Genomic DNA, 55539 nt, shown 5'->3' with positions numbered 1-55539 from the left:
AAGACGGTTGATTCGCGCCAGGCGGCGACCAGGTTGAGTCGGACGGAGGTTTCGCTGGCGGCCGTTGCCTCCTTGGTGTGCATGTCGATGCACCAACCGCAGCCGTTGATCTGGCTGGCCCGCAGCGACACCAGCTCCTGGGTGGACTTCGGCAGGGGCGACTGCTGGATCACCATGCCCGCGTTGGCGAACCGCTTGAAGAACTTGACGGCGATCTCGTTGTCGAACATGTTGAACCGGGTGTCCATCGTTCCGTCCTCACTCTTGGTGTGGCGTTGACGAACACGAGATGCCGGCGATCAGGCCCTTGTAACAGCGTGGCCAGGTGACGTCAGCAGCCGAGACCCGAGACGCGCTCGACGCGTTCCAGCGGACGGTCGAAACGGGCGAGCTGCAGAGCCTGCTCGACATCCTCGCGCCGGATGTCGTCCTGCTCGGCGACGGTGGCGGAGTCAAGCAGGCCGTCCCGCGTCCCATCGTCGGGGCCGACAAGGTGGCACGCCTGCTGGCCGGCGGATGGGGCAGGGTCGCCGGCATCTCGTCGCTGCGGCCGGCGCAGGTAAACGGCTACCCGGCGCTGATCCTCCACCTCGACGGCGAACTCGACAGCGTCCTGGCCTTGCGTATCGACGACGGCCTGATCACCGGGATCTACGCCCTACGCAATCCAGAGAAGCTGTCGCACATGGAGCGGGAAACCATCCTGCGCCGCTGAGTACACCTGCTCGGCAGGGAAGCGCTGGCGGCTGAGTCGTTTACGACATCAAGTCTGTAGGGGGCGGGAGGGACAGTCGCTCCCGGCATGGCCGCTCGAGACTGACGCTGGTGATCGACTCCGTTTGCGGGACAGAGGGGTATCAGAGTGACCCGGACACCGTGACATGCCGCAAGTGGAGTCGATCAACGAGAGGGTCAGTCGAAAGAGGGCAGGGACGGCCCCAGGACGTCGTCGGCGTCCACGATGGTGTACGCGTACCCCTGCTCGGCGAGGAAGCGCTGCCGGTGCGCGGCGTACTCGGTGTCGATGGTGTCCCGGGAGACGACGGTGTAGAAGTGCGCCTGCCGGCCGTCGGACTTCGGACGCAGCACCCGGCCGAGCCGCTGTGCCTCCTCCTGCCGGGAGCCGAACGTGCCGGACACCTGGATCGCCACGGCCGCCTCGGGCAGGTCGATTGAGAAGTTGCCGACCTTGGAGATGACCAGGGTGCGCAGCTCGCCGGAGCGGAACGCGTCGAAGAGCCGTTCCCGCTCCTTGTTGGTGGTGGAGCCCTGCACGATCGGCGCGTCGAGGTATTCGCCGAGCTGGTGCAGCTGGTCGATGTAGGCGCCGATCACCAGCACCTGATCGTTCGGGTGCCGCTGCACGAGCGCGCGTACCACCGGCAGTTTGGTCCGGGCGGTCGCCGCCATCCGGTAGCGCTCCTCGGCCTCCGCCGTCGCGTACGCCATCCGCTCGGCGTCGGTGAGGGTCACCCGGACCTCGGTGCACTCAGCCGGGGCGATCCAGCCCTGCGACTCGATGTCCTTCCACGGCGCGTCGTACCGCTTGGGGCCGATCAGGCTGAACACGTCGCCCTCGCGGCCGTCCTCGCGGACCAGAGTGGCGGTCAGCCCCAGCCGGCGGCGGGCCTGGAGGTCCGCGGTGAACCGGAAGATCGGCGCCGGCAGCAGGTGCACCTCGTCGTAGATGACCAGGCCCCAGTCGCGGGCCCCGAACAGGTCCAGGTGGGTGAACGCGCCGCCGCGCCGCGAGGTGAGCACCTGGTACGTCGCGATGGTGACCGGGCGGATCTCCTTGCGCTCGCCCGAGTATTCGCCGATCTCGTCCTCGGTGAGCGAGGTGCGGGCGACCAGCTCCCGCTTCCACTGCCGGCCGGCGACCGTGTTGGTCACCAGGATCAGCGTGGTCGCCTTCGCCTCGGCCATCGCCGCCGCCCCGACCAGCGTCTTGCCGGCGCCGCAGGGCAGCACCACCACACCCGACCCGCCGGCCCAGAACGCCTCCACGGACTCCCGCTGGTAGGACCGCAGCGTCCACGGCTTCACGCCGTCCTTGCCGGCCTCGGCCAGCTCGATCGGGTGCGCCTCGCCATCGACGTATCCGGCCAGGTCCTCGGCCGGCCAGCCCAGCTTGAGCAGCGCCTGCTTGAGCCGGCCCCGCTCGGACGGGTGCACCGCGATCGTGTCGTCGTCGATCTTCGCGCCGAACATGCCGGCGAGCTTCTTGCTCTTGGCGACCTCGACCAGCACCACCCGGTCCAGGGCGCGCAGCACCAGGCCGTGCACCGGGTCGTTGGCGAGCTGGAGCCGACCGTACCGGTCCATGGTCTCGGCCACGTCGACCAGCAGCGCGTGCGGCACCGGGTAGCGGGAGTATTTGATCAGGGAGTCGACCACGCCCTCGGCGTCGTGGCCGGCGGCCCGGGCGTTCCACAGCCCCAGCGGGGTGAGCCGGTAGGTGTGCACGTGCTCCGGGGAGCGCTCCAGCTCGGCGAAGGGCGCGATGGCCATCCGACACGCCTGCGCGTCGGGGTGGTCGATCTCCAGCAGCAGGGTCTTGTCCGACTGCACGATCAGTGGTCCACCGCTCACGCCAGCGTCCTCTCCCTTGCCGGATTCTCCTCGCCCGCGTGCCGGCTGACCTGCCGAAGGCGGACCATCCAGTGTTGCACGGGTGGAGGTGCCCGAAAAAAGTTACGCGCGACAGGCAACGGGATGGTCGTTTCCTACGTCTAGCAAGCGGGACAACTGTGCAGGGGAGGGCCCATGAAGCGTGTCCGGTTTGCCGCCCGGGCCGTCGCCCTGGCTGCGGTCGTGCTGGTCGGCGTCGGTGCGTGCGCGCTCGAGCCGCGGCGTGACGGATCCGGGGCGGGCGCCCCGGCCCCCGTCATCGTCGCGGAGACAGCATCGGGGGCGAGCGCGCCGCCCACGCCGGAGCAGCCGACCGAGTCCCCGTCGGCGCAGCCGAGCCGGACGGCCACGCCGAAACCCAGCCCGACGACGACGCCGAAGCCGAGCGCCACACCCAAGCCGAGCGGGTCCACCGGCTGCCCGCAGGGCGAGCACCAGCGGGCCGTGGAGACGTACCTGACCAAGTTGGGCGGGTTCGGCACGCTGACCGTGGACGGGAAGCAGTCCGCCGCCGACTGCGCCGCGATCAAGAAGTTCCAGCGCCGGTACGGGATCAGCCCCGCCGCCGGCCGCGCCGGCGCCACCACGTACGACGTGGCGCGGCGACTGGCCAGCACCGACGTGAGCCGCTGCCACGCCGGCTCCGGGCTCACCTTCTGCATCGACCTGACCCGGCAGACGGTCTGGGCGATGCGCAACGGCAAGGTGGTCATGGGCCCGACGGTCACCCGCACCGGCATGTCCGGATACGCGACCCCGGCCGGCACCTACCGGGTCGGCGGGCGGAACCTGAAGGAGTGGTCCAACCCGTACGAGGTGTGGCTGCCCTACTGGCAGCAGTTCAACGGCGGGATCGGCTTCCACGAGACCACCACCTACCTGCACAACGGGTCGATCGGCTCGCACGGCTGCGTCAACCTGCTGCACCGCGACGCGGTCCGGCTCTGGGAGTTGGGCGCGATCGGCACCCGGGTGGTCGTCTTCGGCCACCGCCCGGGCACCTGATCCGGCCGTCTAAGCGACCGTCCCGCCCCCGATGGGGGTTTTGCCCCCTGTCCGCTCGTTCCTTTCAGTGCCACGCTGGAAAAAGGTCCAGTGGGGGTGGGAGGGACTTGAAGATGACGGTCGACCACGATGCGCTCGCCAAGGACGACCAGACGCAGCGGGACCCGATCTCGACGGCGGCCCTGATCGGGTACGCGGCGGCCGCCGTCGGCGTGGTCGGCTGGTTCCTGTTCGGGCTGCTGGTGCAGCGGCAGGGCTTCGTCGACTCGGTCGGCGAGTCGGCCGGCGCGGCGTTCGCGATGCTGCTCGCCGTCTCGGTGATCGGCACGATCCGCCGCAACGGCCGCTGAGCGCCGCGGCCCCCGGGCCGCCTCAGTCCTCCCGCACCGCCGCGGTGATCCGGTGCAGTGCGAAGGTGTGCAGCATCTCCGTGCGGTCGTCCTCCGCGCGCAGGTAGCCCGCCCCGATCGACACCGGCCGGACCAGCCGGGACGTCGTCGCCCCGTGTGCGTCGACGTAGCCCACCCAGACCAGCGCCTTGTCACGGACCGCCTGCTGGAGCACGGCGAGCGCGTCGTTGTGGGTGTGCGCGGGCAGCGGACCGGTGCGAGCCGTGCCGCCCCGGACCACCGCCGGGGCCCGCCGTGCCGCCCGGGCCGCCGCGTCGCCGCGGCGGATCTGCTCCACCACCCCGAGCAGCCGGGGCAGGGGCAGCTTCGGTGAGGCCAGCGGGTCCAGGCCGCGGGTGGCCACCGGCATCCGGGCCGGCGCCCGCCGGGTCTTCGGCCGGGACAGCACCGTCGCGCCGCTGGCGTCCTCCGGCACCGGCGCGTATCCGGCGTCGCGCAGCGCGGTCAGCATCCGCCCCACCTGGTACGGGGTGGCGAGCACCGTCGGGGCGAGCCGGCGGAACGCCAACGACTCCAGCCGCTTGTCGGCCAGCACCTCGGTGAGCAGCGCCTCGTCGTCGCTGCGCACGTACCCGCCGGCCGAGCCGACCCGCAGCCCGCCGTGCTTACGGGCCACGTCGTCCACCAGGTAGGTCAACCCCTGCGGCACCGGGGTGCGTGATCGCCGCCGGAACAGCGCGTGCAGGTCGTCGGCGGAGTAGCCGGCGTCCAGGGCGCGCCGGACGCTGCCGGTGGTGACCCGGTACACGCTCGCGCCGCCCGCCGACTCGTGCTGGGCCACCACCTCCAGCTCGGCGGCGAGCGCCGGGTCCGGCGGGCCGGGCACCACCACGGTGAGGTCGGCCTGCAGGAGGAAGTGGTCGACCGGGGCGGGGAGCAGCGCGTCCAGCGCGCGTACGGCGGTGGACGGCTCGCCCGACTCGACGTCGGAGCGCAGCCCGAGCGGGTCGTCCAACCGCTCGTCGGCCTCGGTCACGTCGGCCAGCAGCAGCCGCCCGTACGAGGTGAGCGCGCCGAGCCCGGTCACCCCGAGCTGGGCGGCCTCGGCCAGCACCTCGCGATGCGCGGCCTCCCGACCCCGGGCCCGCCGGGGCGCCCGCCAGTCCAGCAGCTCCAGCATCTCGTCCGGGGTCGGGGCGGTGGCCGGGGCCAGGTCGGCCAGGACGGCGAGCACCGCGCGTCGGGCACCCGGGGCACCGGCCCGTTCCGCCTCGGCGGACAGCACCGAGATGGGTCGGTCCCGGTCGTCGCGCTGGCCGACCAGGCCCACCTGGCGGGTCATGGTCAGCCACGCCCGGGCCAGCTGTTCCCAGCGCTGGGCGAGCGAGCTGGCGCGCCACACCTCGTACCCGCCGGTGGGCAGGATCTGCTGGTCGCCGCCGTAGCGGGTGGTGGTTGCGGCGGTGAGCTCCAGCTCGCCGACCAGCCCGGCCGCGTACGCCACCTCGAAGAGGAGCGCGGTGGTCGGGTCGTCCAGCCCGAGCCCGCGGGCCAGCCGGCGTAGGTCGCGGACGCCGACGCCGCCGGAGCGCAGCACCGGGGCCGGCTCGGCGGCGAGGCTCTCCAGCAGCGCCTCGACGTGGCGGACCACCTCCATGGTCTGCCCGGCCCCGGCGGAGTCCACGGCCTTCGGCTCCCGGGGCGGGCTCGCCACCACGGGCGGATCGGTGCGCAGCGGGCCGAGCGGACCGGTGTCCCGGCGCAGCAGCAGAGCCACCTCGCGAGGGAGTTCGACGGTGCCCGCGGCGCCCTTGCCGCCGGAGATCGGGACGAGCAGCCGGTGCTCCACCAGCCAGCGGATCGGCGAGCCGGTGGGTGCGCCGCCGTTGGTCAGGTCGGGGGGAAGGTCGTCCTCGGCGCCGGTGGCGGGGGCGTCGAGCGCGCCCGGCGGCACGGTGCCGACCGGGGGCCCGGCGGCGAGCCGGTCCAGGATCGCCCGGGCCGAGGGGGGCGCGGCCAGCAGCGTGCGCCGCAGCTTCGCCGGGTCCGCGCACAGGGCCGCCGCTCGCGGGTCCAGCTCCGCCGCCGGTCGGCCCAGCCCCGCCGGGTACGGGGAGACCTCGTCGACGCCGCCCACCACGTGCAGGTCGTGCTCCGGGCCGTAGAGCAGGAAGAGCGCGCGCAGCTTGTTCACCGCGCCCCGGACGGCGGTCGGGGCGGGCGGGTGCGGGCCGGCGGTGGCCATCGCCAGGATCGCCTCGGTGGCGGTGCCACCGCCCTCCGGATCCCGGGTGAGCCGGGCGGCGTCCAGGATCTGGACGGTGAACTGGTCCAGCCCGTCGAGGGCCCGGGCCACGGAGACCCGCGACTGGGCCCGGATGGCGAGGGCGGACACGTCGGCCGGCACCGGCACGACGAGGTCTGGCCGCAGCTGCAGGAGGGCGGCCAGGGACTCGTCGGGGAGGGCCCGCAGGTGATCGGCGAGTGAGGTGGTCATCGTCGTACCACGCTAGCCCGGACGGGTGCCGTCGCGCCCCTCGGACGTCCGGCTCGGTCGGGTCGGCCGGGTAGGTTCTCGGCATGCCCTCACTGATGGTCGGTTTCGACCTCGACATGACCCTGGTCGACTCGCGCCCCGGCATCGCCGCCGCGTACCGGGCATTGACGGCGCGTACCGGGGTGCCGGTGGACGTGGACGCGGCGGTGTCGCGGCTCGGCCCGCCGCTGCGGACGGAGATCGCGCGCTGGTTCCCGCCGGAGCAGGTGGAGGAGGCGGTGGCCATCTACCGCGAGCTCTACCCGGCGTACGCGATCACCCCGTCCGTGCCGCTGCCCGGCGCGGAGGCCGCGATCGAGGCGGTGCACGCGCGGGGCGGCCGCGTCATGGTGGTGACCTCGAAGATCGGCCGGCTGGCGAAGCTGCACCTGGACCACCTCGGGCTGGCCGTCGACGAGCTGGCCGGGGACCTGTTCGCCGAGCAGAAGGCGACCGCGCTGCGGGAGCACGGCGCGACCCTCTACGTGGGGGACCATGTCGCGGACATGACCGCCGCGAAGACGGCGGGAATCCCGGGCGTGGGAGTGGCGACCGGACCCTGTACGCAGGAAGAACTGCGGGCCGCCGGGGCGCACACGGTGTTGGATGATCTCACCCGATTCCCGGCGGCGCTGGACCAGATCATCCGGCTAGCCTTGGAGGGGTAGCGGTCTCGAGTGAAGTAGAGGTTTCAAGTGCCGACGGGTCGAGTGAAGTGGTATGACGCGGCCAAGGGATACGGGTTCGTCACCAGCGACGAAGGTGGCGACGTGTTCCTGCCCAAGGGCGCGCTGCCGTCGGGGGTCACCGATCTGAAGGGCGGCCAGCGGGTCGATTTCAGCGTGGTCGACAGCCGCCGGGGTGCCCAGGCGATGGGGGTCAAGCTGCTGGAGGCGCCGCCGTCCGTGGCGGAGCTGCGCCGGCGGCCGGCCGAGGAGCTGCACGGCCTGGTCGAGGACATGATCAAGGTGCTGGAGGCGAAGGTCCAGCCGGACCTGCGCCGGGGCCGCTTCCCCGACCGCAAGACCGCGCAGAAGGTCGCTCAGCTGGTCCACGCGGTGGCGCGCGAGCTGGAGGTCTGAGGGACGAGCCCGGCGTCGGCGGCCCGGCCCAGCAGCGCCTCGACGGCGGCGAAGCCGGCCTCACCCAGGTCGGCGGTGAAGTCGTTGACGTAGAGGGCGATGTGCCGGTCCACCACGTCGGGCTCCATCTCCTGCGCGTGGGCCAGGACGTACTCGCGGCTGGCCTCCGGGTCGGCCCAGGCCTGGCGCACCGACTCGCGGATCCAGGCGGCGGCCTCGACCGGGTCGACCGCGCCCTTGCGGGCCAGGATCGCGCCGAGCGGGATCGGCAGGCCGGTGTCGCCCTCCCACCACTCGCCGAGGTCGACCAGCGCGGTCAGCCCGTGCCGGGGGTACGTGAACCGGGCCTCGTGGATCACCAGCCCGGCGTCGTACCGCCCGGCGGCCACACCCGGCATGATCTCGTGGAACGGCACCACCTCGATCCGCGCCGGCGGCCGCTGCGCCGACCAGAGCCGGAAGAGCAGGTACGCCGTGGTCCGCTCGCCGGGCACCGCCACGGTCGCACCGGAGAGGTCGGCCCGGTCGCCGCGGGTGAGCACCAGCGGGCCGCAGCCCCGGCCCAGCGCGCCGCCGCAGGGCAGCAGGTGGTAGTCGTCGAGCAGCCAGGGCAGCGCCGCGTAGCTCACCTTCACCAGGTCGAACGCCCCGCGCTCGGCGGCCGTGTTGGTCACGTCCACGTCGGCGTAGGTCACCTCGACCGGCGGCGCGCCCGGCACCCGGCCGTGCACGAGGGCGTCGAAGACGAACGTGTCGTTGGGGCAGGGGGAGATCGCCAGGGAGAGCGCCACGTCCCCCACCGTAACCCCGGGCTGTGGACCGCCCGCCACCCTGGTCCCGCCGCGGTGATGCCGCCACCCTGGCGCCGCTACGGCCGGTGCCGCCCTTGCTCCCCCTTGTGGTCGGGGTAGCGCTGCCCCGGATGGTGGCGATCCGGGCCACCAGGTGTGCCGGACCTCTCCTCACCCGCTACAAACTTGATGACGTAGATGATTCGCGTCCGGGACGGTGATGATTCGCGGCCGGGCTCTGCAGGGCTCGACTTGCCGGCTGCGGTCGAGGCGCCGCTGAATCGTTCACGTCATCAAGTTCGTAGCGGGTGAAGCATGCTTCATCCCCAGCCGCAGGGGTTTTCCACAACGTTGTCCACAGGTGGATACCCACGGGTTGGACTGGTGCCGAGGTGCGGTCGAGCATGGGCTGGTGACCGATGCCGAGCCTCTGACGGATCTGGCCGCGATCCTGCGCGCGTTGCGCCGGGCGGTCGACCTCAGCCAACGGGAACTGGCCGCCAAGTCCGGGGTGCCGCAGGCGACGATCGCGCGGATCGAGTCCGGGAGGTCGGCCGACCCGGGTTTCCGCATCATCGAGCGTCTCGTCGGCGCCGTGGCCGGCCGGATCACGATCTCCCTCGCGGCGTCGGGTGAGCTTGCTCCGGTTCCCCAGGAGGAGCTGCGGGACGCGGCGGGGCGGCACCCTCCCGCCCACCTCGAGGCCCGCGAGGTGGGCGAGCCTCGCGACTGGCCGGGCGCCTGGTGGGCGCACTGGTACGACGTCCCGCCCGAGCGCTGGCCCCGGCTGCCGGCCGTGACGTACAGGTTGGACCGTGGCGAGCGGGATCGGCAGCGGCATCGCGATCGGGTGCGGCGGGACTGCACCATCCGCCGGTGCGTCGACCCGGCAGTCCCGTCCACCTCCTGGCGTTTCGTCGCCGAGCGGCCCGGCGGGGAGCTGGTCGGCGAGCTTCGGGCCCACGAACGCAGCGTCGATCTGCTGATCGGGCACTATCCGGTCGGCCAGCGCGAGCTCGTGCTCGACGGTGTGCTCGTCGCGCCGGCGTACCGTCTGCTGGGCATCGGGCGTCGGCTGGTCGACGCGCTCTCGGTCGAGATGGGCCGGGCCGGCATCGGCTCCGCGCATGCGCTGGTCGCCGAGCGCGGCGCCATCGACTTCCTGCTCGCGTGCGGGTTCGAGCGGGCGTGGAGCCGGCCGGCCGCGTTGCGGCTGGAGCGGGCGGTCAGCGTAGGGCGGCCGCCGCCTCGGTGAGCGTCGCGAACGCCTCGCGCATCCGCCAGGATCCCCGGTCCCGGGGGCCGATCGGGTTGGACACCGTCCGCAGCTCGGCGAAGGGCAGGCCGGCCTGGCTGGCGGCGACGGCGACGCCGTACCCCTCCATGGCCTCGGCCACCGCGTCCGGGTGCCGGGCGGCGAGGGCCGCCGTGCTCGCGGCGGTGCCGGTCACCGTGCTGACCGTCAGCACCGCGCCCACCACCGCCTCCGGCAGGGCGGTGCGCAGGGCACCCAGCAGCCCCGAGTCGGCGGTCATGACGCTGCCTCCGCCCAGCAGCTCCGCCGGCATGCCCAACTCCTCGACCGGGAGGAAGCCCTCGGGTGACTCGGCGCCCAGGTCCGCCGCCACGCTGCGGGTCGCCAGTACCGTGCCGCCGACCGTCACCCGGCCCACGAAGCCGCCGGCGATGCCCGCGCTGACCACCGCCCGATACGGCCGCCCGGCCGCCTCGGCGAGCGCCAGCAGCCGGGCGGTGGCGGCCCCGGCGACGGCGGAACCCACCCCGACCGGGGCGACGGTGACCGTCGGGTCGATCAGGCCCGCCCGGACCGCCTCCGCCTCGACGGGCACGGCGGTCACCACCAGCAGTCCGCTCACGCGAACGGCCCCCGCGGATTTCGCCGATTCTCCTCGTCGACCCCGCCCGGCCCAGGGACGGTGGAGGAGGGGCGGTAGATGTGGAAGCCCGGCGGCGCGAGTTCGTCGTCGTGCTGCGAGGGCGTACCGCCCGGCGCGGGGCCCGGCGAGGTGGGGGTCGGGTCGGCGGCCTTCTCCTCGGGCTCCATCTGCTCGGCCAGCTCGTCGTCGCCGAGCGGCCGGCCGATCAGGCGTTCGTTGCGCAGCCGGCTGGCCACCAGCACGCCGCGTGCGGCCACCAGTGCCGCGACGCAGGCGGCGACCGAGACCCCGACCAGGCCGGTGAAGGGGACGAGCCCGAGCCCGCCGCCGGCCACGAAGGCGAGCATGAGCGCGGTCTCCGAATGGGCGAAGGAACTGGCCCGCAGCCGCTCCGGGATCCGCTCCTGGATCGACGCGTCGACCGCGAGCTTGGCGATCCCGCTGATCAGGGCGGCGACCAGGCAGAGCAACGCCACCATGGGCAGCGAGAACTTCAGCGCGGCCAGCACCGCCACGCCGGCCACGATGACCATGCCGCTGGACTGGATCGCGGCCGGCCGGTGGATACGCAGCCGGGTGCCGACCGCGGTGGCCAGGAAGCTCCCGACCGCCAACGCGCCGCCGACCAGGCCCAGCGCGCCCTGGGCGCCCAGGTTCCGGCCGAAGAAGTCGGTGGTCAGGTCGCCGGCCTTGATCGCGAAAGCCAGGAAGAGCAGCAGGAAGCCGTACACCCCGCGCAGCGCCGCCGCGCCGATCAGGGTGGCGATCACCAGGCGGCCGGCGGGACGGCCTCGGCCCAGCGGTCGCTCCCCGTCCCGGTGGCGCAGTGCCCGCAGCAGGCGCGGCACCCGCTCCGGTGGCTCGGAATCCGCCCTCGGCGGCAGGCGCAGCGAGATCACCATGCCGATCAGGAAGATCAGCGAGGCCACCCGGAGCGGCCACTGCGGCCCGAACCAGAACGCGGCCAGCCCGAGCGGGGCGACCAGCCCACCGGCCACCGTGCCGTAGACGCTCGCCCGGGCACCCACCTGGGACAGCCCCAGACCCTCCGGCAGCAGTCTCGGCACCGCGGCCGAGCGGGCCACCCCGTACGCCCGGGAGAGGGCGAGCACGCCGAACGCCGCCGGGTAGAGCCCGAAGCTGCCGATGTAGTCGGAGATCAGCCAGGCGAGGAAGGCCCGGCCGAGCATGGTGGTCGCCAGCGCGTACCGGCGGCCGTGCCGGAAGTGGTCCAGCAGCGGTCCGACCACCGGGGCGAGCATGGCGAACGGCACCATGGTCACCAGCAGGTAGAGCGCGACCTTGTTCCGGGCCTCGCCCAGCGGCACGTCGAAGAAGATCGTGCCGGCCAGGCCGATGGCGATCAGGGTGTCCCCGGCGCAGGAGAGGGCGTGCAGGTCGAAGAGGCGGACCATGCCCACCTCGTTGCCGGCGCTGCGGGCCCGCGCCGAGCCGGCCCGCCGGGTCATCCAGCGCCCGCCCCGCAGCGAGCCGCGGAGCAGCAGGCGGGTCGTGCGGATGCCGGTGCCGACGGTCCGCCCGAGGACGGATCGGCCGGAGCGGGAGGACAGCGGCATGTGTCCCATCCTTGCCCATCTGATCCACGCGCGTCGCGGCACCCGGGAGAACGACTCCGGGGAGTGCCTGTCAACCGACCGTGGGCATGGGGAACAATGGACGGGTGACCAGGCCCGCCTCCGCCCGCGCTCCCCGGCTCGACCAGGTGTGCGCCGCCGCCGTCGAGGTGGCCCGCGCCGCCATCACCGAGGTGGACCCCACCGACGTCGGCGACCACCTCCAGGCCGTCGCCGAGGGCGACCGGCTCGTCACCCACTATTTCGAGTGCCGGCTGGCCGGCTACCGCGGCTGGCGCTGGGCCGTCACGGTGACCCGGGTGCCGCGCAGCCGCCACGTCACCATCTGCGAGACCGTCCTGCTGCCGGGCGCCGACGCGCTGCTCGCCCCCGGCTGGGTGCCCTGGCAGGAGCGGCTCAAGCCGGGCGACCTGGGCCCGGGCGATCTGCTGCCCACCCCGTCGGACGACGAGCGTCTCGCCCCGGGCTACCTGCTCTCCGACGACCCGGCGGTCGAGGAGACCGCGTGGGAGCTGGGCCTGGGCCGGGCCCGGGTGCTGTCCCGCGAGGGCCGCTCGGAGGCTGCCCAGCGCTGGTACGACGGTGACCACGGGCCGGACGCTGCGATCTCGGTGGCCGCGCCGGCCGCCGCCCGCTGCGGCACCTGCGGCTTCTACCTGCCCCTCGCCGGGGCGCTGCGGCAGTCCTTCGGCGCCTGCGGCAACTTCTACGCTCCTGACGACGGCCGGGTGGTGAGCGCCGACCACGGCTGCGGCGCGCACTCGGAGACCCTGGTCGAGGCGGCCGAGACCCCGGTCGACGAGTTGCCCACGGTCTACGACGACAGCGCGGTCGAGGCGGTCTCGGTCAGCCGTGCCCCCGGCTCCGTGGAGGCGGCCGAGCCGGCGGAGCCGTACGGCCACCCCTGACGGGTCAGCCCCGCCCGGCGGCCTCGTGGCGGCGCCGCCGGTTGGCGTCGTGCCGCATCATCACCGCGAGACCGGGAAAGCCCCACAGGAACCCGGCCAGGCAGGTCCAGAGCCAGTTCTGGTGGCCATGCTCGGTCAGCCAACCGCGGAAGATCAGCAGCACCAGCCCGACCACCGCCCAGACGATCAGCCCGATGACGGCGATCGGCACCATCGGCGGGTCGAGCGGCTCGGGCCGCGGCGGTTGCTCCTGGGGCACGGGGACAGCGTACGTGATCGTTCGCCCCTGCCTGTTTGGTGATCTGGGGCGTTGTTGTTCATCCTGTACTTCCCGCGCGGGGAAAATGATCTTCTGGTGAGCCTGGTCATATCGCATGTCGTTAGCCAGGCTCATTAGTTAAGCTAACTAGTGTGACGGAGCGGACGGTGACGGCGAAACGCGTGCCACCGGCGCAGCTGGCTCCTCAGCTGCGTGATGCGATCACCCGACTCAACCGGCGCGTCCGGCAGGCGCGCCCGGTCGGCGACTTGACGGGCAGCCAACTCTCCGCGCTCGCCAGCATCAAGCTGGCGGGCGCCCTGACGCCCAGGGAACTGGCCGATGTCGAGCGGGTGCAGCCGCCGACGATGACCAAGATCGTCGCGAAGTTGGAGGAGCGCGGCCTCGTGCAGCGCACCCCCCACCCGACCGACGGCCGGCAGGTCATCCTCTCGGCGACCGAGGGAGGACGGGCCGTGCTCGACCAGTTCGAGCGGGCCCGCAACGAGTGGTTGGCCGGCCGGCTGGCCGCGCTGACCGAAGAGGAACGCGACACGCTGCGGCGCGCCGCCGAGATCCTCCAGGGCATCGCTCGCGCCTGAGCGCCACCGCGCCGTGCGGTCCGCTTCGTCCGCCGTGGATGAGGCGTACCCGCCGCGAGGAGGCGCATAAAGAGTGCAGGCGAAGCTGAGCAGGATGTTCCAGTCCCTACGAGTCCGCAACTATCGACTCTTCGCCACCGGACAGCTGATCAAGTTGATCGGCGTCTGGATGATGTTCATTGCCCAGGACTGGCTCGTCCTCGAGCTCAGCGACAACTCCGCCACCGCGCTCGGCGTGGTCACCGCGTTGCAGTTCACCCCGGTCCTCCTGCTGACCCTGCTCTCCGGCCGCCTGGCCGACCGGTACGACAAGCGGCTGCTGCTCTTCATCGCCAACGCGTTCTGGACCGGGCTGGCGCTGGTGATGAGCCTGCTGGTGCTCACCGGGCTGGTGCAGCTCTGGCACGTCTTCGCGTTCGCTGCCCTGCTGGGCGTCGCGAACGCGGTGGAGACCCCGGTCCGGCAGGCGTTCGTCTCCGAGTTGGTCGGCGTACCGCTGCTGCCCAACGCGCTCTCGCTCAACGCCGCCACCTTCAACTCGGCCCGGATCGTCGGCCCCGCCGTCGCCGGCCTGGCCATCGCCGCCTTCGACGTCGGCCCGGTCTTCCTCTTCAGCGCGCTCAGCTCGATCGCCCCGCTGGTCAACGTGGTCCGGATGCGGACCACGGAGCTGTACCGCAAGGACCTGCCACCGGCCGGCGAGCGCGACCAGGCCCGGGTGGTGGACGGCCTGCGGTACGTCTGGCGCCGGCCGGACATCCTGCTGCTGATGGTGCTGATGTCGGTGATCGGGATGAGCCTGTTCAACTTCCAGCTCACCCTCGCCGCGCTGGCCAAGACCGTCTTCAACACCGGTGCCGCCTCGTTCGGCCTGTTCAGCACCGCGCTCGCGGTCGGTGCGCTGGCCGGCGCGCTGTCCGGCACCGGTCGGCGCAGCCGCCCCTCGGTGTGGCTGGTGCTCGGCGCGGCGGTCGGTTGCGCGGCCTTCGGCACGCTGGTCGGGCTCGCCTCGGCGTACTGGCTGGTGGTGGCGTTGCTGCTGCCGACCGGGTTCTTCATGGTCTTCTTCGCCCAGGCCGCCAACCAGCGGGTCCAGCTTGGCGTCGACGCCGCGTTCCGGGGCCGGGTGATGGCGCTCTGGGTGCTGGTCTTCCTCGGCACCAACCCGGTCGGCGCGCCGGTCATCGGCTGGGTGGCGGAGACCTTCGGTGCCGGGGCGAGCATCTGGATCGGTGGTCTGATCTCGCTGGCCGCCGCGCTCCTCGCGCTCACCTGGCAGCTGCGCCGCTCCGGAGCCCGGCTGCGGATGCGGGTGCTGCCCATGCCCCGCTTCTACGTGGTGTCGCCCGGCGCCGAGTGACCCGTTGACCACCGGAAGGACCGGTTCCCCGCCCCGGGGGCCGGTCCTTCCGTCTTCTCATTCAAGTCGGATGTCGGCAAACGGGTGGCGGGCCGCCACGATGCGGCTTAGCGTCGATATGTGGAGGTGGGGCGGGGTCTGCTGCTGGTGTTGACGATCCTTGCCGTCTGCTGTCTGCCCGCCGTCATCGCGTTGGTCTTCTGCGCCGACGAGATCCTCGACCGGGTGGCCTGCCGGTGGGCCGAGTGGCGGGAGCAGCGCCGCGAACGGCGGACCATCGAACGGCTGGACCGGGCCGTCGAGGTGGACGCGCTCACCCGGGACATCGACCTCACCGAGCTCGACCGGGAGGACCGGCGCCCGCTGGAACAGCTCGCCACCGACCTGCGCCGGCTCGGCGGCCACCGGCTCGCCGCCGCCGACCGCTCGGTCGTGTGGCACGGCGCGGTCATCAGCGCGTACGACGAGCGGCTGCGCGCCGCCTGCCAGGCGCTGGGCGTCACCGAGCACCTGGCCGAGCTGGACGGCGTGGACCGGGAGATCGAGCGGGTACGGGTGGAGGGGCTGCTGCACGCCGCCGGGCTCACCCTGCCCGCGGCCCGCCCCGGTCACCACCAGCGGCACCGCTGACCGGGGCGTCGGTGCGACTCTTCGTCGCGGTCTACCCGCCCCGGCCGGCGGTCGACGACCTCGCTGCCCAGGTGGCCCGGCTGCGGGTCGGTGCCGCCGCTGCCGCCGGCACCAACGTCCGGCTGGCCGACCCGGCCCGCGCCCACCTCACGCTGGTCTTCCTCGGCGACGTGGAGGACGACCGGCTGGTCGATGTGGAGAGCGCGCTCGGCCTGGCCACCGAGACGTTCCGGGACGGTCGGCCCGGCTCGCCGCAGCTCCGGCTCGGGGGTGGGGGCAGCTTCGGGCGCGGCCGGTTCACCGTGCTCTGGGTGGACGTCCGGGGCGACGTCGAGGGGCTGGCCACGCTGGTCCGGCTGATCCGGTTCGGGCTGCGCCGGGCCCGGCTGCCGCACGACGAGAAGCCGTTCCGGGCGCACCTGACCATCGCCCGCCCCGGCGACCGGATCGACCGCGCCGACATTCTGGCCGACCGGGAGGCCCTGCACGACTACCTCGGCCCGGAATGGCCGGCCGACGAACTGGTCCTGGTCCGCAGCCACCCCGGCCCCCGCCCCACCTACGACCGCCTCGCCGCCTGGCCCCTCTGACCCACCCCACCCCTGCCCCGCCCCCGACCCGCAGACGCGGGGACGGGGTGGGGGTGCGGGGAGAGGGGTTACCAGGCCCAGGCTTCCGGGCCGGGGCCGCCGTTGCCGATCGGGGGGAAGAGTTCGTCGAGGCGCTTCAGGGTGGCCTCGTCGAGGGTGATCTCGAGGGCGTTCAGGCTCCGGTCGAGCTGGTCCGCGGTGCGCGGACCGACGATCGGAGCGGTCACGCCCGGCCGGGAGAGCAGCCAGGCCAGCGCCACGTCGGCCGGGTCGTGGCCGAGGTCCGCGCAGAGCTTCTCGTACGCCTCGATGGTGGGCCGGTGCGCGGCGAGCGCCTCCGCCGACCGGCCGGTGGCGCCGCGCGCCGCGCCGCCCTCGGCCATCTTGCGGATGACCCCGGACAGCAGCCCGCCGTGCAACGGCGACCAGGGGATGATGCCCAGCCCGTGGTGCTGCGCGGCGGGGATCACCTCCAGCTCGACGTACCGGGTCATCAGGTTGTAGATGCACTGCTCGGAGACGAGGCCGAGGAAGTTGCGCCGGCCCGCGGCGGCCTGCGCCTGCGCGATGTGCCAACCGGCGAAGTTGGACGATCCGACGTAGAGGACCTTGCCCTGGGCGACCAGGGTCTCCATGGCCTGCCAGATCTCCTCCCACGGCGTGGTCCGCGAGATGTGGTGCATCTGGTAGAGGTCGATGGTGTCGGTCTGCAGGCGGCGCAGCGACTCCTCACAGGCCCGGACGATGTGCCGGGCGCTCAGGCCCTGGTCGTTGGGCCACTCGCCCATCTTGCCGTAGACCTTGGTGGCCAGGACGACCTTGTCGCGGCGCCCGCCGCCCTGGGCGAACCAGCGGCCGATGATCTGCTCGGTGACGCCCTCGCCCAGCTTCCACCCGTAGACGTTGGCGGTGTCGAAGAAGTTGATCCCGTGCTCAAGCGCCCGGTCCATGATGGCGAAGCTGTCCGGCTCTTCGGTCTGCGGCCCGAAGTTCATCGTGCCGAGGCAGAGCCGGCTCACCGAGAGACCGGTGCGTCCCAGGTTCGTGTACTCCATGGGTCCACCCTGGCACGCGAGGACTTCGAGTGCCTACGACAACTCGCGCGTTGCCAGGGTGGCCCGATGGATCAGGACGACTCGCGCGCCGCCGGGCCGCTGCCGAAGAGGACGTCGTCCCAGCTCGGCAGCCGCTTGCGCGGCTTGGCGCCGGCCTCCGTGGACTCGCTGCCACCAGCAGCCGCCGCCGCGCCGGTGCGACGCGGCCGCAGCACGGCCAGCGACGGCACGGCCGGGATCTCCTTCGGCGCGTCCGAGTCGTCGTCGAACGCCGACCCCGGACCGCCACCGAGCAACGCCGCCGCGCCACCGCTGACCGGGCGCTGGCGGGGGGATTCCGGCCCGGCCAGCGCGGCCGGCGAGCGCGAGTCGAGCCCGCGGCCCGACGTCGAGCCGAGCGGTCGGTCCAGCGAGGCGAGCAGGGCGTCGCGGCCGGCGCGGATCGGGTCCCGCCCCGGGCGGGCGTGCTCGGTGGGTGCCGGCAGGCCGTGCCCGCCCCGGCTCGGCTCGCCGCGCGATGGGCCGGGCAGCGCGTGGCCGCCCCGTTCGGGCGCCGGCTCCTGGCCGAGGATCGGCGTGGGACGCTCGGCGCAGAGGTATTGCGCCATGTCGTCGTGCGGGGTGACCTGCTGCCGGGTCTTGTCGAGGTCCCAGACCGCCTGCGCGGTGGCCTTGCCCGACGGCCAGGTGGCGATGATCCGCCAGGTGCCGTCGTCCCGCCGATAGGCGTCCCAGGAGATCTTCTCAGTGTCGATCCCGTGCTGGGCCAGCCGGCCGTTGACCACCTCGGCCAGCGGGGTCGGCTTCTCCGCGCCCTTGAGCCGGGTCCGCCGGGCGTGCTGGGCGAGCATGGCCCGCTCCTGGAGCACCGGGCCGGCGTAGCGCAGGACGCGGTCGACCGGGACGCCGGCGATCCGGGCGACGTCCTCGGCGGACTCGCCGGAGCGGATCCGGGCCTGGATGTCCCGGGGAGACAGTGACGGCGCCGGGTCGGCGGCGGAGGGCACCACCGCGAGGGGCGTCGCGCCGGGCTCGGCGTGCAGCACCGAGGCGACGCGTTCGTCGATCGGCAGGGCGAGCAGGCGCCCGACCTCGTCGGTGAGCACCAGAGCCTGGCCGTCCTCGGAGAGGGCGACGAAGCGTACTGGGCGCATGGGCTTGCCTCCGTCCCGCTTCGCTGGCCGTCACGCCACGAGCCGGCCACCCGGGCGTCTCGCACCACCGTACGCTCATCTACCCGAAGGTGGGGGATGCGACACCCGGCATGTTGCGACTGAGCTGCGGCGATGATCACGGTGGGTGGTGGCCGGGGCCCCGACGACCACCCACCGTCACGAGGTGATCAGAGTCGCTCGACCACGTAGTCGATGGACGCGGTGAGTGCCTCCACATCGGCCGGCTCGACCGCCGGGAAGAGCGCGACGCGGAGCTGGTTGCGGCCCAGCTTCCGGTACGGCTCGGTGTCCACGATGCCGTTGGCACGCAGCGCCTTGGCGATCGCCGAGGCGTCCACCCCGTCGGCGAAGTCGATGGTGGCGACCACGTTGGACCGCAGCGCCGGGTCGGCCACGAACGGGGTGGCGAACTCGGCCCGCTCGGCCCAGCCGTACACGATGCCGGCGCTCTCGGCGGTGCGCTTGGCCGCCCAGGCCAGGCCGCCCTGCGCGTTCATCCAGTCGGTCTGCTCCGCGGCCAGGAAGATGGTGGCCAGCGCGGGGGTGTTGTACGTCTGCTCCAGCCGCGAGTTGTCGATCGCGGTGACCAGGTCGAGGAAGGCCGGGATGTAGCGGCCGGACTCCTTGATCTCGGTGGCGCGGGCGAGCGCGGCCGGCGACATCAGGGCCAGCCAGAGGCCGCCGTCGGAGCCGAAGCACTTCTGCGGGGCGAAGTAGTAGACGTCGGTCTCGCCGACGTTGACCTCCAGGCCGCCGGCACCGGAGGTGGCGTCCACCAGCAGCAGCGCGCCCTCGTCGGCACCCGGCACCCGGCTGATCGGCACGGCCACGCCGGTGGAGGTCTCGTTGTGCGGGGTGGCGTAGACGTCCACGCCCGCCTCGGCGACCAGGGCCGGCGCGCTGCCCGGCTCGGACTTGCGGATGGTCGGCTCGCCCAGGAACGGCGCGTCCTTGACCGACTTGGCGAACTTCGCGCCGAACTCGCCGAAGCTGGCGAACTGGGCCCGGTCCCGGATCAGGCCGAAGGTGGCGACCTCCCAGAAGGCGGTGGTGCCGCCGTTGCCGAGGACCACCTCGTAGCCCTCGGGGAGGGAGAAGAACTCGGCGATGCCCCGGCGCAGCCGGGCCACCTGGTCGCGGACGGTCTTCTGCCGGTGCGAGGTGCCCAGGTAGCTGGTGGCGACATCGGTCAGGGCGGAGACCGCCGCCGGACGGACCTTGGACGGCCCGCAGCCGAAGCGCCCGTCGGCGGGCTTGATGTCGTCGGGAATCCGAATGGTCGGTGCGTCAGCCACTGTTGTCTCGATCCTTCCGCGTGGGCGAGGACGGGCCCTTCAGCGGGCACGGACCGACGACGGCCGCGCGCGGGCGCGCGGGGAGCCGGGATCCGGGCCCGGTCCGGCGGCACTGCCGGCCTTCATCCTCGCACCTGCGGTGGCCCACCGACCGGTCGGTCCCGAACCGCGTGGTGAGGCGTGGACCACAGTTGCCGGCAGCGGTCACGATTGGTCCGCGCAAGGTCGAGACACCAGGAGGGCTGACCATGGCTCGTCGGAGGACCGGCGGCGCCGGTCGGCCCCGCCGGTCGCGGCGTACGACCGCCAACCGTTGGATCGCCCTGGTCCTCGGCGTCGCCGGCGTCCTGCTCCTTCTGGTGATCGTGCTGGACCAGGCCGGCCGGGACCGGCACTTCCTCGACTCGGACCGGACAACCGAGGCCACGGTGCTGAAGCGGGAGGGCTAGCAGGCGAGGATCGCGTTCGCCGTCGACGGGCGACGGGTGGTCACCGAGATGGACGCGTTCAGCGGGACCCAGGCCGGCGACCGGATCACCGTCCGCTACCACCCGGACGACCCGGGCCGGTACGTGATGGACGACCGTGCGTACCTCTGGCCGTACGTCGGTTCGCTCGTCGCGCTCGGCGGGGCCGGCTTGCTGGCGCTGATCACCTGGCAGGTGTGGCGATCAGAACCGGACGACTGGCTGGCGTGGCGGCCCTGACCGGGAAAGCGCCGATCCCCGCCCGGGCGGACCGGACGGGGATCGGCGGGTGGCTCGTCGGATCAGACGCCGTGCGGGACCGCGTCCCAGCCCTCGACCTCCTGCGGCTTGCGCGGGCCGTGGCCCACGTACCGGGCCGACGGGCGGACCAGCCGCTGGAGCTTCTTCTGCTCCAGGATGTGCGCGGACCAACCGCCCATCCGGGCACAGGTGAACATCGAGGTGAACATGTGCGCCGGCACCTCGGCGAAGTCCAGCACCACGGCCGACCAGAACTCGACGTTGGTGGCGAGCACCCGGTCCGGGCGGCGGGCCTGCAGCTCGGCCAGGGCGGCCTTCTCCAGGGCCTCGGCGACCTCGAAGCGCGGCGCGCCCAGCTCCTTGGCGGTCCGGCGGAGCACCCGGGCGCGCGGGTCCTCGGCCCGGTAGACCCGGTGGCCGAAGCCCATCAGCCGCTCACCCCGGTCGAGGACGCCCTTGACGTACCCCTCGGCGTCGCCGCTGCGCTCGACGGCCTCCAGCATGCTGAGCACCCGCGACGGCGCACCGCCGTGCAGCGGGCCGGAGAGCGCGCCGATGCCGGAGGAGATGCAGGCGGCGGCGTCGGCGCCGGTGGAGGCGACGATCCGGGCGGTGAAGGTGGAGGCGTTCAGGCCGTGCTCGGCGGCCGAGATGAAGTAGGCGTCGACGGCCTTGACGTGCCGCGGGTCGGGCTCGCCCCGCCAGCGCTTCATGAACCGCTCGACGATCGTCTCCGCCTTGTCGATCTCCTTCTGCGGCACGGCCGGCAGGCCCAGGCCGCGCGCGGACTGGGCGACGAAGGAGAGCGCGGTCACGGAGACCCGGGCCAGATCCGCGCGGGCCTGCTCGTCGGAGATGTCGAGGAGCTGGTTGAGCCCCCAGTACGGGGCGAGCATGGCGACCGCGGACTGCACGTCGACGCGGATATCGCCGGAGTGCACCGGCACCGGGAACGGCTCGGCCGGCGGCAGGCCCGGGCCGAAGCGCCCGTCGACCAGCAGCGCCCAGACGCTGCCGAAGGAGACCTGGCCGATCAGATCCTCGATGTCCACGCCGCGATAGCGCAGTGCGCCACCCTCGCGGTCCGGTTCGGCGATCTCGGTCTCGAAGGCTACGACGCCTTCCAGGCCCGGTTTGAAGTCGGACATGTCGTCTCCTGGCTTCCGTCAGTTGCGCCCACGCGAGCTCAGTCGGCCCCGCGCCTCAGGCGACCCCTCAGGGATATGTTCGTGCCATCTTGCCTGCTCGGTAAGCAGTTGTGCGACCCGCTGAGGCTGTGCCGCATGCGACATCCCCGCTGGTGGACAGGCGCACGGCCTCGGCCAGACTGGGCGGAGGGGCCTGGCCAGCGTCGCGGGACGCGGTCGCCCCGACGAGAGGGACGATGTAGTGACGGGCGACACACCTGCTCCGGCGGCCATGCGTAACGAGTACGCGGCCGACCTGGGCCTTTCCGAACCGGATCTTGCGCAGGACTGGCACACCCAGTTCGCCCGCTGGTTCGCCGAGGCGGTGGCCCACCCGCTCCCCGAGCCGAACGCGATGGTGGTGGGCACGGTCGACGCCGAGGGCCGCCCGAGCGGCCGGACCGTGCTGCTCAAGGGGTACGACCCGGAGGGCTTCGTCTTCTACACCAACTACGGGTCCCGCAAGGGCGTCGAGGCGACCGCCAACCCGTGGGCCAGTCTGGTGTTCCCCTGGTTTCCGATGCAGCGCCAGGTGGTGGTCACCGGGCGGGTGGAGAAGGTCGACCGGGCCGACACCGAGGCGTACTTCGCCAGCCGGCCGCGCGGCTCCCAGCTCGGCGCCTGGGCCAGCACCCAGTCCCGGGTCGTCCCGGACCGGGCCGCGCTGGACGTGGCGTACCGGGCGGCGGCCGAGCGCTTCGCCGCCGTGGAGCCGATCCCCGCGCCGCCGGACTGGGGTGGCTTCCGGGTGCTCCCGGAAACCGTGGAGTTCTGGCAGGGCCGGGCCAGCCGCCTGCACGACCGGCTGCGGTTCCGGCGGGTCGACGGCGGGGCCTGGGTCATCGAGCGGCTGGCGCCGTGACCGGGGTGCGGGAGGTCCGGCCGCGCGGACTGCGCCGCTGGGCGATCGATCTGCGTCCGCTGGGCGTGCCCGCGTACCGACGGGTTTGGCTCGGCAACGGCGTGGCGATGTTCGGTTTCCAGTTCACCGCGGTCGCCGTGCCGGTGGAGATGTACGCGCTGACCGGCGGGTCGCTCTGGGTCGGCCTGCTCGGCGTGGCCGGCTTCCTGCCGCTGCTGGTCTTCGGACTGTGGGGCGGCGCGGTCGCCGACGCCCGGGACCGGCGCCGGGTGCTGCTGGCCGCGGGCGGCCTGCTGTGGGCGTCGACCCTGTGCCTGCTCGTCCAGTCGTTGTTCCGGGTGGGCAGCCCGGGGCTGCTGCTCGCCCTGGTGGCGGTGCAGTCCACCGCGTTCGCGATCACCTCGCCGGCCCGTAGCGCGATCCTGCCGCGGCTGGTGCCGGCCGAGCTGGTCCCGGCGGCCAGCACACTGAACTTCACCACGTTCACCGCGACCGCGGTCTTCGGACCCCTGTCGGCCGGACTGATCTTCGCCACCTGGCGAACCGAGGTGGGGCTGCCGATCGCGTACGCGGTCGACGCGCTGCTGTTCACCGTCTCGCTCTGGGCCACCCTCCGCCTGCCGGCGATGCCCCCCGAGCCGGACCCGGACGGTGACGGAACCCCGCGGAAGGCGGGACTGGCCAGCATCGTGGACGGTTTCCGATACCTGGCCACCACGCCGGTGCTGCTGCTGTCGTTCGCCATCGACCTGATCGCGATGATCCTGGCGATGCCCCGGGCGCTGTTTCCCGAGGTGGCGCAGGAGCGGCTCGGTGGTGGCGGAGCGGTCGGCTGGCTCTACAGCGCCATCGCCATCGGAGCGATGGTGGGTGGCCTCACCTCCGGCTGGATCGGTCGGCTGCGACGGCAGGGGCTGGCGCTGGTGGTGGCGGTGGTGGGCTGGGGCGTCGCGATCGCCCTGGCCGGGCTGGCTCATCAGCTCTGGCTGGTGGTGGTGCTGCTCGGCCTGGCCGGGGCCGCCGACCTGGTCAGCTCGGTGCTGCGGCAGTCGATGCTGCTGATCTACGCGCCGGACCGGATGCGCGGCCGGCTCCAGGGCGTGAACACCGTGGTGGTCGCCGGCGGCCCGCGCCTGGGCGACCTGCGGGCCGGCACGGTGGCCGCCGGCTTCGGCGCCGGAGCCGCCTGGGTGGGCGGTGGCCTCGTCGCGGCGGCGCTCGCCGTCCTGCTGGTGACGGTCTTCCCGGCGCTGCTCCGCTATCGCGCCGCCACCACGGCAGCCGCCGAACGCGACTGAACCGTTCTCGATCGCCGGCGGCCCCACCCGGTGCCGTCCGACCGGCTGGGACGCCGGCCACCGGCTTCAGCACCGGGTGGGGGCGACGGACTAAGGTCGCCGGCATGGAGAACGGCGTGAACCCCGCACCCTCGGGGGCACAGTGGAGCATTGCCGCCGACGGGCACGAGGCGGTCGTCGTCGAGGTCGGCGGTGGACTGCGGGCGTACCGGCACGACGGGGTGGACTACCTCGACGGGTACGCGGCGGACGAGCTCTGCCCCGGCTCGGCCGGCCAGGTGCTGGCCCCGTGGCCGAACCGGATCCGGGACGGCGCCTACCGCTTCGGCGACCGGTCGTTGCAGCTCGACCTGACCGAGCCGGCCCGGCACAACGCCATCCACGGCCTGGTCAACTGGGTGTCCTGGCACCTCGTCGAGCAGTCCCCGGAGGCGGTGACCGTGGGCTACGACCTGCCCCCGAGCCCCGGCTACCCCTGGTCGCTGCGGCTGCTCGCCCGGTGGAGCGTCGGGGCGGACGGGCTGCGCGCCGAGCACGAGGTGACGAACCTGTCCGGCGAGGCCGCTCCGTTCGGCTTCTCGATCCACCCCTACCTGCGGCTGCCCGGGGTCGGCGTGGACGAGTTGTCGCTGCGGGTGCCGGGGCGGACCCGGATGCTCCTGGACGGCCGGCTGCTCCCGATCGGCGTGACCGAGGTGACCGGCACCGAGTACGACTTCACCGCGCCCCGCCCGATCGGCGACGCGGTGCTCGACCTGGCCTTCGGCGACGTCGTGCGGGACGCCGACGGCGGCTCGGCGGTGACCCTCGCCGCGCCGGACGGTTCGGCCGCGGTGGACCTCTGGGCGGACCGCGAGTTCGGCTGGTGGCAGGTCTTCACCGGGGACACCCTCACCGGCGAGCGCTACCGCCGCTCGGTCGCGGTCGAGCCGATGACCTGCCCGGCGGACGCGTTCCGCTCCGGCAGGGACCTGATCGCCCTGGCCCCCGGCGAGACCTGGCGCGGTGCCTGGGGCATCCGACCCGGCGCCTGAGCGTGGAGTTCGCCGAGGTCGTCCGGCGCCGCCGGATGGTACGCAACTACGACCCGGAGCGGCCGGTCCCGCCCGAGGTGGTGGACCGGCTGCTGGCGCACGCGATCCGGGCGCCCTCGGCGGGCTTCGCCCAGGGCTGGGGCTTCCTGGTGCTGGAGGAGCCGGCGGACCGGGAGCGGTTCTGGGCCGCGGCCACCCCGGGCGGCGGTGGCCGGGAACGCTGGCTTTCCGGAATGCGCCGGGCCCCGCTGATCGTCGTGCCGCACGCCAACCGCGCCGCCTACCTGGACCGCTACGCCGAGCCGGACAAGGGCTGGGCGGACCGGTCGGAGGACCGCTGGCCGGTGCCGTACTGGTACGTGGACACCGGCTTCGCCGCGCTGCTGATGCTGCTCACCGCCGTGGACGAGGGGCTGGGCGCCTGCTTCTTCGGCATCCCGCCGCAACGGGTCGGGGCGTACCGGGAGGCGTTCGGTGTGCCGGCCGAGTATCACCCGATCGGTGCCGTGACCATCGGCTACCGGGCGCCCGACCACCGGTCGGCGTCGCTGCGCCGCGGGCGGCGGCCGATCGACGATGTGGTTCGGCGGGGCCGCTGGAGTTGAGGGCGGTTCGTCCGGGCAGGTCGGGTATCGGTGGCGTCGAAACCGACATGAGGGAGTAAAACGCGGTGTGGCGGGTGCGGCTAGGCTGGCACGGACATCACCAGCCGTTCCGCGTGGCGCCGGGCCGTGATCCGGCGCGACGCCGGGGCGGACCTGGCCAGGGGGAGGGGAGCGCGCCGTGATCTTCAGAGCGGTCCGGGACGGGCGTCCCTACCCGGAGCACAACCTCACGCTCAAGCAGTGGGCGGAGATTCCCCCGCGTCCGCTGCGGCTGGACCAGCTCATCACCACCAAGCGGGAGCTGGCGCTGGACAAGCTCCTCGCCGAGGACTCCACCTTCTACGGCGACCTCTTTCCGCACGTGGTGCAGTGGAACGGCGGCCTCTACCTGGAGGACGGCCTGCACCGGGCGCTGCGCGCGGCACTTCAGCAGCGCAACCAGATCCACGCCCGGGTGCTGGTGCTGGGCGGCCAGGCCGAGTGACGCCTGCCTGAAGAATCGTTAAGGTGGCCGGATGACCGCACTGGACCTGCTGGACGTCGACGCGTCGCTGAGCGAGGAGGAGCGGCAGATCCGCGCCGTCGTCCGCCAGCTCATGGACGACCGGGTGCGCCCGCACGTCGCCGGCTGGTACGAGGACGGCCAGGTGCCGGCCCGCGAGCTGGCCCGCGAGTTCGGCAAGCTCGGCCTGCTCGGCATGCACCTGACCGGGTACGGCTGCGCCGGCGCGTCGGCGGTCGCGTACGGGCTGGCCTGCCTGGAGCTGGAGGCCGGCGACTCCGGCGTCCGGTCGCTGGTGTCGGTGCAGGGTTCGCTCGCCATGTACGCCATCTGGCGCTACGGCAGCGAGGAGCAGAAGCAGCGCTGGCTGCCCGCCATGGCCGCCGGCGAGGCGATCGGCTGCTTCGGGCTGACCGAGCCCGATCACGGTTCCGATCCGGCCTCGATGACCACCCGGGCCCGCCGCGACGGGGACGACTGGATCCTCAACGGCACCAAGATGTGGATCACGAACGCGCCGATCGCCGACGTGGCGGTGATCTGGGCCCGCACCGACGAGGGGGTACGCGGTTTCGCCGTACCCATGGACACGCCCGGGGTGACGGCGCGCGAGATCCGGCACAAGATGTCGCTGCGCGCGTCGCTGACCGGGGAGATCGTCCTCGACGACGTCCGGCTTCCGGCGGACGCCCGGCTGCCCGAGGCGATCGGCCTGAAGGCGCCGCTGAGCTGCCTGACCGAGGCTCGGCACGGCATCGTCTGGGGGGCGCTCGGCGCGGCCCGCGACTGCCTGGAGACCGCCCTGTCGTACGCGAGCACCCGGACCCAGTTCGGCCGGCCGCTGGCCGGCTTCCAGCTCACCCAGGCCAAGCTCGCCGACATGGCCGTCGAGTGGAACAAGGGCCTGCTGCTGGCGCTGCACCTGGGCCGGCTCGCCGACGCCGGGAGGCTGCGGCCCGATCAGGTCAGCGTGGGCAAGCTGAACAACGTCCGGGAGGCGCTGGCGATCGCCCGGCAGTGCCGGACGATCCTCGGCGCCAACGGCGTCTCCGGCGAGTATCCGGTGATGCGGCACGCCAACAACCTGGAGAGCGTGCTGACCTACGAGGGCACCTCGGAGATCCACCAGCTGGTCATCGGGCAGCGGCTGACCGGGCTCTCCGCCTTCGCCTGACCTGCGGATCCATCCGCCCGGGTCGCTCGCCGAGCGGGTGTCGCACGGGAGCCGTAACGTCATCATCAGTCGATGTGTCTGACGAGGACGGTGAGGGCGATGGCCCGCGACGGTGACATCAACGAGCCCACCAGGGAGTTCCCCGGTTACCCGACCGCCGACGACCTTCGGGCCCGGTCGGACGTCACAGCCGATGCCGCGCCGGATGCGCCCCGGCCGGCCGGCGGCCCGGTCCGCGGCCTGCTCTGGGTGCTCGGCGCGGCCGCGCTGGCCGTGGTGGTGCTGCTCGGGGTGCAGGCGACCGGGATCCTGCCGGAGTTCCGCAACCCGTTCGCCAAGGAGCACACCGACCGGAGCCAGCCGCCGCTGCTCAAGTCGATCCGCGACCTCAGCCGGTACGTCGCCGCCGAGGGCGACTTCCAGGTGGTGGTCGACCTGCAGAACGACCGGAGGAACGTGCCGGACTTCCTGCTCAACGACCGGACGCTGTTCGTCGGGGCGGGCCGGATCGAGGCGTACGTCGACTTCTCGAAGATCGCCGACGGGGCGGTCGTGGAGTCCGCCGACAAGAAGTCGGTGGAGATCAAGCTGCCGGCCCCACAACTCGGCGAGACCAACCTCGACCTGGAGAAGAGCTACGTCTTCGCCCAGCAGCGGGGCCTGCTCAACCGGATCAACGACCTGGTGGCCGGCGACCCCAACCGCCAGCAGCAGGTATACAAGCTGGCCGAGGACCGGATCACCGCCGCCGCCCGGGACAGCGGGCTCACCGCCCGGGCGGAGGAGAACACCCGCAAGATGCTGGAGGGGTTGCTCCGCTCCCTCGGCTACCAGAAGGTGACCGTCACCTACACGGCTCCGTGACCGGTCGATGCCCGCCCCCGGCTCGCCGGGGCGGGCATCGCGGCGGATCAGTAGCGGGCCGTCGCGTAGCGGTCCTCGTTCGGCATCAGGATCCAGAGGATCACGTAGATGATCAGCTGGGAGCCGGGCAGCAGCAGGGACAGTAGGAACAGCAGCCGGACCAGGCCGACCGACAGCCCGAACCGCTGGGCCAGGCCGGCACAGACACCGGCGAGCATGCGCCCCTCGCGGGGCCGGACCAGTTTGCGACTCATCGTCGTACTCCCACTCTGCGGCGATCCGCCGCGCCGATTCCAGGCTAGGAACGGGTACGCACCGCGCCCTCGGTCCGGAGGAGGATCGTTGCTCCAGGCACCCGTAGGTGCTTACCCCGCCGGGTCTGCGCCGACCCGTCACCACCCACCCGATCAGCAAGGCCCTCATTCCCGGAAAGAGCGGCCATCCGGCGCGCAATGGCCACTCTTTCCGGGAATCCGCGCGCTGGCCGGCGGAGGGTGGAGGGTGGAGGGTGGGTGGTGTGCGGGAGGGTGGCGGCCCGCGGGCGGGGCCTGACCTGGGCGGGTAGGCTCGCCGGTCGGGCGCCCACACCCCGGGTGCCGCCCGCCGCCCCGGACCGGGAGCGGCACATCCCGGGCCGGGACCCGCACGACGGGACCGACGGCGAGGAAAGTGCAGCCATGATCAGTGTTTTCGACCTCTTCAGCGTCGGCATCGGGCCGTCCAGCTCGCACACGGTGGGGCCGATGCGGGCCGCCCGCACCTTCGTGACCGGGCTCAAGGCGGACGGGCTGCTCGCCGACACCGTCCGGGTGCAGGCCGAACTCTTCGGCTCGCTCGGCGCCACCGGCCACGGCCACGGCAGCGACCGCGCGGTGCTGCTGGGGCTGGAGGGCGAGGCCCCGGAAACCGTCGACACGGATCACGTCGGGCCGCGGGTGGAGCGGATCCGCGCCGACCGGCGGCTCAGCCTGCTCGGCACCCAGGAGATCGACTTCGACCCGGACCGGGACCTGGTGCTGCACCGGCGCCGCTCGCTGCCGTACCACCCGAACGGGATGACCTTCGCGGCGTACGACGCCGCCGGGGCGCTGGTCAGGGCCCGGACCTACTACTCCGTCGGCGGTGGGTTCGTGGTCGACGAGGCGGCGGCCGGGGCGGACCGGATCAAGCCGGACAGCACCCAGGTCCGGTACCCGTTCCTCACCGGTGCGGAACTGCTGGCCGTCACCACCGACAACGGCCTGTCGATCAGCGAGGTGATGCTCGCCAACGAGCTGTCCTGGCGCGGCGAGGCCGACGTCCGGGCCGGGCTGCTGGAGATCTGGCGGGTGATGCGGGAGTGCGTCGCCCAGGGCTGCGAGCGGGACGGCATCCTGCCCGGCGGGCTGAAGGTCCGCCGCCGGGCGGCCGAGCTGCGGCGGAGCCTGGAGGCGGAATCCGACGCCACCGACCCGCTGCACGCGATGGACTGGGTCACCCTCTTCGCCCTCGCGGTCAACGAGGAGAACGCGGCCGGCGGGCGGGTGGTCACCGCCCCGACCAACGGCGCCGCCGGGATCATCCCGGCCGTGCTGCACTACTACACCCGGTTCGTGCCCGGCGCGTCGGACGAGGGCGTGGTCCGCTTCCTGCTCGCCGCCGGCGCGATCGGGGTGCTGTTCAAGGAGAACGCCTCGATCTCCGGGGCCGAGGTCGGCTGCCAGGGTGAGGTCGGCTCGGCCTGCTCGATGGCCGCCGCCGGGCTCGCCGAGGCGCTCGGCGGCACCCCCGCCCAGGTGGAGAACGCGGCCGAGATCGGCATGGAGCACAACCTGGGGCTGACCTGCGACCCGGTCGGCGGCCTGGTGCAGATTCCGTGCATCGAGCGGAACGCGGTGGCCAGCATCAAGGCGATCACGGCGGCCCGGCTGGCGCTGCGCGGCGACGGGGTGCACGCCGTGTCGCTGGACAAGGTCATCAAGACGATGCGGGAGACCGGTGCCGACATGAAGATCAAGTACAAGGAGACCGCGCGGGGCGGCCTCGCGGTGAACGTGATCGAGTGCTGAACCCGAAGGGGTGACCCGGCCGGTACCGACGCCGGCACGGGGTGGCGAGGGCGAGGATGGGACGGTGACGACAGGCGTCGCCGCGCTCTGGTCGGCCCGCAACTCGCTGCGCATCCTGGTCAGGCGGGACCTCGCGGTGAAGTACCAGCAGTCCGTCCTGGGCTACCTCTGGTCGCTGATCGAGCCGCTCGGCATGGGCCTGATCTACTGGTTCGTCTTCGGGGTGCTCTACTCCGGCGCCACCCGCCGGCATCTGGGCGACGCGGCCGGGTCGTACCCCCTGTACCTGATCACCGGGATCTTCGCCTGGATGTGGGCCAGCTCCGCGCTCAACGAGGCGACGAACGCGCTGACCGGGCAGGCCCGCCTGATCACCACGATGAACGTGCCCCGGCAGGTCTTCCCGATCGGCCGGGTCACCGGTCGCTTCGCCGAGTACGCCGCCGGCCTGCCGATCCTGGCCGGCATCGCGGCGATCTACGCGGCGCACGGGAAGATCCACGTCGGCTGGACGCTGCTCGCGCTGCCCCTGGCCGTGGCGGTGCAGTTCGTCCTGCTGGTGGGGGTCGCGCTGCTGCTGTCGGCGTTCAACGTGCTGATGCGGGACATCGAGCGCTTCATGCGGCTGATCATCCGGGTGCTCTTCTACGCCACCCCGATCATCTACCCGCTCGCCCTGGTCCGGGACTCCGGAATGCCGACCTGGGTAAAGATCGTCTACGAGTTGAATCCCCTGGTCGGCATCTTCCAGCTGCACCACTCGATCTGGTACCCGGACCAGTTCCCCGACGCCCGGCTGCTCACCATCACCGTGCTGGGCAGCCTGCTGGTGCTGGCGCTCGGCTGGTGGTCGTTCCGCCGGCTCGAACCGGCCGTGCTCAAGGAACTGTGAATGGCGATCGTCGAGGCGGAGGGACTCGGCATCCGGTTCGTCCGCAACCGGCGCCGCCAGCTCCGGCTGCGGGAACTGCTGATCCACCGGGGCGGGCGGAACGCCACCGCCGGCCAGTTCTGGCCGCTGCGGGACGTGTCGTTCCGGATCGAGCCGGGCGAGACCGTCGGGGTGATCGGCCGGAACGGCACCGGAAAGAGCACCCTGCTGCGGCTGATCGCCGGGGTGCTGATCCCCGACGAGGGCCGGCTCCGGGTCCGCGGGGCGGTGGCTCCGCTGCTGGAACTCTCCGCCGGCTTCTCCAACGACCTGACCGGGCGGGAGAACCTGTACCTGGTGGGCGGGCTGCACGGACTGCCGACCGCCTACCTGCGGCGGCACTTCGACGAGATCGTCTCGTTCGCCGGGGAGCAGGTCGAACGCTCCATCGACACCTCGGTCCGGCACTACTCCTCGGGGATGAAGGTGCGGCTCGGGTTCGCGGTCATCGCCCACCTGCCCCACCCGATCCTCTTGATCGACGAGGTGACCGCGGTCGGGGACGCGGAGTTCCGCGCGCGGTGCTATGCGACCATCGAGCGACTTCTCGCGGAAGGGCGCACGCTGGTGCTGGTGTCACACAACGAAAAGGACCTCGCCCGGTTCTGTCGCCGAGGGCTCTACCTCGACGCCGGACGGCTGACCGTCGACGGGACGATCGACGAGGCGCTGCACGCGTACGCCAGCGCCGTGCAGCGGTGACCCTCGCGATCGTGCTCGCCGCCGACCCGGCCGCGGGCCTGACCACGGGTGACGGGCAGCGCCTGGTCGACCGGCTCGTCGCGCAGTGGCGGCAGGCCGGGGCGAGCGACGTGCGGGTGGCCGCCGACCTGACCGAGCTGGCCGCGCTGGTGGCCGGTGCCACCGGCCCGGTGCTGGTCAGCGGGGCCGACCTGGTGGCGCACACCGCCGTACTCAAGCATCTGGCGACCAGCCCGGTGGGGCCGACGGTGGCCCTGGTGCTCACCGATCCGCCGGCCCCCGGCCAGGTCCCGGTCCGCGAGGAGCGCGGCCAGGTGGTCGCGGTCGGCGACCCGGAGGGCGCGACCGGTGTGTTCGGCGGCGCGCTGCGGGTCGGGCCGGCCGACCTGCCGGCCCTCGCCGCCGCAGCCGAGGCGGCGGCCGGCTCCGTGCCGGGCGAGCCGGCGACGGCGAGCCCCTGGTCCCCGGTGGACCGGCTCTTCGCCGATCTCGCGGCGTGCGGCACGCCGGCCTTCGCGCACCGGGTACGCCTGCTCGTGGCGCGCCGGGTCGGCAGCCCCGCCGAGGCGAGCGCGGCCAAGGCGGCCGTGGCCGCGGTCGACGAGGACAAGGCCGAGCTGCGGCTGTCGGTGAAGGAGCGGGACGACTTCTTCACCACGTTCTTCGTCAGCACCTGGTCCCCGTACGTGACGAAGGCCGCCGCCCGGATCGGACTCGGGCCGACCGCGGTCACCATGATCTCGGTGGCCTTCGCGGTGGCCGCCGCGGTGCTCTTCGGCGTCGGTGGTCGGCCCGCGCTGGTCGCCGGGGCGGTCCTGCTCTACCTGGGCTTCGTGCTGGACTGCGTGGACGGTCAGCTGGCCCGCTACACCCGGCACTTCAGCGCCTGGGGTGGCTGGCTGGACACCATGGCCGACCGGGCCAAGGAGTATCTGGTCTACGCCGGGCTCGGCTACGGCGCCACACACGCCGGCTTCCGCTACGGCTGGGCCCTCGCCATCGCCGCGATGACCCTGCAGACCGTGCGACACATGACCGACACCTGGTACGGCGTGCTGCACGACGAGGCGGCCCGCCGACCCCGCCCGGCGCCCGGCGCGGCCGGGGGCATCGGCGGGAAGCTGAACGCCGCCTCGACGAAGGTGCAGTCGGACACCGGCTCGGTGTCGTACTGGCTGAAGCGGACGGTGGTGTTCCCGATCGGGGAACGGTGGGCGCTGATGGCGCTGGCCGCCGCGCTCTTCGGCCCGCTGGTCGCGCTCTGGGCGGTGCTGGTCTGGGGGACGTTGGCATTCGCGTACACCGGGGCGCTGCGGACCCTGCGGGCCCGGTGGATGCGGGTGCCGGTGATGGAGACGGTGGACACGACCCTGCACCGGGACGACGGGCCGCTGGCCCGGACGCTGCCGGCCGGGCGTGACGTGCTGGGCCTGGCGGTGTTCGGCGCGCTCGGCGCGGTGGTGCTGCTGATCGTCGCGTTGCGGGCGGTCCACCAGGGCGGGGCGCTGCGGGGCTGGGTGGTGCCGGCCGGGCTGCTGTTGCTGCTCGTCGGCGCGTTCGGCGCGCGGGCCGCGCACCGCGGGCCGTTGGACTGGCTGGTCCCGGCGGCGCTACGGGCCGGGGAGTATCTCTTCGCCATCGCCGTCGGGGTGGCCGGCCGCGCCCCCGCCTGGCTGATCTTCGGGTATGTCTTCGTGCTCACCCTGCACCACTACGACCTCACCGCCCGGCTGGAGAAGCGGCAGTCCGCCCCGCCGCTGCACGCCGCCACCGTCGGTTGGGAGGGGCGGTCGGTGTTGTTGACCATTGCGTCAATCGCCGGAATCACGACCATTGGCCTGGCTACAATCGGTACGTACCTTCTCGTGGTTTTTGTCGCGAGCGTGGTCCTCGCCTGGGTGGTCCTGCCGGCCCGCGCCCGACGGATGCCGGTCCCGGTCGGTGGGGGTGACCGCTCGCCGGGCTGACGGAGGGCCGGCCGGGATGACCCTGATCAGCTTCGTCGTACCGGCCTTCCAGGTGCAGGGCTATCTGCGGGAGTGTCTCGACTCGATCCTCAGCCAGCCGTACGACGACCTCGAGGTGATCGGGGTCGACGACGCGTCCCCGGACGGCAGCGGCGAGATCCTGGTCGAATACGCGGCCCGCGACCCCCGCGTCCGCCCGGTCCGGCTCGCCGAGAACGTCGGACTCGGTCCGGCCCGTAACGTCGGGCTGGACCGGGCCGTCGGCGAGTGGGTCTGGTTCGTCGACGGCGACGACTGGCTGGTCCCCGGCTGCCTGCCGCACGTCGCGGACCGGCTGGTCGCCACCCGCCCGGACGTGCTGATCGTCGATCACGTCCGGGCGTACTGGAACAACGTGGGAACCCGCAGCGCCATGGAGGAGGTGTTCCCCGAGCCGCCCGGCGAGGTGACGTTCCGGCTGCGGGACCGGCCGGAGACCATGCGGCTGCTGCACACCGCCTGGAACCGGCTGGTTCGGCGGGAGTTCCTGGTCGAGCGGGGGCTGCGCTTCGCGCCCGGCTGGTACGAGGACGTCTCGTTCAGCTACCCGGCGCTGCTGGCCGCCGAGCGGATCGGCGTGCTGGACCGGATCTGCCTCAACTACCGGCAACGCCGGACCGGGGCGATCACCCGTACCCGGGGGGATCGGCACTTCGAGGTATTCGCCCAGTGGCACCGGGTGTTCGAGCTGATGGACCGGTGGGGACCGGAGGTGGCCGCGCTGCGCCCCGCGGTGTTCGAGCGGATGATCTGGCACTATCTGACCGTGCTCGGCCACGGCGCACGGATCGCCCCCGAGCTGCGGCCCGCGTTCTTCGCCCAGGTCCACGCCGACTACGTCCGCTTCCTGCCGCCCGAGGGCTACCCCGTGCCACCCGGGCTGGGCGGGGTGAAGCACCGGCTGGTGGCGGCCGGGCGCTGGCGGACGTTCAGCGCCCTCCGTGCGGCCCACCGGGTGGAGGAGCAGGCCCGGCGCTCGGCCCGACGGGTCAGGCGGCGGGTGCTGCCGGTGGCCCGGCGGGGCGCGCAGAAGGCCCGGGACGTCGCGCTGCGCAAGTACTACCGGGCCGAGCTGCGCCGCCCGCTGGACCCGACCCTCGCCGTCTACGCCGCGTACTGGTACCGGGGGTACGCCTGCAACCCGGCCGCGATCTACGCCGCCGCCCGCCGCCTGGCCCCCCAGGTACGCGGCGTGTGGATCGTCCGGCCGGACCGGGTCGCCACCCTGCCGCCCGGCGTCGAGTACGTGGTCGCCGGCACCCCGGACTACTACCGCGCGTTGGCCCGGGCCCGCTGGTTGGTCAACAACGTCAACTTTCCGGACCACGTCCACAAGCGGGCGGGCTCGGTCCACCTCCAGACCCATCACGGCACACCGGTCAAGGTGATGGGGCTGGACCAGCAGCGGTACCCGCTCGGCGCGGTGGGGATGGACTTCGCCCAGCTGCTGCGCCGGGTGGACCGGTGGGACCACAGCGTCACCTCGAACAGCTTCTCGACTCAGATGTGGGAGCGGGCGTACCCGGCCACGTACACCACGCTGGAGGTCGGCTATCCGCGCAACGACCGGTTGGCGCTGGCCACCCCGGAGGAGTGCCGGCGGGTCCGGGCGGAACTGGGCATCGGCCCGGACGAGACGGTGGTGCTCTACGCGCCGACGCACCGGGAGCACCTGCCCGGCTGGCGGCCGCCGTTCGATCCGGACCGGATGCGCGACGTGCTCGGCCCGCCCGGGCGGGTGCTGATGCGCAGCCATTACTTCCACGACCGCGACCGGAGCCCACGTCGGCGATCCGCCGCCGGGGTGCTGGACGTGAGCGACCACGACCGGGTGGAGGACCTGTACCTCGCCGCGGACGTGCTGGTCACCGACTACTCGTCGGCCATGTTCGATTATGCGGTCCTGGACCGGCCGATCGTGGTCTACGCGCCGGACTGGGACGCCTACCGGGTGACCCGGGGTGTCTACTTCGACCTGATCGCGGAGCCGCCGGGCGCGGTGGCCCTCGACTTCCCCGCCCTGCTCGACGTGTTCCGCTCGGGCGCGCTCCGGGCGGAGGAGGCCGAGCAGGCCCGGCAACGGTTCCGGGCCCGGTTCTGCGCACTCGACGACGGTCATGCCGCCGAGCGGGTGGTACGCCGGGTCTTCCTGGACCGATAGATCACCCGTAATAGGTCTGTCACGAGTGCAACATGGAACGTTTACCCGATGTGCGGATCACATGATCCTGGTCACAGTCATTCCCGAGTTCGCCGAGGACTGGGGAGGAGACGGTGAGCACCGTTTCACTCAAGGATGTCACCAAGGTGTTCCAGGACGGGACGATCGCGGTCGACACCATCAATCTGGACGTCAACGACGGCGAGTTCATGGTGCTGCTCGGCCCGTCGGGCTGCGGCAAGTCGACCGTGTTGCGGATGGTGGCCGGGCTGGAGGACCCGAGCACCGGCGCCGTACTGCTCGACGGCGAGGTGGCCAACGACCTTTCGCCGCGGGAGCGGCGGATCGCCATGGTCTTCCAGGACTTCGCCCTGTATCCGCACATGACCGTCAGCGACAACATCGGCTTTCCGCTGCGGCTGGCCGGGGTCGACCAGGGCCCGCGCGGAGAACGGATCCGCGACGTGGCGGGTGCCCTCGGCATCGGCGACGTGCTCGGCCGCAAGCCGAGCCAGCTCTCCGGTGGCCAGCGGCAGCGGGTGGCGATGGGGCGGGCGATAGTGCGTCGACCCGGCCTGTTCCTGATGGACGAGCCCCTCTCCAACCTGGACAGCGGCCTCCGCGCCGAACTGCGGGCCGAGATCTCCGGGCTGACCCGGGAGTTGGGCGTCACCACCATCTACGTCACGCACGACCAGGCCGAGGCGCTGACCATGGCCGACCGGGTCGCCATCATGCGCAAGGGCGTGCTCCAGGACGTCGGCACCCCCACCCAGGTCTACGGCCGGCCGGCCACCCTCTACGTCGCCGCGTTCCTCGGCAGCCCCCGGATGAACCTGCTGGAGGCGTCGGTCTACGTCCACCTCGATCGGTACGTGGCGCTGAACCTCGGCGAACAGGCGCTCTACCTGCCCTGGGACGACATTCGCAGCCGCGCCGTGGCGCACTACCACGGCGAGCGGATCGTGGTCGGGATGCGGGCCGAGGCGCTCACCCCGGTCGCCCCGGACGCCCCCGGAGCGGTGCTCCAGGGGCGGATCCGCTACCTGGAGCACCACGGCCACGAGTCGCTGGCCTTCCTCGACGTCGGCGCCACCGCGATCGTGGTGGACGAGATAGGCACCCCGGTGGAGCACGTCTCGTCTGACCAGCGAGGGCGGCGCCGCTTGGGCCACGTCATGCAGCGGCTCGCCGGGCGGTCCGGGGACGCCCCGGCCGTCGCGGCTCCCGGTGGTGACGGCAACCGGACCAGCGTGCTCGCCGACCCGGGCCGGCACCATCGCCGCCCGGCGGACCTGGCTGTCCGGCTCGCCCCGTACCCGGGGGTCTCGGCGGGGCACTCGCTGTCCGTCCAGGTACGGATGGACGCGCTGCACTTCTTCGACGAGCGCGGCGACCGGATCGACGTCGGCTGGCGCTGAGGCTTCCGCCGCCAGATCCCGGCCGGTCCCTCCGTCAGCTGGTGGATCGAAAGCGCGGGCGCCTTGCCGGGAAAGTTACCGGCGAGTAGCGTGCGGGCATGTCCATCGACTCTCGCCAGGTGGCGGCCGGTCTGCTGGAGGCCCTGCCGTTCGCACGCACGCTCGGTATCGAATTCGTCGAGGTCGCGCCGGAGGCCGAGGGCGGGGTGCGGGCGGTCGTCCGGCTCCCCGACACCCCGGAGCACCACAACCACGTCGGCGGCCCGCACGCCGGGGCCATGTTCACCCTCGGGGAGACCGCCTCCGGCGCGGCGGTGCTCGCCGCGTTCGGGCAGGTTCTCGACCGGGCGGTGCCGCTGGCGGTGACCGCCACGATCGCGTACCGGAAGGTCGCCCAGGGGTCGGTGCTGGCCACCGCCCGGCTGGGGTGCACCCCGGCCGAGGTGCTCGCCGAGCTGGACGCCGGGCAGCGCCCGGAGTTCCCGGTCGAGGTGGAGATCCGCACCGAGGACGGCACCACCACCTCGGAGATGACGGTGATCTGGACACTCCGTCCGAACCGCTGACCGCCGAATCGGGTTTCTCCGGCCGGTCCGGTGGATAGATTCAGACCGTGCTGGGCCTACCCGCTCGTGTGACCGCCTGTCTCTTCGATCTGGACGGTGTGCTGACGCAGACCGCCAAGGTGCACAACGCCGCCTGGACCGAGACGTTCAACGCGTTCCTGAAGGAGCGCGCGACGGCCACCGGCGAGCCGTTCCGCCCGTTCGACCCCGGCGCGGACTACAACCGGTATGTGGACGGAAAGCAACGCGCCGACGGGGTGCGCTCCTTCCTGGCCTCCCGCGGGATCACTCTGCCCGAGGGCGCGCCGGACGACCCGCCGGAGGCGGACACGGTCAACGGGGTGGGTAACCGCAAGAACGTCATCCTGCTGAAGCGGATCCACGCCGACGGGGTCGAGGTCTACGAGGGTTCGGTGCGCTACCTGGAGGCGGCGGTCCATGCCGGGCTGCGCCGGGCGGTCGTCTCGGCCAGCGCGAACGCCCAGGCCGTGGTCGAGGCGGCCGGTCTGGAGCCGCTGCTGGAGGCCCGGGTGGACGGGCTGGTCGCCCGCGAGCGGAAGCTACGCGGCAAGCCGCACCCGGACACCTTCCTCGCCGGCGCGCAGCTGCTCGGGGTGGCGCCGGAGCAGGCCGCCGTCTTCGAGGACGCCCTCTCCGGGGTGGCCGCCGGGAAGGCCGGCGGCTTCGGGTACGTGGTCGGCGTCGACCGGGTCGGCCAGGCCGACGACCTGCGCGAGAACGGCGCCGACGTGGTGGTGACCGACCTGGCCGAGCTGTTGACGGAGTCGACGCGATGATCCGGGAGCGGGCGTATCCGGTCGAGCCCTGGCATGTCCGCGAGACCCGGCTCGACCTGGACGTGCTGGCCCAGTCCGAGTCGGTCTTCGCCCTCTCCAACGGCCACGTCGGGCTGCGCGGCAACCTGGACGAGGGGGAGCCGCACGGCCTGCCCGGCACCTACCTCAACTCCTTCTACGAGCTGCGGCCCCTGCCGTACGCGGAGGCCGGTTTCGGCTTTCCCGAGTCCGGCCAGACCATCGTCAACGTCACCAACGGCAAGCTGATCCGGCTGCTCGTCGATGACGAACCGCTCGACGTCCGGTACGGCGAACTCCTCTTCCACGAGCGGATCCTCGACCTGCGGGCCGGCACACTGCACCGGGAGGTGCACTGGCGGTCGCCGGCCGGGCGGGAGGTCAAGGTCCGCAGCACGCGACTGGTGTCGTTCACCCAGCGCACCGTCGCCGTGATCAACTACGAGGTCGAGCCGGTCGGCGAGCCGCTGCGGGTGATCCTCCAGTCCGAGCTGGTGGCCAACGAGGCACTGCCGCCCCAGAGCCGAGACCCGCGGGTGGCCGCGGTGCTGGAGTCGCCGCTGCAGGCCGAGGAGGAGCTGACCACCGACGACGGCGGCCTGCTGATCCACCGGACCAAGGTGAGCGGGCTGCGGGTCGCCGCCGCGATGGAGCACGACGTGCACGGCCCGGAGCGCACCACGATCGAGTCCGAGGGGTACGAGGACTGGGTCCGCACCACCGTCGGCTGCGTGGTCAAGCCGGGCCAGTCGCTGCGGGTGGTCAAGTATCTGTCGTACGGCTGGTCCAGCCGGCGGTCCCTGCCGGCGCTGCGCGACCAGGTCGGGGCGGCCCTGGCCGCCGCCCGGCTGGACGGCTGGGACGGGCTGCGCCGGGCCCAGCGGGAATACCTGGAAGAGTTCTGGGACGCCGCCGACGTGCGGGTGGAGGGCGACCCGGAGGTGCAGCAGGCCGTCAGGTTCGGGCTGTTCCACGTGCTCCAGGCCGGCGCCCGGGCCGAACGCCGGCCGATCTCCGCCAAGGGGCTCACCGGCCCCGGGTACGACGGGCACGCGTTCTGGGACACCGAGATGTTCGTGCTGCCCGTGCTCACCTACACCCAGCCGGCCGCGGTGCGGGACGCGCTGCACTGGCGCTACGCGACCCTGGCGCAGGCGCACGACCGGGCCCGGACCCTCAACCTCAAGGGCGCCGCCTTCCCGTGGCGGACCATCGAGGGCCCGGAGTCGTCGGCCTACTGGCCGGCCGGCACCGCCGCGTTCCACATCGCCGCCGACGTCGCCGACGCGCTGCGCCGGTACATCCTGGTCACCGGGGACGAGGACCTGGAACGGGAGATCGGCCTGGAGCTGCTGGTGGAGACCGCCCGGCTCTGGCACTCACTCGGCCACCACGACCGCAACGGCCAGTTCCACATCGACGGGGTGACCGGCCCGGACGAGTACACCGCGGTCAAGAACGACAACATCTACACCAACCTGATGGCGCAGCGGAACCTGCTCACCGCCGCTGACTGCGCGATGCGCAACCTGGACCAGGCGCTCGACCTCGGGGTGACCGAGGAGGAGGCGGCCGCCTGGCGGGACGCCGCGCACGCCATGCACATCCCGTACGACGACGAACTCGGCGTGCACGAACAGGTGGAGGGGTTCACCCGGCTGCAGGAGTGGGACTTCGAGCACACGCCGCCCGAGAAGTACCCGCTGCTGCTGCACTACCCCTACTTCGACCTCTACCGCAAGCAGGTCGTCAAGCAGGCCGACCTCGTGTTGGCGATGCACTGGCGGGGCGACGCGTTCACCGGCCAGGAGAAGATGCGCAACTTCCTCTACTACGAGCGGCGGACCGTCCGGGACTCCTCGCTCTCCGCCTGTACCCAGTCGGTGATGGCGTCCGAGGTGGGCCACCCCGAGCTGGCCCACCGCTATCTGCGCGAGGCCGCGCTGATGGACCTGCACGACCTGAACGAGAACACCCGGGACGGCGTGCACATGGCCTCGCTGGCAGGCGCCTGGATCGCCCTGGTCGCCGGCTTCGGCGGCCTGCGCGACCACGACGGCACGCTCTCCTTCTCGCCGCGGCTCTCCAGCCGGCTGAGCCGCCTGGAGTTCTCGCTCCAGTGGCGCTCGATCCCGTTGCGGGTCGACGTCCGGCCGCATCAGGCGACGTACTCACTGCGGCACGGCGGGCCGGACACGGTGGTGGAGCTGCGCCACCACGGCGAGACGATCCGGGTCACCGGAGCCCAGCCGGTCACCGTGCCGGTGCCGTCGGCTCACCCGTCCGGGCCGCAGCCGGAGCAGCCGCCGGGCCGGGCGCCCCTGATGCACCTGCCGGAGGACGGCAGCTGAGACGGCCCGGCCCTCGACACAGCTCCACACCGCGGCGTCAGTCGCGCCGAGCTGGAGCTGCCTACGGGCCGGGCCGCCGATGCGTACGTCAGAACTGGCGGCCGTTGGACGGTCGGCCGCCGGCATCCCGCGGCGCCATCGCCCGCGGATCGTCGGCGGTACGCGCCTGCGCCGCCTCGTCCGCCCAGTCCCGGGAACGCTCGGCGTCCTGTTTGCGGCGTTCCCGCTCGGCGCTCTGCTGCCGGGACCTGTCCTGCTGCTGTGCCATGACGACCCTCGCGATCCGTCGGGGCGCGGCTGCGCCGATCCGTGGTCACCCCGCGCCTTCCCGATCGGCCCGCCGGCAAACGGCCGCTCAGCCCTCCAGGTGCCGGGCGAAGCTCAGCCGCAGATGGTTCTTCGGGCGGGAGCCGACGATCGAGCCGACCACCTGCCCGCCCCGGAACACCAGCAGCGTCGGCATCGACATCACCTGGTAGGCCCGGGTGGTCTCCGGGTTCTCGTCCGAGTTGAGCGTGACGAAGCGCAACTCGTCGCCGAATTCCTCGGCCAGCTCCGCCAGGTGCTTCGAGACCGCCCGGCAGGGCGGGCACCACTCCGCCCAGAAGTCGACCACCACCGGACGGTCGCTGGCCAGCACCGTGGCGGCGAACGTCTCGTCGGTGACCGCGGTCAGTCGGACCTGTTGCGTTTCCTGGGGCATGTTGCCTCCCGATGGGCGATCGCGTGGGCGAGCTGGTCGTGCAGCTGTCGGCGTACCACGCCGAGCCGGTCGAGGTAGTCGTCCACCTCGGCGAGCTTGCGGCGCAGCACGGCCACGGAGTCGGGGCAGACGTCGCCGGAGCTGTTTCCCTCTCGCAGGCAGGCCACGAACGGCCGGATGTCGTCCAGGCCGAAGCCCACCGCCAGCAGCGCCCGGATCTCGTGTACGACGCGCAACTCCGCCTCGTCGTAGATCCGGTAGCCGTTGGCCGAGCGGCGTGGCCGGACCAGTCCCTGGGTCTCGTAGTACCGCAGGGTCCGGGTGCTCGTACCGGCGCGTTCCGCCAGCTCACCGATTCGCATCCGATCCTCCCTCGCCTGCCCTGGTCGCCACGCTAAACCTTGCCGTCGGCGTCAAGGCAACACCGCCGCTCCGCCACGCAAGCCGGACGGGTAGGGGAGGTGAGCCGGGTGCGGTCGGGGGTACTCGTTCGTGGTCCGGCGTACGGCGGGGAGGGGTGGGGCATGGAGACGCGCGAGGTGACGATCCCGGTGGTGGGCGGGCTCCCCGCCGACCTGATCGTGCCGTCCGGGGCGACCGGTGTGGTGCTCTTCGCGCACGGCAGCGGCAGCTCGCGGCACAGCCCGCGCAACGTGGCGGTCGCGCACCAGCTCAACGGCCGGTCGCTGGCCACCGTGCTGGTCGACCTGCTCACCCCGGACGAGGATGCGCTGGACGCCCGGACCGCCGAGCTGCGCTTCGACATCGGGATGCTCGCCGAGCGGTTGGCCGCGATCGTCGACTGGATGGGTGCCGAGCCGATGCTGGGGCGGCTGCCGATCGGGATCTTCGGCGCCAGCACCGGCGCGGCCGCCGCCCTGGTCGCCGCGGCCGCCCGGCCGGACCAGGTACGCGCGGTGGTCTCCCGCGGCGGCCGTCCGGACCTGGCCGGCAGCTCCCTGTCCGCGGTGCGCGCCCCGACGCTGCTGCTGGTCGGCGGCCTCGACGAGCAGGTGATCGTGCTCAACGAGCAGGCGCGGGCCGAGCTGGGCGACGTGGCCGAGCTGCGGATCGTCCCCGGCGCCACCCATCTCTTCGAGGAGCCCGGCACCCTCGACCAGGTGGCCGACCAGGCCGGTACCTGGTTCGCCAGCCACCTCCGGATCCCGCAGCGCACCGGCCGGGGCCGCTGACCCGGGTCCCGTCGGGCCGTTCACCGGCCCGGGTAGCGGACCCCGTTGACGTTCACCCGCAGGCTGAACAGCGAACTGGAGGCGCAGATGTAGAGGTGGTTGCGCTTCGGGCCGCCGAAGGTGAAGTTCGCGACGACCTCGGGCAGGTGCAGCTTGCCCAGCAGGGTGCCGTCCGGGTCGAAGCAGTGCAGCCCGTCGTGCGCGGCGGCCCAGACCCGGCCCGCGTCGTCGAGGCGTACGCCGTCGAAGGAGCCGGCGTCGCAGGTGGCGAAGACCTCGCCGCCGCGCAGCGTGCCGCTCTCGGTCACCTGGAACCGGCGCAGGTGCTTCGCCCGGGTGTCGACCACGTAGAGCTGGGACTCGTCGGGGCCGAACGCCAGGCCGTTGGGCTGCCCGAAGTCGTCGGCGACGAGGCGTACCTCGCCGTCGTGCGGGTCGACCCGGTAGACGTGGTTGCCGCCGATCTCGCTCTCCGCCCGGTGGCCCTCGTAGTCGCTGTCGATGCCGTAGCTGGGATCGGTGAACCAGATCGACCCGTCGGAGTGCTCGACGACGTCGTTCGGGCTGTTGAGCCGGCGGCCCCGCCAGCGCTCGGCGAGCACCGTGTCGGTGCCGTCCGCCTCGGTGCGGGTGACCCGCCGCCGGCCCTGCTCGCAGCTCACCAGCCGCCCCCGCCGGTCGACGGTGTGCCCGTTGGCGTAGCCGGCCGGCTGGCGGAACACCCCGACCGCGCCGGTGGTCTCGTCCCAGCGCAGCAGCCGGTCGTCGGGGATGTCGCTGAAGACCAGGTACCGCCCGGCGGGGAACCAGGCCGGACCCTCCAGCCACCGGCCCCCGGTCCAGAGGCACTCCGTCCACTCGTCGCCGTTGATTCGGCGGAACCGCTCGTCGAGCACTTCGAACCGCGTCCTGAACCGGTCGACCATGACCGCCTCCACTCGTGACTGACGTTCGGCATCAAGCTAACATGGCCGAACGGCAGTCGGTGGAGCCGCGATTTTCCGAACAGGTACGGAGGTGGACGTGGACGAGGTGGACCGGAAGCTGCTCGCCGCGCTGCAACGCGACGCCACCCAGTCCTACGCCGCGCTGGCCGGCACGGTCGGGCTCTCCACCGGCGCCGTGCACGACCGGGTCCGCAAGCTGCGCGAGCAGGGGATCATCCGCCGGACCACCGTGGACGTCGACCCGGCCGCCGTCGGCCGGGGCGTGCTGGCGTTCGTGCTGGTGGAGGCGAACGCCTGGATGGGCGACCGGCCCACCCACGAGGCCCTGGCCGCGCTCCCCGAGGTGGAGGAGGCGCACGTCATCGCCGGCCCCGCGTCGTTGCTGGTCAAGATCCGGGTCGGTACGCCCGAACAGCTCCAGGCCAGCCTGCGCCGAATGTTCCAGGTGGAGGGCGTCACCGGCACGCAGACCGTGGTGGTGCTGGAGAGCTTCTTCGAGCGCCCGCTCGACCCGCACCCGCCGGCCGTCTGATCCGGCGGGCGGCTACGCCCCGCGCAGCAGGGCGGGCAGCTCGTCCAGGGTGGCGAGCGCGCGGCCGTCCCAGTCGGGGGCGGTGTCGTTGTGCTCGGTGGTCCGGATCACCGTCATGCCGACCGCCGCCGCGCCGGCCAGCTCGCCGTCCGCGCCGTCGCCGACGAAGACGCAGTCACTCGGAGCAACCCCCAGTCGCTCTGCTGCCGCCCGGTAGATCGCCGGATCGGGCTTGGCCAGGCCGACCTCGCAGGAGAACACCGCGACGTCGAAGCGGCGGGCCAGCGCGGTGGACGGCCACGCCTCGGCGGCCTCCGCGGTGGCGTTGCTGATCAGGCCGAGCGGGTGGCCGTCGGCGCGCAGCGCGTCCAGCACCGCGAGGGTCTCGGGTGCCACGCGGTCCAGCACCCACACGGCCAGCTCCCGCCGGTGGGCTGCCGCCCGGGCCACCTGCTCCTCGGTCGGCGCCCCGCCGAGCCGCCCGGCGAGGATCCGCACGGTCTCCGCGACGTCCCACCCGAGCATCCGGTCCCGCCAGGTGGCGTGGTACGCGGCGACCAGCTCGGCCGGCTCCACCCCCACCATCACGGCCATCTCGCCGACGACCCGGTCCCGTTCGGAATCCGCCCCGACGACGAGCGTGTGGAAGAGGTCGAAGATCACCGTTCGCACGGCGGTCATGCTAACGCGCACGGCGAAGGGCCGGCCTCCCCGCTCGGGGAGACCGGCCCTCGTGTTGCTCGGTCAGGAGCTGTAACCGCGGCTGGCGATCCAGTTCGCCAGGTCGGTCACGTTCATCCAGTACTCCGGCTCGCCCGGGCTCGCCGGGTCGGCGATCAGCACGGTGTGGCCGTCGTCCTTGTACTCCACCACCGTCAGGTAGTGACCCGAGTAGCTGTGCGCGACGCCGTCCACGTCCAGCGCGGTGCCCCGGATGTTGGCGACGACCGGGCGGCCCTGGTCCACCGCGGCCTTGACGTCGGTCCGCAGCTGCTCGACCTGGTCCTTGGTGGCCACGTCATCCCGGATCTCGGTGGTCTTGTACTTGCCACCGGAGTAGTCGTTGAGCACCCGGGTGATGTCGATTGCGGAGTCGGTGCCGTTCACCGTGGTGCCCAGCTTCTGGGCCAGCTCGTCCTGGCTGACCTGCTTGCCCTCGGCGGACAGCGCGATCCGGGTCGAGGCCGGGCCGCAGTAGAAGTAGTTGGGTTGGGCCTGGTACTGGTAGTCGGCGCGGCGATCGCCGTTGTCACCGGCGCCCTTGCCGCTGCCCTGACCCGCGGCCGGGGCGGCCGGGTTGGCGTCCGCCGCGTGCGCCGCCACGGCAGGACCGGCGATGACTCCACCGGACATGACGAGACCGGCGACGGACAGCATGCTCTTACGGAAGATCGAGTTGATGGCGAAGCTCCATTCGGGGATTGACGTCTCCGGAGAGACGCAGCACCAGGAGTGGCGCTCGGCTGTTCTCGGGAAACCGGCGGGCCGGATCCCACGACCCACGGGATCACCCGGGGTTCGTCCGACCGGTGGGCCCCGGGCCATTCGCCCGCCGGGCCGTCCTGATCGGTCGTACGGGAGGTGTAACGAGCAGCAGCGGCAGCCCAATTCCACCGTCCGGGTGGCCTCGCTCACGTCGAACCGGACATCGCGCCCAGCTTGCCTGAATCCTCGCGAACCCAGGATCGGGCTGTCCTGGCGTCAACCGCCCAAGCCCGCCGTCTCCGGACAGACGGCCCTCGGTCGGGTGGTGACGCGGAGGCCACGGCCGCGATCGATCACGACACGGGACGGCGCAGGTGACCCGGGGCCGGCGGGGACTGCGCTCCGTCGGGCAGCCCGCGTCGGGCCGCACGGTGCCGAGCGGCCAGCCGGCTCAGGTAGAACAGCGCACCGGCCAGCACACCCATGTCGTCCAGATAGATCGGGTCGGGGAGCAGGTCCACCGGGAAGATCGCGTAGATCAGCGCGCCGTAGAAGGCCACCTTGCCACCGACCCCGAGCGCGCCGAGCATCCGGCGGGTCCGTACCACCCGGACGGCGAGCAGGACCGCGCCGACCAACGTCGCCAGCGCGAGGAGGCCGGCGAGCGCGATCAGGACCCAGGTCTCACGGGACACGAGGTCACGCTAACCGAGCCGGGCCAGGTCCGCCCGTTGTCAGTGCACCGGCACCGCCGCCCGGCCCCGGGCCACCGGCGTGATCTCGCGGGTGACCTCGGCGGGCCGGGCCGCGGCCGGCAGCTCCCGGGTGGCCTGCGCCGCAGCGAGGTCCACGATGGAGAGCGATGACTGCGGTTCCGGGGCGGGGCAGGTCGCCGTGTACGCCTCCTCGCGCAGGCTCCGGGCGGCGGCAGCAGCCAGCTCGGCGGCGCGCCAGGCTGCCTGCTCCCGCTCCCGGGCGGCCTGCTGCCGGGTAAGCAGGTTGTCTCGGACCAGCCGGCGCAGCAGCAGTTCCTGCTCCACCGGGTGCCGACTGGGGTCCCAGCCACGCTGCCCGAGGATGTCGCTGAGCTGCTGCACCGTGATCTCCTTGCGCCACTGCGCGTCCAGCGCGGCCCGGTGCAGCCAGCGCTCCCGGTCGGCGTACTCGGCGGGTGTCCGGGCGGTGCGCGGCACGGGCAGCGCGGCGGCGGCGGCCAGCCGGCGGACGTCCTCCTCAGCCGCCTCGTACGCCCGCCACGTCTCCTCGACCGCCTCCTGGGCGGCCAGCCACTCGGCGCGCCGCCGCTCGGCGGTGGCTGCCGCGCGGGTCGCCGCGACCTCCACCTCCTGGGCGTACCGGACCCGCTCGCGGGTCTCCTCGGCCAGTTCCAGGCTGCTCGGCATGGCCGCCTCGCTGATCCGGTCGCCGAACACCGACCGGAACCGGTCGGGGTGGACGATCATGGCGGCGACGACGATCGCCGCCATGGCGAGCAGGGCCAGCCAGATCCCGGCGGCCTGGGGAACGTCGGGCAGGACGGTGGAGAAGACGGTCTGCATCAACAGCACCTCATGGTGGAACGTTCGGAACTCAACGGTCTGGGGCCCGGCGGGACGGGCCGTGGATCGCCGCGGGCACGACGGGCGCGAGCGTGGTCGAGCCGTGGTGGGGCGGCGGGGAGTCGGCGGGGCCGCGCGTGGGCGACCGGCGCGATCAGGCGCGGGGCGGGCCGCGGCGGGCGATCGGCTCCCGGCCGGGATCGCCGGCTGGCACGACGAAGGCGGTGCCGGCGGGCGGCGGAGCGGCGTCGTGGTCGGCGTGGCGTGGCGATACGCCGAGAGCCGGTGGCATGGCCGCCGGGCGGGGCTGCCCGGCCGTGGACTCCGCGTCCGGCGCGGTCAGCCGGACCTCGGCGGGCGACGTGGTGGTCGCCGTGCTCGCACTCCCGGCGACCGGCCCGGCATCGGAAGTGGTGCTCGGGATGGTGATCGCCAGCCCGTCGACAGGCGCCGGAGCCGCCGGCCCGGTGACCGGTCGGGCCGGCGCGGCCGGCCCGAGGGTGCCGGCGTCGGCCGGCGCGGCCGCCAGCCCGTTGAGCCCGACGACGAGCGCCAGGGCGGTCACCGCCACCCGGGTCAGGTCCCGCACGGTGCGCAGCGTCGCCGCCCAGAGGGACGGGGCGAACGCTACGAGCAGCACCAGTTCAACCTATCGGGCAGATCCGCGTCGTGCAGCTCGACGAACGTCCGGAGTGGCGTGACCCGCCCCACGATGCGCTGTGGACAGACCCGTCCGGCGGGCGGCCGACGGCCCACCCGGTGCCCCGAACCACCGGGTGGGCCGTCGGGGTCACTCCGTACGCAAGCCGTCCGGCCGCGTCAGCCGCCAGAGCACCGGCAGGCTCGCCACCGTCACCAGCAGCACCACCGCGGCGCCGAGCCCGACACCGAGCCCGACCACCGGCCAGCTCACCACCACCACCGGCGCGCCCACCATCCGGAGCAGGGCCGCGCCCATCGCCACCCCGATGCCGCTGGCGAGGGCCAGCCCGACCAGCACCGGCACCCCGGTCTGCCCCAGCACCGACCAGCCGAGCGTGCCCCGGGGCGTCCCGACAGCGACCAGCATGGCGAGCAGCCGGCGGCGTTCCCGGAGCTGCTCCAGGACGCCGACCAGCATGCTGACCCCGATCAGCAGCAGGGTGACCACCGCGCCGGCGAGCAGCCCGCGTCGGACGTTGGCGAACTGCGGACTCTCCCGCGCCCAGTTCAGCGTGTACACCTGGGCGAACATGTCCAGCCCGGCGACCTCGCCGCGCACCCGCTCCTCGGCGTCCTGGTCGTTCGGATCCAGGGTGAGCAGCACGGTGGCCATGACCTGGTGCTGCGGCAGGGACGACACGGCCCCGGGGGTGACCAGCAGGCCGTTGTGCCGTGCCCCCGTCGGATCGGGCCGCACCGGCACGGTCCGGGCGTCCGTCGGCACCCGCCACGTCGCGGTGCCGTCGCCGAGGCTCACCCGCGCTCCGGGGGCGAAGCCGGGCACCGGGTTCGCCCAGGTCAGGTAGACATCGCCGTCGGCGCAGGAGCCGAGGTCGGCGTACTCGGCCAGCGCCGCACAGTCGCCGATCCGTACCTCGGCGGCGTTGAACTCCGGCTCACCCGCCTCGGTCCTCGCGGAGCCGGTGCCGGGCACCGGCGTGGGCATGGTCGCCATGACGAACAGGGTGCTGACGCTCCGGGTCACCCCGGGGACGGCGGCGATCCTCGTCACGGTCTCCGCGGGCTCCGGCGCCTCGTTCAGCCACACCGCGAGCTGGGCCCGGGTCGGATCCTGGCCGGTGGACTCCCGGTATCCGTCCTGCACGCCGGCCACCAGCATCTGGAGCCCGATGGTGCCGGCCACGGCGACCGCCACCCCGCTGACCAGTCGGGTCGAGGCGGCGCTGTCGAGCTGGAGCCGCCGTACCGCCAGCTGCCAGGGCGGCGGGCCGCCGCGCAGCCGGCGTACCAGCAGGTCGACCAGCCAGGGCAGCAGGGTGACGGTCCCGACGAGCAGCAGCACCGCGCCGGCTGCGACCTGGGCGTCGGTGGCGCTGGAGCGGGCGGCCCGGACGTCGGTGAGCGGCTGGAGCAGCGCGAGCCCGGCGACGGGCAGCAGCAGCCGCCACCAGAGCCGGCGCCGGACCGGGGTGGTCCGGCGGCTGACGCCCAGCGGCGTGACGAGCACCCCGCGCAGGGCCAGCAGCGCCACCCCGGCGGCGAGTACCGGCACGGCCAGCGCCACCGCCGCCGCCAGCCACGGCACCGGACGCAGGTCGGCCGGGTACACGCTGATCTCGTACAGCGAGACCAGCGGCGCCAGTTGACGGCCGGCGAGGAAGAGACCCGCGCCGACGGCGAGCCCGAACAGGGCGGCGGTGCCCGCCTCCCCGGCGGCGATCCGGCGGACCATGCCGGCGTCGGCGCCGAGCAGCCGGAGTGCGGCGAGCCGGCGGTCGCGCTGCTCGCCGCCGAAGCGGACGGCCGCCCCGAGGAACACCACGACCGGCAGCAGCAGCACCACGAAGACCACCACGACGAGCAGCCACAGCACCGGTCCGAACTCCTCGCCGGCGTCGCCCCCGCCGAAGGCGTCCAGTCGCATCCCGCGATCCGCCGGTACGGCGTCACGACCCAGGTAGAAGGCCAGCTCGTGGGGACCGGCCAGGCCCTCGGGACCGATGGTGCCGGTGATCCGGGCCCCGCCCAGGCGTGGTGCGAACAGCGGCCCGTCCGGCGAGTCGAGCACGGCGCGCAGCGCCGGTGAGACGACCACCTCGCCGTCCCGAGGCAGGGCGGTCAGTCCCGGTGGCACCGGCGCGTCCGGGCCCTCCGGGTGGAGGATGCGGCCCCGCACCGAGTGATTCCGGAAGGTGGTGTCGACCGGGACGACCAGCAGCGTGTTCGCCGCCGCTGGCAACTCAGGCCGGGCGATCTGGTCGTATCGGGCCGCGCCGCGGACGTGGCGGGCGTCGATCGCGCCGGGCACCGCCGCCGCGAGCAGCAGCATCGCGACGCCGATGCCGACGCCGAGCGCCGTCAGCACCGTCCGGGTCCAGCCCTCCCGGCCGCCGGAGAACGCCATCCGCGCCCCCATCAGCAGGTCGCCCAGCCCGGCCCGCAGCCGGCCGCCGGGCCGTCGGAGGTTCGGCGCGGTCACGCCACCTGCTCCAGGCTCCGGGCCCGCCCGTCGCGGACCACCACCTCCCGATCCGAGTACGCCGCCACCCGCGGTTCGTGGGTCACCAGCAGGACGGCCGCCCCGGCGTCCCGGGCCGCCGCGGCGAGCAGGCGCATCACCCGCTCGCCGTTCAGCGAGTCCAGGGCGCCGGTGGGCTCGTCGGCGAAGACGACGCGCGGGCCGGTGACCAGCGCGCGAGCCACTGCCACCCGCTGGCCCTGACCGCCGGAGATCTCGCCCGGACGCTTGTCGGCCACGTCGGTCACCTCCAGCCGGTCCAGCCACTCGGTGGCCCGCCGTTCCGCCTCGCGGCGGCGGACACGTTCCAACCGCAACGGCAGCGCGACGTTCTCCAGACAGGTCAGCTCCGGTACGAGCTGTCCGAACTGGAAGACGAAGCCGAACTCCCGGCGGCGCAGCGCGCTCCGCTCCGCGTCGGAGAGGGTGGTCAGCTCGCTGCCCCGGTAGAGCACCCGGCCGCTGTCCGGGCGCACGATGCCGGCCAGGCAGTGCAGCAGGGTGGATTTGCCCGACCCGGACGGGCCCATCAGGGCCACCACCTCACCGGCGCGTACGGCCACCGAGGCGCCGGCGAGGGCCGGGGTCGGGCCGAAGGACCTGTGCAGGTCCTCGCCGATCAACAGCGCGTCGCCGGTCATCCGTGGATCTCCTTCGCCAGGTCGTCGAGGCGGGCCGCGGTCAGTTCCAGCCAGCGCAGGTCCGCCTCCAGGTGGAAGAGCGCGTGGTCGCAGATCAGCTGCTCGGCGAGATCGCCGTGGGTCTTGCGTCGGGTCAGCTCGCGCATCAGCCGCAGGTGCTCGGCGCGCTGGGTGTCCAGCAGGTCGGCGGCGGAGCGGCCGGTCTGCAGCGCGAGCACCACCTTGGTGTAGAGGACGCTCTGCAGGTACGGCTCGGGCTTCTCGGGCTGGGAGAGCCATCGCTGGACGTCGGTCACCCCGGCCTCGGTGATCGCGTACCGCTTGCGCTCGGGGCCCTCGCCGGGCTCGACCGAGTCCACCTCGACCAAGCCGCTGCGGAGCAGCCGGGACAGGGTGGAGTAGACCTGGCCGTAATGGAGCGGCCGGGTGTGCCCGAAGCGTTCGTCGTACGCCCGCTTGAGGTCGTATCCGTGCCGGGGGCTGGATTCCAGCAGCCCGAGGAAGGTGTGCCCGATCGACATGACGCGACTATACACACTAGGTATACGCCTTAGGTATACCCGGTCGCGCGAAACGCGAACGGCGCGGTGCCCCGGTAGGGCCGCCGCGCCGTCCGTCAGCGTGCGATCAGTCGGTGCCGAGCACCGGCGGCGCGGCCGACCGGCCGTCGCCCCAGACCATCTCGTCCTCGGTCAGCCAGGTGAGCCGCTCGTCCGACTCGTCATCGTCGTGCCCGCCACGCGCGCCCAGAACGCCGTTGCGACCGGCCATGGCGGGCCGCCCCGACGTGCCGCGGTTGCCGTTGGACCGGCCCTCCACCTCGACGGTGGCGCCCCGCCCGGAGGCGAGCCGTCCGGTGCCGGCCGCCGAACGGTTCTCGGCGCCGGACATCCCGCCGACCCGACCGGAGGTCGGTGTGCCCGCACCGGCCAGCGACCCGGTGCCCATCGCGCCGGGCAGCCCGTAGAGCCCCCCGCCGCCGGTCGGGACGGTCGAGGTGGCGCCGGCGGCGACGCCGGTGCTCGGCAGGCCGACCGCCGGGCCGCTGCCCGTCAGCGGGGCGGCGCCGGCGAGCGAGGTGCTGGTGGGGACCACGCCGACCGAACCGACGGTGCCGGGGCTGCCCGAGCCCGGCTGCCCGGGAGTGCCGTCACCCACCGTGCCACTGCCCGGGGCCGTGTGGTGGACGCCGGACGTGGTCGCGGTGGCCCCGACGGTGGCCCCGACGGTGGGCCCGAAGGTGCCCGAGGTCGGCCCGCCCGAGGGCGTGCCCACCGACGGGCCGCCCTTCAGGTGCGGGCCGGACGGGTCGGGGTGGCCCGGCAGGTCGTCGTCGGGCGGCTCGGGCACGACGATCCGACCGTACGCGGAGAAGTCGTAACCCTCGGCCAGCTTGGCGACGACCTGCACCATCCGCTGGTGCGCCTTCTCCTGCTCGGCCTTGTCCTGCTGGTGGCCGATGAGGCCGCCGACCATCGCGCCCGGGAGCCCGCCGATCAGGAAGCCCTTGCCGGCGCCCGAGACCATCTTGTCGTTGTCGTCGGTCTCCTCCGGGCTCTCCGCCTTCGACTGGGCGGTGCGCAGCTCGGTGGCCATCATGTCGAGCGCCTGCCGGATGCCGGCCGTGCCGTGGGCGAGGTTGCCGGAGTAGTCGACGACCAGGTTCAGCCGCTGCTGGAACACCCGGGCGGCGTCGCCCGTCCAGGTCTTGGCCAGCGCCTCCAGGTCGCCGGTCAGGTCCCGGCCGAGGCCCTCCAGGGTGTCCTTCAGGGAACTCCACTGGGCGCTGAGCCCGTCGACCTGCTTCGGGTCGCCCGCGGTGAGTCCCTGGTAGAGCTCCTGGTGGCTGACGTGCTCGTAGCGCCGGGTGTATTCAGACACGCGGATCCTCTCCCTTCGCCGGCCTCATCGCCTCGGTCAACCCGGAGAGGGCGGCGACGATGTCGGCCGCGGCGGCCGCGTTGCGCGCCTCGGCGGTCCGATAGTTGCTCATGATCGTGTCGGTCGCCTTCCGGGCGGCCACGATCGCCCGGCGCAGCCGCTCGGCGTGGTTGACGTAGCTCGTGTACGTCTCGGAGTAGCGACGGGCGTTGGCGGTCGCGTCGGTGAACGTGCCCAGCGCCGGGGGCCGGCACTGCATCTCGGTGTTGAGCTTCTTCAACACCGACTCGGCCTCGCTGAGGCGCCGCTCGAGCCGCTGGTGGAAGTCCTCCAAGGACAGTACGTCCACTGTCGTGCGCCCGGTCATGGCTGCATCCCCGTAGTCATCGTCGAGAACCATTGGCCACGTTCAGGTTAGTCGACCGGAGCCAGCCCGGGCGACCCGTGGTCGGGCCGGTTCCACACCGGATCCGCCGGTCAGCCGCCCTGGGCCGACCCCGTCCCGGACGGCTCCGCGCCGTTCGGCTCGATGGTCGCGGAGCCGGCCCCGGCTCCCGGATCGAACTGGGCCATGGCGTCCCGCCGCTCCAGCGCCGGTCCGGTCGGCACCAGGGCAAGCAGCGACGCGGGCACCGCCAGCGGGGTCACGTCGCCGTACCCCAGAGCGGTCTTCGCGTCGCCCGAGGCCGTGCCGAGCGGATAGCGGACTCCCTGCGCGGTGATCAGATAGACCGTGGAGCCGGCCGCCGCCTTCCCGGACTCACCCGCCGTGGCCTGCACCAGCACGCCCTTGCCGCCCGGCAGCAGCACGCTCTCGGCGGTGCGTACGGCGTCCCGCGGGCCCTGCCGTGCGGCCACCCCGGTCGAGGCGGTCAGCTCCGCCGGCGGCTGGTCGAAGACCTCCAGCGTGGTGATCGGCGGCTGGCCGGGCGCGCCCGACCGGTACGTGGCGCACAGCACGGTCCGGCCGGGCCGTACCTCGTGCAGGGCGGGCAGCTTCTGCAGCGTGCCCTCGGCGTCCAGCCGTTGGTCGGTGAGGAGTTCGCCGGCCTGGTTCGGCGTGATGTCGGTGATCTGACCACCGCCGCCGAGCAGCAGCAGGGCGGTCACCTCGCCGATCGACACCAGGCCCTGCTTGGCCAGCACGTAGTACTCGCCGGCGGCCCGGTAGACCTGGCCGATCCGGGCGGGGCGGTCGCCCAGCCTCAGGCCGGTGGGCCCGCCGTCGCCGTCGATGGTCGGTTTCCGCAGCGCCGGCCCGACCGGCACCGCGTTGAGCAACTGCTGTCCCACCGAGAGGGTGGGCGCTCCCGCCATCTTCAGCGCGACCAGCGCCTGCTCGTCGCCGATCACCCGCAGCCGGGAACCACCGGTGAGCAGGTACCGCTCGTCGTTCACCCGGACCAGGACCGCCTGATCGGTGAGCGGAGTGCCGCCCGGCAGCGGCCGGTCGATCACCAGCCGGGTGGTGGAGCGCCGCGGGTCGGTCGGGTCGGGCACGTCGCAGACCGACCAGGGGAGGCCGACCAGCGACGTGCGGTCCGGCACGTCGCCCGGCGCGCCCACGATGCCGACCGCCCGGCCACGCGGGCGGTCCTTGATGGAGGCCTGGGACACGGTCCGGACCGGCGGGGCGGCCTCGCCGAGGATCAGCCGGGCGGAGGCGTAGTTGAGGGTCGGACGCAGCAACCCGTCGGTGAAGACGTACGTGGCACCGGTCTCCCGCTCGATCACCAGCGTGTTCGGCTCCAGCGGGGCCGAGTTCTTGGTGAACTGCCCGTACGCGCCCGCGCCGCCGAGCACGACGGCGGCGGCGACGACGCTGCCGAAGACCGCCATGCCGAGCCGCCGCATCGGCAGGTCGTTGGTCTCCGGGTCGCCGGCGAGCAGTGCGGAGACGATGCGGCGGGTGACGAAGCGGTACGCCTGCACCTGATCGCGGCGGGTCCGCATGACTAACCTCCGGCGGGGGTGGGTCCGCGACGATCAGGTCAGAACTCCGCCGCGGGCTTCCCTACGATAAGGGTCCGTCGACGGTTCACCGGGACCCCGCCCGTCCTCCGGCGACGCACCGCTGCGACGGATGCCCAGGATGTCCAGAAGGGACGCTCACCGATGACGCAGGTCCAGGCGCCACCCGGTCGTACGGCCACCGCCCCCGCCGTCCCGGCGGACCGACCGGTCACCCCGGCAGACCCGCGTCGACACGGCCGGCTCGGCCCGGTCGTCGTCGGCCAGCTCGTGGTGCTGGAGTGCGCCGGGCTCGCCGCCTGGTTCGCCACCGGCGGCCCCGCCTGGCTGCTCCCCGCCGTCGGCGCGCTGGCCGTGCTGGCGATCGTGGCCGCCTTCGCCCGCCGTGGCGGCCGCTGGTGGTACGAGGACCTGGTGCTCCGCCGCCGGCTGCGCCGCCGCCGCGAGCGGGCCCGGGGCGCGGTGCCCGCCGGCGATCCGCGGCTGGCC

Annotated in this window: 58 protein-coding genes and 1 pseudogene (2 of these 59 only partly in view); 32 read left to right on the top strand and 27 right to left on the bottom strand. The window is 73.1% G+C overall.

Annotated features, from left to right (window positions below):
- Positions 1-248: the 5' portion of a carboxymuconolactone decarboxylase family protein gene (locus ACNAVT_RS03410; protein WP_416292668.1), read on the bottom strand. Its footprint begins 238 nt before the window's first position; 248 of the gene's 486 nt are visible here — the first part of the coding sequence; its start codon is at positions 246-248; the stop codon falls past the left edge of the window.
- 77 nt (positions 249-325) lie between these two features.
- Between ACNAVT_RS03410 and ACNAVT_RS03405 the strand changes: the two genes are divergently transcribed.
- Positions 326-715 (top strand): hypothetical protein, encoded by a 390-nt coding sequence (locus ACNAVT_RS03405; protein WP_416292666.1) that lies wholly within the window; start codon positions 326-328, stop codon positions 713-715.
- Positions 716-912: 197 nt separating this feature from the next.
- Here the strand turns inward: ACNAVT_RS03405 and ACNAVT_RS03400 are convergent, their stop codons facing one another.
- Positions 913-2592, bottom strand: a complete 1680-nt coding sequence (locus ACNAVT_RS03400; RefSeq protein WP_416292664.1) for a DNA repair helicase XPB — start codon at positions 2590-2592, stop codon at positions 913-915.
- A 174-nt stretch (positions 2593-2766) separates the two neighbouring features.
- Here ACNAVT_RS03400 and ACNAVT_RS03395 point away from each other — a divergent pair, with 174 nt between their 5' ends.
- Positions 2767-3636, top strand: a complete 870-nt coding sequence (locus ACNAVT_RS03395) for a L,D-transpeptidase family protein (RefSeq protein WP_416292662.1) — start codon at positions 2767-2769, stop codon at positions 3634-3636.
- A gap of 113 nt (positions 3637-3749) precedes the next feature.
- Positions 3750-3986 (top strand): hypothetical protein, encoded by a 237-nt coding sequence (locus ACNAVT_RS03390; protein ID WP_416292661.1) that lies wholly within the window; start codon positions 3750-3752, stop codon positions 3984-3986.
- 22 nt (positions 3987-4008) lie between these two features.
- On the opposite strand, the gene ACNAVT_RS03385 is transcribed toward ACNAVT_RS03390, so the two are convergent.
- Positions 4009-6483 (bottom strand): helicase-associated domain-containing protein, encoded by a 2475-nt coding sequence (locus ACNAVT_RS03385; RefSeq protein WP_416292659.1) that lies wholly within the window; start codon positions 6481-6483, stop codon positions 4009-4011.
- Positions 6484-6566: 83 nt separating this feature from the next.
- On the opposite strand from ACNAVT_RS03385, the gene ACNAVT_RS03380 reads away from it, so the two are divergent.
- Both ACNAVT_RS03380 and ACNAVT_RS03375 read left to right on the top strand, forming a co-directional pair.
- Entirely contained in the window at positions 6567-7190 is a 624-nt protein-coding gene (locus tag ACNAVT_RS03380; protein ID WP_416292658.1) for an HAD family hydrolase, read from the top strand.
- 27 nt (positions 7191-7217) lie between these two features.
- Complete coding sequence (locus ACNAVT_RS03375) at positions 7218-7604, top strand: cold-shock protein (protein ID WP_416292656.1); 387 nt, start codon at positions 7218-7220, stop codon at positions 7602-7604.
- On the opposite strand, the gene ACNAVT_RS03370 is transcribed toward ACNAVT_RS03375, so the two are convergent.
- Positions 7565-8395: a 1,4-dihydroxy-6-naphthoate synthase gene (locus ACNAVT_RS03370; RefSeq protein WP_416292654.1), complete on the bottom strand. Its 831-nt coding sequence runs from the start codon at positions 8393-8395 to the stop codon at positions 7565-7567. The two genes, ACNAVT_RS03375 and ACNAVT_RS03370, sit on opposite strands and share 40 nt — an antisense overlap.
- A 412-nt stretch (positions 8396-8807) precedes the next feature.
- On the opposite strand from ACNAVT_RS03370, the gene ACNAVT_RS03365 reads away from it, so the two are divergent.
- Complete coding sequence (locus ACNAVT_RS03365; RefSeq protein ID WP_416292652.1) at positions 8808-9650, top strand: GNAT family N-acetyltransferase; 843 nt, start codon at positions 8808-8810, stop codon at positions 9648-9650.
- On the opposite strand, the gene ACNAVT_RS03360 is transcribed toward ACNAVT_RS03365, so the two are convergent.
- Together ACNAVT_RS03360 and ACNAVT_RS03355 are read right to left on the bottom strand one after the other, a co-directional pair.
- Positions 9622-10272 (bottom strand): futalosine hydrolase, encoded by a 651-nt coding sequence (locus ACNAVT_RS03360; RefSeq protein WP_416292651.1) that lies wholly within the window; start codon positions 10270-10272, stop codon positions 9622-9624. The genes ACNAVT_RS03365 and ACNAVT_RS03360 overlap by 29 nt on opposite strands.
- Positions 10269-11870, bottom strand: a complete 1602-nt coding sequence (locus tag ACNAVT_RS03355; protein ID WP_416292649.1) for an MFS transporter — start codon at positions 11868-11870, stop codon at positions 10269-10271. Before ACNAVT_RS03355 ends, ACNAVT_RS03360 begins: the two co-directional genes overlap by 4 nt.
- An 86-nt stretch (positions 11871-11956) precedes the next feature.
- Here ACNAVT_RS03355 and ACNAVT_RS03350 point away from each other — a divergent pair, with 86 nt between their 5' ends.
- Complete coding sequence (locus tag ACNAVT_RS03350) at positions 11957-12796, top strand: DUF3027 domain-containing protein (protein WP_416292648.1); 840 nt, start codon at positions 11957-11959, stop codon at positions 12794-12796.
- Between the two features lie 4 nt (positions 12797-12800).
- On the opposite strand, the gene ACNAVT_RS03345 is transcribed toward ACNAVT_RS03350, so the two are convergent.
- Complete coding sequence (locus ACNAVT_RS03345) at positions 12801-13055, bottom strand: DUF2530 domain-containing protein (RefSeq protein WP_416292646.1); 255 nt, start codon at positions 13053-13055, stop codon at positions 12801-12803.
- Between the two features lie 152 nt (positions 13056-13207).
- On the opposite strand from ACNAVT_RS03345, the gene ACNAVT_RS03340 reads away from it, so the two are divergent.
- The 4 genes from ACNAVT_RS03340 to thpR all read left to right on the top strand — a co-directional run bounded on the left by ACNAVT_RS03340 (position 13208) and on the right by thpR (position 16237).
- Positions 13208-13657: a MarR family winged helix-turn-helix transcriptional regulator gene (locus tag ACNAVT_RS03340; RefSeq protein WP_416292644.1), complete on the top strand. Its 450-nt coding sequence runs from the start codon at positions 13208-13210 to the stop codon at positions 13655-13657.
- Positions 13658-13730: 73 nt separating this feature from the next.
- Entirely contained in the window at positions 13731-15017 is a 1287-nt protein-coding gene (locus ACNAVT_RS03335) for an MFS transporter (RefSeq protein ID WP_416292642.1), read from the top strand.
- Between the two features lie 120 nt (positions 15018-15137).
- Positions 15138-15647: a hypothetical protein gene (locus tag ACNAVT_RS03330; RefSeq protein ID WP_416292641.1), complete on the top strand. Its 510-nt coding sequence runs from the start codon at positions 15138-15140 to the stop codon at positions 15645-15647.
- A gap of 11 nt (positions 15648-15658) precedes the next feature.
- A complete protein-coding gene (gene thpR / locus ACNAVT_RS03325; protein ID WP_416292639.1) occupies positions 15659-16237 on the top strand; it encodes an RNA 2',3'-cyclic phosphodiesterase in 579 nt (192 codons plus the stop codon).
- A gap of 68 nt (positions 16238-16305) precedes the next feature.
- On the opposite strand, the gene ACNAVT_RS03320 is transcribed toward thpR, so the two are convergent.
- The 3 genes from ACNAVT_RS03320 to serC all read right to left on the bottom strand — a co-directional run bounded on the left by ACNAVT_RS03320 (position 16306) and on the right by serC (position 19762).
- A complete protein-coding gene (locus tag ACNAVT_RS03320; protein ID WP_416292637.1) occupies positions 16306-17292 on the bottom strand; it encodes an aldo/keto reductase in 987 nt (328 codons plus the stop codon).
- Positions 17293-17363: 71 nt separating this feature from the next.
- Complete coding sequence (gene sepH, locus ACNAVT_RS03315; RefSeq protein ID WP_416292636.1) at positions 17364-18446, bottom strand: septation protein SepH; 1083 nt, start codon at positions 18444-18446, stop codon at positions 17364-17366.
- 188 nt (positions 18447-18634) lie between these two features.
- Positions 18635-19762, bottom strand: a complete 1128-nt coding sequence (gene serC / locus ACNAVT_RS03310; RefSeq protein ID WP_416292634.1) for a phosphoserine transaminase — start codon at positions 19760-19762, stop codon at positions 18635-18637.
- Between the two features lie 248 nt (positions 19763-20010).
- Between serC and ACNAVT_RS03305 the strand changes: the two genes are divergently transcribed.
- The gene (locus tag ACNAVT_RS03305; protein WP_416292632.1) at positions 20011-20211 is read left to right on the top strand and encodes a hypothetical protein; all 201 of its coding nucleotides are present in this window, start codon (positions 20011-20013) and stop codon (positions 20209-20211) included.
- 36 nt (positions 20212-20247) lie between these two features.
- Positions 20248-20469 (top strand): DUF3592 domain-containing protein, encoded by a 222-nt coding sequence (locus ACNAVT_RS03300; protein WP_416292630.1) that lies wholly within the window; start codon positions 20248-20250, stop codon positions 20467-20469.
- A gap of 62 nt (positions 20470-20531) precedes the next feature.
- On the opposite strand, the gene ACNAVT_RS03295 is transcribed toward ACNAVT_RS03300, so the two are convergent.
- Positions 20532-21638, bottom strand: coding sequence for a citrate synthase 2 (locus tag ACNAVT_RS03295; RefSeq protein ID WP_416292629.1), 1107 nt, complete (start codon positions 21636-21638; stop codon positions 20532-20534).
- A gap of 271 nt (positions 21639-21909) precedes the next feature.
- Between ACNAVT_RS03295 and pdxH the strand changes: the two genes are divergently transcribed.
- The 7 genes from pdxH to ACNAVT_RS03260 all read left to right on the top strand — a co-directional run bounded on the left by pdxH (position 21910) and on the right by ACNAVT_RS03260 (position 28016).
- Positions 21910-22539 carry a pyridoxamine 5'-phosphate oxidase gene (gene pdxH / locus ACNAVT_RS03290; RefSeq protein WP_416292859.1) on the top strand — a complete coding sequence of 210 codons (630 nt, stop codon included), beginning with the start codon at positions 21910-21912 and terminating at the stop codon, positions 22537-22539.
- Positions 22536-23837: an MFS transporter gene (locus tag ACNAVT_RS03285; RefSeq protein WP_416292627.1), complete on the top strand. Its 1302-nt coding sequence runs from the start codon at positions 22536-22538 to the stop codon at positions 23835-23837. The genes pdxH and ACNAVT_RS03285 overlap by 4 nt, the downstream gene beginning before the upstream one ends.
- 104 nt (positions 23838-23941) lie before the next feature.
- Positions 23942-24871 (top strand): aldose 1-epimerase family protein, encoded by a 930-nt coding sequence (locus ACNAVT_RS03280; protein WP_416292625.1) that lies wholly within the window; start codon positions 23942-23944, stop codon positions 24869-24871.
- Positions 24872-24873: 2 nt separating this feature from the next.
- On the top strand, positions 24874-25476 hold the full coding sequence (locus ACNAVT_RS03275; protein ID WP_416292623.1) for a nitroreductase family protein: 603 nt from the start codon (positions 24874-24876) through the stop codon (positions 25474-25476).
- A gap of 178 nt (positions 25477-25654) precedes the next feature.
- Positions 25655-25960: a type II toxin-antitoxin system VapB family antitoxin gene (locus ACNAVT_RS03270; RefSeq protein ID WP_416292622.1), complete on the top strand. Its 306-nt coding sequence runs from the start codon at positions 25655-25657 to the stop codon at positions 25958-25960.
- 31 nt (positions 25961-25991) lie between these two features.
- The gene (locus ACNAVT_RS03265; protein WP_416292620.1) at positions 25992-27152 is read left to right on the top strand and encodes an acyl-CoA dehydrogenase family protein; all 1161 of its coding nucleotides are present in this window, start codon (positions 25992-25994) and stop codon (positions 27150-27152) included.
- 99 nt (positions 27153-27251) lie between these two features.
- Complete coding sequence (locus ACNAVT_RS03260) at positions 27252-28016, top strand: DUF4230 domain-containing protein (RefSeq protein WP_416292857.1); 765 nt, start codon at positions 27252-27254, stop codon at positions 28014-28016.
- 47 nt (positions 28017-28063) lie between these two features.
- Here the strand turns inward: ACNAVT_RS03260 and ACNAVT_RS03255 are convergent, their stop codons facing one another.
- The gene (locus tag ACNAVT_RS03255; RefSeq protein WP_416292618.1) at positions 28064-28270 is read right to left on the bottom strand and encodes a PspC domain-containing protein; all 207 of its coding nucleotides are present in this window, start codon (positions 28268-28270) and stop codon (positions 28064-28066) included.
- Positions 28271-28693: 423 nt separating this feature from the next.
- On the opposite strand from ACNAVT_RS03255, the gene ACNAVT_RS03250 reads away from it, so the two are divergent.
- The 9 genes and pseudogenes from ACNAVT_RS03250 (at position 28694) to ACNAVT_RS03210 (ending at position 41017) form a co-directional block, all read left to right on the top strand.
- Complete coding sequence (locus ACNAVT_RS03250; protein ID WP_416292616.1) at positions 28694-30064, top strand: L-serine ammonia-lyase; 1371 nt, start codon at positions 28694-28696, stop codon at positions 30062-30064.
- Positions 30065-30128: 64 nt separating this feature from the next.
- Positions 30129-30956 carry an ABC transporter permease gene (locus ACNAVT_RS03245; protein WP_416292615.1) on the top strand — a complete coding sequence of 276 codons (828 nt, stop codon included), beginning with the start codon at positions 30129-30131 and terminating at the stop codon, positions 30954-30956.
- Between the two features lie 135 nt (positions 30957-31091).
- A pseudogene (locus ACNAVT_RS03240) lies at positions 31092-31697 on the top strand (ABC transporter ATP-binding protein); the annotation flags it as partial.
- Complete coding sequence (locus ACNAVT_RS03235) at positions 31694-33664, top strand: DUF5941 domain-containing protein (RefSeq protein ID WP_416292613.1); 1971 nt, start codon at positions 31694-31696, stop codon at positions 33662-33664. The pseudogene ACNAVT_RS03240 and the gene ACNAVT_RS03235, both read left to right, overlap by 4 nt.
- Before the next feature lie 16 nt (positions 33665-33680).
- On the top strand, positions 33681-35864 hold the full coding sequence (locus tag ACNAVT_RS03230; RefSeq protein ID WP_416292611.1) for a bifunctional glycosyltransferase/CDP-glycerol:glycerophosphate glycerophosphotransferase: 2184 nt from the start codon (positions 33681-33683) through the stop codon (positions 35862-35864).
- A gap of 113 nt (positions 35865-35977) precedes the next feature.
- Positions 35978-37285, top strand: a complete 1308-nt coding sequence (locus ACNAVT_RS03225; protein ID WP_416292609.1) for an ABC transporter ATP-binding protein — start codon at positions 35978-35980, stop codon at positions 37283-37285.
- 98 nt (positions 37286-37383) lie between these two features.
- Positions 37384-37851 carry a DUF4442 domain-containing protein gene (locus ACNAVT_RS03220; RefSeq protein WP_416292608.1) on the top strand — a complete coding sequence of 156 codons (468 nt, stop codon included), beginning with the start codon at positions 37384-37386 and terminating at the stop codon, positions 37849-37851.
- A gap of 47 nt (positions 37852-37898) precedes the next feature.
- Positions 37899-38648, top strand: a complete 750-nt coding sequence (locus tag ACNAVT_RS03215; protein ID WP_416292606.1) for an HAD family hydrolase — start codon at positions 37899-37901, stop codon at positions 38646-38648.
- Positions 38645-41017, top strand: coding sequence for a glycoside hydrolase family 65 protein (locus ACNAVT_RS03210; protein ID WP_416292604.1), 2373 nt, complete (start codon positions 38645-38647; stop codon positions 41015-41017). Before ACNAVT_RS03215 ends, ACNAVT_RS03210 begins: the two co-directional genes overlap by 4 nt.
- An 88-nt stretch (positions 41018-41105) precedes the next feature.
- Here the strand turns inward: ACNAVT_RS03210 and ACNAVT_RS03205 are convergent, their stop codons facing one another.
- The 3 genes from ACNAVT_RS03205 to ACNAVT_RS03195 form a co-directional block, all read right to left on the bottom strand.
- Entirely contained in the window at positions 41106-41285 is a 180-nt protein-coding gene (locus ACNAVT_RS03205; RefSeq protein WP_416292603.1) for a hypothetical protein, read from the bottom strand.
- Positions 41286-41372: 87 nt separating this feature from the next.
- On the bottom strand, positions 41373-41720 hold the full coding sequence (gene trxA, locus ACNAVT_RS03200) for a thioredoxin (protein ID WP_416292601.1): 348 nt from the start codon (positions 41718-41720) through the stop codon (positions 41373-41375).
- Complete coding sequence (locus tag ACNAVT_RS03195; RefSeq protein ID WP_416292599.1) at positions 41690-42082, bottom strand: MerR family transcriptional regulator; 393 nt, start codon at positions 42080-42082, stop codon at positions 41690-41692. Before ACNAVT_RS03195 ends, trxA begins: the two co-directional genes overlap by 31 nt.
- A 162-nt stretch (positions 42083-42244) precedes the next feature.
- Between ACNAVT_RS03195 and ACNAVT_RS03190 the strand changes: the two genes are divergently transcribed.
- Positions 42245-42913: a dienelactone hydrolase family protein gene (locus ACNAVT_RS03190; RefSeq protein WP_416292597.1), complete on the top strand. Its 669-nt coding sequence runs from the start codon at positions 42245-42247 to the stop codon at positions 42911-42913.
- A 20-nt stretch (positions 42914-42933) separates the two neighbouring features.
- Here the strand turns inward: ACNAVT_RS03190 and ACNAVT_RS03185 are convergent, their stop codons facing one another.
- Complete coding sequence (locus ACNAVT_RS03185) at positions 42934-43839, bottom strand: SMP-30/gluconolactonase/LRE family protein (protein ID WP_416292595.1); 906 nt, start codon at positions 43837-43839, stop codon at positions 42934-42936.
- A gap of 97 nt (positions 43840-43936) precedes the next feature.
- On the opposite strand from ACNAVT_RS03185, the gene ACNAVT_RS03180 reads away from it, so the two are divergent.
- Entirely contained in the window at positions 43937-44392 is a 456-nt protein-coding gene (locus ACNAVT_RS03180; protein WP_416292593.1) for an Lrp/AsnC family transcriptional regulator, read from the top strand.
- 12 nt (positions 44393-44404) lie between these two features.
- Here the strand turns inward: ACNAVT_RS03180 and ACNAVT_RS03175 are convergent, their stop codons facing one another.
- From ACNAVT_RS03175 to eccB, 11 genes are all read right to left on the bottom strand, one after another.
- Positions 44405-45064 (bottom strand): HAD family hydrolase, encoded by a 660-nt coding sequence (locus ACNAVT_RS03175; protein WP_416292592.1) that lies wholly within the window; start codon positions 45062-45064, stop codon positions 44405-44407.
- Positions 45065-45136: 72 nt separating this feature from the next.
- Positions 45137-45793: a C39 family peptidase gene (locus tag ACNAVT_RS03170; RefSeq protein WP_416292855.1), complete on the bottom strand. Its 657-nt coding sequence runs from the start codon at positions 45791-45793 to the stop codon at positions 45137-45139.
- A gap of 377 nt (positions 45794-46170) precedes the next feature.
- Positions 46171-46512, bottom strand: coding sequence for a hypothetical protein (locus ACNAVT_RS03165; protein WP_416292590.1), 342 nt, complete (start codon positions 46510-46512; stop codon positions 46171-46173).
- Positions 46513-46551: 39 nt separating this feature from the next.
- Positions 46552-47376 carry a hypothetical protein gene (locus ACNAVT_RS03160; RefSeq protein WP_416292588.1) on the bottom strand — a complete coding sequence of 275 codons (825 nt, stop codon included), beginning with the start codon at positions 47374-47376 and terminating at the stop codon, positions 46552-46554.
- Between the two features lie 154 nt (positions 47377-47530).
- Positions 47531-48016: a hypothetical protein gene (locus tag ACNAVT_RS03155; RefSeq protein ID WP_416292587.1), complete on the bottom strand. Its 486-nt coding sequence runs from the start codon at positions 48014-48016 to the stop codon at positions 47531-47533.
- Positions 48017-48166: 150 nt separating this feature from the next.
- On the bottom strand, positions 48167-50518 hold the full coding sequence (locus tag ACNAVT_RS03150) for an FtsX-like permease family protein (RefSeq protein ID WP_416292585.1): 2352 nt from the start codon (positions 50516-50518) through the stop codon (positions 48167-48169).
- Positions 50515-51198: an ABC transporter ATP-binding protein gene (locus tag ACNAVT_RS03145; protein WP_416292584.1), complete on the bottom strand. Its 684-nt coding sequence runs from the start codon at positions 51196-51198 to the stop codon at positions 50515-50517. The genes ACNAVT_RS03150 and ACNAVT_RS03145 overlap by 4 nt, the downstream gene beginning before the upstream one ends.
- Positions 51195-51719 carry a PadR family transcriptional regulator gene (locus ACNAVT_RS03140; RefSeq protein ID WP_416292583.1) on the bottom strand — a complete coding sequence of 175 codons (525 nt, stop codon included), beginning with the start codon at positions 51717-51719 and terminating at the stop codon, positions 51195-51197. Before ACNAVT_RS03140 ends, ACNAVT_RS03145 begins: the two co-directional genes overlap by 4 nt.
- 106 nt (positions 51720-51825) lie before the next feature.
- The gene (locus ACNAVT_RS03135; RefSeq protein ID WP_416292581.1) at positions 51826-53079 is read right to left on the bottom strand and encodes a WXG100 family type VII secretion target; all 1254 of its coding nucleotides are present in this window, start codon (positions 53077-53079) and stop codon (positions 51826-51828) included.
- Positions 53072-53446: a hypothetical protein gene (locus tag ACNAVT_RS03130; protein WP_416292579.1), complete on the bottom strand. Its 375-nt coding sequence runs from the start codon at positions 53444-53446 to the stop codon at positions 53072-53074. Before ACNAVT_RS03130 ends, ACNAVT_RS03135 begins: the two co-directional genes overlap by 8 nt.
- 110 nt (positions 53447-53556) lie before the next feature.
- Positions 53557-55032 (bottom strand): type VII secretion protein EccB, encoded by a 1476-nt coding sequence (gene eccB / locus ACNAVT_RS03125; RefSeq protein ID WP_416292577.1) that lies wholly within the window; start codon positions 55030-55032, stop codon positions 53557-53559.
- Between the two features lie 162 nt (positions 55033-55194).
- On the opposite strand from eccB, the gene ACNAVT_RS03120 reads away from it, so the two are divergent.
- On the top strand, positions 55195-55539 hold the 5' end (the start) of the coding sequence (locus ACNAVT_RS03120) for a type VII secretion protein EccE (RefSeq protein WP_416292575.1). Its footprint extends 828 nt past the window's final position; the window shows 345 of its 1173 coding nt (coding positions 1-345); it begins with the start codon at positions 55195-55197; its stop codon lies beyond the right edge, outside the window.

Source organism: Micromonospora sp. SL4-19 (genome assembly GCF_047921475.1).
Taxonomy (GTDB): Bacteria; Actinomycetota; Actinomycetes; order Mycobacteriales; family Micromonosporaceae; genus Micromonospora.
Note: the sequence above shows the minus strand (reverse complement) of the source record. Positions and strands in the feature narration are given on the sequence as shown.

Excerpts from the sequence above, each read along its gene's own strand:
- ACNAVT_RS03280 (WP_416292625.1), top strand. The coding sequence starts at position 23,942 with ATGGAGAACGGCGTGAACCCCGCACCCTCGGGGGCACAGTGGAGCATT.
- ACNAVT_RS03185 (WP_416292595.1), bottom strand. The coding sequence starts at position 43,839 with ATGGTCGACCGGTTCAGGACGCGGTTCGAAGTGCTCGACGAGCGGTTC.
- ACNAVT_RS03145 (WP_416292584.1), bottom strand. The coding sequence starts at position 51,198 with ATGACCGGCGACGCGCTGTTGATCGGCGAGGACCTGCACAGGTCCTTC.
- ACNAVT_RS03380 (WP_416292658.1), top strand. The coding sequence starts at position 6,567 with ATGCCCTCACTGATGGTCGGTTTCGACCTCGACATGACCCTGGTCGAC.
- ACNAVT_RS03255 (WP_416292618.1), bottom strand. The coding sequence starts at position 28,270 with ATGAGTCGCAAACTGGTCCGGCCCCGCGAGGGGCGCATGCTCGCCGGT.
- ACNAVT_RS03140 (WP_416292583.1), bottom strand. The coding sequence starts at position 51,719 with ATGTCGATCGGGCACACCTTCCTCGGGCTGCTGGAATCCAGCCCCCGG.
- ACNAVT_RS03390 (WP_416292661.1), top strand. The coding sequence starts at position 3,750 with ATGACGGTCGACCACGATGCGCTCGCCAAGGACGACCAGACGCAGCGG.
- ACNAVT_RS03190 (WP_416292597.1), top strand. The coding sequence starts at position 42,245 with ATGGAGACGCGCGAGGTGACGATCCCGGTGGTGGGCGGGCTCCCCGCC.
- ACNAVT_RS03350 (WP_416292648.1), top strand. The coding sequence starts at position 11,957 with ATGGGGAACAATGGACGGGTGACCAGGCCCGCCTCCGCCCGCGCTCCC.
- ACNAVT_RS03220 (WP_416292608.1), top strand. The coding sequence starts at position 37,384 with ATGTCCATCGACTCTCGCCAGGTGGCGGCCGGTCTGCTGGAGGCCCTG.
- ACNAVT_RS03130 (WP_416292579.1), bottom strand. The coding sequence starts at position 53,446 with ATGACCGGGCGCACGACAGTGGACGTACTGTCCTTGGAGGACTTCCAC.
- ACNAVT_RS03260 (WP_416292857.1), top strand. The coding sequence starts at position 27,252 with ATGGCCCGCGACGGTGACATCAACGAGCCCACCAGGGAGTTCCCCGGT.
- ACNAVT_RS03250 (WP_416292616.1), top strand. The coding sequence starts at position 28,694 with ATGATCAGTGTTTTCGACCTCTTCAGCGTCGGCATCGGGCCGTCCAGC.
- eccB (WP_416292577.1), bottom strand. The coding sequence starts at position 55,032 with ATGCGGACCCGCCGCGATCAGGTGCAGGCGTACCGCTTCGTCACCCGC.
- ACNAVT_RS03265 (WP_416292620.1), top strand. The coding sequence starts at position 25,992 with ATGACCGCACTGGACCTGCTGGACGTCGACGCGTCGCTGAGCGAGGAG.
- ACNAVT_RS03195 (WP_416292599.1), bottom strand. The coding sequence starts at position 42,082 with ATGCGAATCGGTGAGCTGGCGGAACGCGCCGGTACGAGCACCCGGACC.
- sepH (WP_416292636.1), bottom strand. The coding sequence starts at position 18,446 with ATGCGCCCAGTACGCTTCGTCGCCCTCTCCGAGGACGGCCAGGCTCTG.
- ACNAVT_RS03385 (WP_416292659.1), bottom strand. The coding sequence starts at position 6,483 with ATGACCACCTCACTCGCCGATCACCTGCGGGCCCTCCCCGACGAGTCC.
- ACNAVT_RS03320 (WP_416292637.1), bottom strand. The coding sequence starts at position 17,292 with ATGGAGTACACGAACCTGGGACGCACCGGTCTCTCGGTGAGCCGGCTC.
- ACNAVT_RS03160 (WP_416292588.1), bottom strand. The coding sequence starts at position 47,376 with ATGCAGACCGTCTTCTCCACCGTCCTGCCCGACGTTCCCCAGGCCGCC.
- ACNAVT_RS03295 (WP_416292629.1), bottom strand. The coding sequence starts at position 21,638 with ATGTCCGACTTCAAACCGGGCCTGGAAGGCGTCGTAGCCTTCGAGACC.
- ACNAVT_RS03205 (WP_416292603.1), bottom strand. The coding sequence starts at position 41,285 with ATGGCACAGCAGCAGGACAGGTCCCGGCAGCAGAGCGCCGAGCGGGAA.
- trxA (WP_416292601.1), bottom strand. The coding sequence starts at position 41,720 with ATGCCCCAGGAAACGCAACAGGTCCGACTGACCGCGGTCACCGACGAG.
- ACNAVT_RS03305 (WP_416292632.1), top strand. The coding sequence starts at position 20,011 with ATGGCTCGTCGGAGGACCGGCGGCGCCGGTCGGCCCCGCCGGTCGCGG.
- ACNAVT_RS03230 (WP_416292611.1), top strand. The coding sequence starts at position 33,681 with ATGACCCTGATCAGCTTCGTCGTACCGGCCTTCCAGGTGCAGGGCTAT.
- pdxH (WP_416292859.1), top strand. The coding sequence starts at position 21,910 with ATGCGTAACGAGTACGCGGCCGACCTGGGCCTTTCCGAACCGGATCTT.
- ACNAVT_RS03210 (WP_416292604.1), top strand. The coding sequence starts at position 38,645 with ATGATCCGGGAGCGGGCGTATCCGGTCGAGCCCTGGCATGTCCGCGAG.
- ACNAVT_RS03395 (WP_416292662.1), top strand. The coding sequence starts at position 2,767 with ATGAAGCGTGTCCGGTTTGCCGCCCGGGCCGTCGCCCTGGCTGCGGTC.
- ACNAVT_RS03355 (WP_416292649.1), bottom strand. The coding sequence starts at position 11,870 with ATGCCGCTGTCCTCCCGCTCCGGCCGATCCGTCCTCGGGCGGACCGTC.